At 65.8% G+C, this 56647-nt stretch carries 54 protein-coding genes and 3 pseudogenes (1 of these 57 running past the window's edge); 30 read left to right on the top strand and 27 right to left on the bottom strand.

The annotated features are described in order from the left end of the window. On the bottom strand, positions 1-93 hold the start of the coding sequence (locus SKC42_RS18270; protein ID WP_330965677.1) for an LpqN/LpqT family lipoprotein. Its footprint begins 981 nt before the window's first position; the window shows 93 of its 1074 coding nt (coding positions 1-93); the start codon lies at positions 91-93; its stop codon lies off the left edge, out of view. 186 nt (positions 94-279) lie between these two features. Here SKC42_RS18270 and leuS point away from each other — a divergent pair, with 186 nt between their 5' ends. Further along, a complete protein-coding gene (leuS, locus tag SKC42_RS18265) occupies positions 280-3177 on the top strand; it encodes a leucine--tRNA ligase (protein WP_330965676.1) in 2898 nt (965 codons plus the stop codon). Positions 3178-3187: 10 nt separating this feature from the next. Here the strand turns inward: leuS and SKC42_RS18260 are convergent, their stop codons facing one another. The 10 genes from SKC42_RS18260 to SKC42_RS18215 all read right to left on the bottom strand — a co-directional run bounded on the left by SKC42_RS18260 (position 3188) and on the right by SKC42_RS18215 (position 12529). Beyond that, on the bottom strand, positions 3188-3856 hold the full coding sequence (locus SKC42_RS18260) for an SDR family oxidoreductase (protein ID WP_330965675.1): 669 nt from the start codon (positions 3854-3856) through the stop codon (positions 3188-3190). Between the two features lie 37 nt (positions 3857-3893). Beyond that, complete coding sequence (locus SKC42_RS18255; RefSeq protein ID WP_330965674.1) at positions 3894-4400, bottom strand: MarR family winged helix-turn-helix transcriptional regulator; 507 nt, start codon at positions 4398-4400, stop codon at positions 3894-3896. 62 nt (positions 4401-4462) lie between these two features. Continuing rightward, entirely contained in the window at positions 4463-5212 is a 750-nt protein-coding gene (locus tag SKC42_RS18250) for an amino acid ABC transporter ATP-binding protein (protein ID WP_330965673.1), read from the bottom strand. After that, positions 5209-7014 (bottom strand): ABC transporter substrate-binding protein/permease, encoded by a 1806-nt coding sequence (locus SKC42_RS18245; RefSeq protein ID WP_330965672.1) that lies wholly within the window; start codon positions 7012-7014, stop codon positions 5209-5211. The genes SKC42_RS18250 and SKC42_RS18245 overlap by 4 nt, the downstream gene beginning before the upstream one ends. A gap of 48 nt (positions 7015-7062) precedes the next feature. Next, a complete protein-coding gene (locus tag SKC42_RS18240; RefSeq protein ID WP_330965671.1) occupies positions 7063-7803 on the bottom strand; it encodes a GntR family transcriptional regulator in 741 nt (246 codons plus the stop codon). A gap of 122 nt (positions 7804-7925) precedes the next feature. Beyond that, entirely contained in the window at positions 7926-8720 is a 795-nt protein-coding gene (locus SKC42_RS18235) for an LLM class F420-dependent oxidoreductase (protein WP_330965670.1), read from the bottom strand. A 15-nt stretch (positions 8721-8735) separates the two neighbouring features. Next, positions 8736-9641 carry an alpha/beta fold hydrolase gene (locus tag SKC42_RS18230; protein ID WP_330965669.1) on the bottom strand — a complete coding sequence of 302 codons (906 nt, stop codon included), beginning with the start codon at positions 9639-9641 and terminating at the stop codon, positions 8736-8738. Between the two features lie 134 nt (positions 9642-9775). Further along, positions 9776-10882 carry an inositol-3-phosphate synthase gene (locus SKC42_RS18225; RefSeq protein WP_330965668.1) on the bottom strand — a complete coding sequence of 369 codons (1107 nt, stop codon included), beginning with the start codon at positions 10880-10882 and terminating at the stop codon, positions 9776-9778. 75 nt (positions 10883-10957) lie between these two features. Next, positions 10958-11494: a PadR family transcriptional regulator gene (locus SKC42_RS18220; protein WP_330965667.1), complete on the bottom strand. Its 537-nt coding sequence runs from the start codon at positions 11492-11494 to the stop codon at positions 10958-10960. Positions 11495-11629: 135 nt separating this feature from the next. Next, complete coding sequence (locus SKC42_RS18215) at positions 11630-12529, bottom strand: DUF1707 SHOCT-like domain-containing protein (RefSeq protein WP_330965666.1); 900 nt, start codon at positions 12527-12529, stop codon at positions 11630-11632. Positions 12530-12637: 108 nt separating this feature from the next. On the opposite strand from SKC42_RS18215, the gene SKC42_RS18210 reads away from it, so the two are divergent. The 9 genes from SKC42_RS18210 (at position 12638) to dnaB (ending at position 21598) form a co-directional block, all read left to right on the top strand. Beyond that, on the top strand, positions 12638-13060 hold the full coding sequence (locus tag SKC42_RS18210; protein WP_330965665.1) for a DUF5318 domain-containing protein: 423 nt from the start codon (positions 12638-12640) through the stop codon (positions 13058-13060). After that, positions 13053-15605, top strand: coding sequence for a transglycosylase domain-containing protein (locus SKC42_RS18205; RefSeq protein ID WP_442932183.1), 2553 nt, complete (start codon positions 13053-13055; stop codon positions 15603-15605). The genes SKC42_RS18210 and SKC42_RS18205 overlap by 8 nt, the downstream gene beginning before the upstream one ends. Next, the gene (locus SKC42_RS18200; protein WP_330965664.1) at positions 15602-17272 is read left to right on the top strand and encodes a glycosyltransferase family 87 protein; all 1671 of its coding nucleotides are present in this window, start codon (positions 15602-15604) and stop codon (positions 17270-17272) included. Before SKC42_RS18205 ends, SKC42_RS18200 begins: the two co-directional genes overlap by 4 nt. Beyond that, positions 17269-17910, top strand: a complete 642-nt coding sequence (locus tag SKC42_RS18195; RefSeq protein ID WP_330965663.1) for a DJ-1/PfpI family protein — start codon at positions 17269-17271, stop codon at positions 17908-17910. The genes SKC42_RS18200 and SKC42_RS18195 overlap by 4 nt, the downstream gene beginning before the upstream one ends. 112 nt (positions 17911-18022) lie before the next feature. Further along, entirely contained in the window at positions 18023-18313 is a 291-nt protein-coding gene (gene rpsF / locus SKC42_RS18190; RefSeq protein WP_068070741.1) for a 30S ribosomal protein S6, read from the top strand. 71 nt (positions 18314-18384) lie between these two features. Beyond that, on the top strand, positions 18385-18903 hold the full coding sequence (locus SKC42_RS18185) for a single-stranded DNA-binding protein (RefSeq protein ID WP_330965662.1): 519 nt from the start codon (positions 18385-18387) through the stop codon (positions 18901-18903). 44 nt (positions 18904-18947) lie between these two features. Then, complete coding sequence (gene rpsR, locus SKC42_RS18180) at positions 18948-19205, top strand: 30S ribosomal protein S18 (RefSeq protein ID WP_085256564.1); 258 nt, start codon at positions 18948-18950, stop codon at positions 19203-19205. A 24-nt stretch (positions 19206-19229) separates the two neighbouring features. Continuing rightward, positions 19230-19688: a 50S ribosomal protein L9 gene (gene rplI / locus SKC42_RS18175; RefSeq protein WP_330965661.1), complete on the top strand. Its 459-nt coding sequence runs from the start codon at positions 19230-19232 to the stop codon at positions 19686-19688. A gap of 533 nt (positions 19689-20221) precedes the next feature. After that, a complete protein-coding gene (gene dnaB / locus SKC42_RS18170) occupies positions 20222-21598 on the top strand; it encodes a replicative DNA helicase (protein ID WP_330965660.1) in 1377 nt (458 codons plus the stop codon). 291 nt (positions 21599-21889) lie between these two features. On the opposite strand, the gene SKC42_RS18165 is transcribed toward dnaB, so the two are convergent. Next, the gene (locus SKC42_RS18165; protein WP_330965659.1) at positions 21890-22450 is read right to left on the bottom strand and encodes a PadR family transcriptional regulator; all 561 of its coding nucleotides are present in this window, start codon (positions 22448-22450) and stop codon (positions 21890-21892) included. Between the two features lie 120 nt (positions 22451-22570). Between SKC42_RS18165 and SKC42_RS18160 the strand changes: the two genes are divergently transcribed. Further along, a complete protein-coding gene (locus SKC42_RS18160) occupies positions 22571-22987 on the top strand; it encodes a nuclear transport factor 2 family protein (RefSeq protein ID WP_330965658.1) in 417 nt (138 codons plus the stop codon). 73 nt (positions 22988-23060) lie between these two features. Further along, a complete protein-coding gene (locus tag SKC42_RS18155; RefSeq protein ID WP_330965657.1) occupies positions 23061-24272 on the top strand; it encodes an acyl-CoA dehydrogenase family protein in 1212 nt (403 codons plus the stop codon). 401 nt (positions 24273-24673) lie between these two features. Here the strand turns inward: SKC42_RS18155 and SKC42_RS18150 are convergent, their stop codons facing one another. From SKC42_RS18150 to SKC42_RS18130, 5 genes and pseudogenes are all read right to left on the bottom strand, one after another. Next, entirely contained in the window at positions 24674-25552 is an 879-nt protein-coding gene (locus SKC42_RS18150; protein WP_330965656.1) for an SDR family oxidoreductase, read from the bottom strand. Between the two features lie 267 nt (positions 25553-25819). Continuing rightward, on the bottom strand, positions 25820-26845 hold the full coding sequence (locus tag SKC42_RS18145; protein ID WP_330965655.1) for a zinc-binding dehydrogenase: 1026 nt from the start codon (positions 26843-26845) through the stop codon (positions 25820-25822). Further along, a complete protein-coding gene (locus tag SKC42_RS18140) occupies positions 26842-27360 on the bottom strand; it encodes a winged helix-turn-helix transcriptional regulator (RefSeq protein WP_330965654.1) in 519 nt (172 codons plus the stop codon). Before SKC42_RS18140 ends, SKC42_RS18145 begins: the two co-directional genes overlap by 4 nt. 11 nt (positions 27361-27371) lie before the next feature. Next, complete coding sequence (locus SKC42_RS18135; RefSeq protein WP_330965653.1) at positions 27372-27824, bottom strand: pyridoxamine 5'-phosphate oxidase family protein; 453 nt, start codon at positions 27822-27824, stop codon at positions 27372-27374. Positions 27825-28043: 219 nt separating this feature from the next. Continuing rightward, positions 28044-28187: pseudogene (locus tag SKC42_RS18130) on the bottom strand (PaaI family thioesterase); the annotation flags it as partial. On the opposite strand from SKC42_RS18130, the pseudogene SKC42_RS27795 reads away from it, so the two are divergent. Beyond that, positions 28177-28278: pseudogene (locus SKC42_RS27795) on the top strand (hypothetical protein); the annotation flags it as partial. The pseudogenes SKC42_RS18130 and SKC42_RS27795 sit on opposite strands and share 11 nt — an antisense overlap. Positions 28279-28847: 569 nt before the next feature. Here SKC42_RS27795 and SKC42_RS18125 read toward each other — a convergent pair. Beyond that, a complete protein-coding gene (locus tag SKC42_RS18125; RefSeq protein WP_442932186.1) occupies positions 28848-29234 on the bottom strand; it encodes a winged helix-turn-helix transcriptional regulator in 387 nt (128 codons plus the stop codon). A 131-nt stretch (positions 29235-29365) separates the two neighbouring features. On the opposite strand from SKC42_RS18125, the gene SKC42_RS18120 reads away from it, so the two are divergent. From SKC42_RS18120 to SKC42_RS18110, 3 genes are all read left to right on the top strand, one after another. Next, positions 29366-30076 (top strand): DsbA family oxidoreductase, encoded by a 711-nt coding sequence (locus SKC42_RS18120; protein WP_330965651.1) that lies wholly within the window; start codon positions 29366-29368, stop codon positions 30074-30076. Positions 30077-30197: 121 nt separating this feature from the next. Beyond that, entirely contained in the window at positions 30198-30860 is a 663-nt protein-coding gene (locus SKC42_RS18115; RefSeq protein WP_330965650.1) for an NAD(P)-dependent oxidoreductase, read from the top strand. A gap of 106 nt (positions 30861-30966) precedes the next feature. Further along, positions 30967-31203: a hypothetical protein gene (locus SKC42_RS18110; protein WP_330965649.1), complete on the top strand. Its 237-nt coding sequence runs from the start codon at positions 30967-30969 to the stop codon at positions 31201-31203. Positions 31204-31229: 26 nt separating this feature from the next. Here SKC42_RS18110 and SKC42_RS18105 read toward each other — a convergent pair whose 3' ends face one another. The 3 genes from SKC42_RS18105 to SKC42_RS18095 are packed head-to-tail and all read right to left on the bottom strand — an operon-like array spanning position 31230 to position 35113. Continuing rightward, positions 31230-32492: an amidase gene (locus SKC42_RS18105; RefSeq protein WP_330965648.1), complete on the bottom strand. Its 1263-nt coding sequence runs from the start codon at positions 32490-32492 to the stop codon at positions 31230-31232. Beyond that, positions 32489-33793, bottom strand: a complete 1305-nt coding sequence (locus SKC42_RS18100; RefSeq protein ID WP_330965647.1) for an MFS transporter — start codon at positions 33791-33793, stop codon at positions 32489-32491. The genes SKC42_RS18105 and SKC42_RS18100 overlap by 4 nt, the downstream gene beginning before the upstream one ends. Positions 33794-33820: 27 nt before the next feature. Continuing rightward, positions 33821-35113 (bottom strand): M20 family metallo-hydrolase, encoded by a 1293-nt coding sequence (locus SKC42_RS18095; RefSeq protein WP_330965703.1) that lies wholly within the window; start codon positions 35111-35113, stop codon positions 33821-33823. Between the two features lie 428 nt (positions 35114-35541). Here SKC42_RS18095 and SKC42_RS18090 point away from each other — a divergent pair, with 428 nt between their 5' ends. The 5 genes from SKC42_RS18090 to SKC42_RS18070 all read left to right on the top strand — a co-directional run bounded on the left by SKC42_RS18090 (position 35542) and on the right by SKC42_RS18070 (position 40075). After that, positions 35542-36765, top strand: a complete 1224-nt coding sequence (locus SKC42_RS18090) for a PucR family transcriptional regulator (RefSeq protein ID WP_330965646.1) — start codon at positions 35542-35544, stop codon at positions 36763-36765. Positions 36766-36883: 118 nt separating this feature from the next. Beyond that, the gene (locus tag SKC42_RS18085; RefSeq protein ID WP_330965645.1) at positions 36884-37045 is read left to right on the top strand and encodes a hypothetical protein; all 162 of its coding nucleotides are present in this window, start codon (positions 36884-36886) and stop codon (positions 37043-37045) included. A gap of 68 nt (positions 37046-37113) precedes the next feature. Further along, positions 37114-37551 carry a nuclear transport factor 2 family protein gene (locus tag SKC42_RS18080; RefSeq protein WP_330965644.1) on the top strand — a complete coding sequence of 146 codons (438 nt, stop codon included), beginning with the start codon at positions 37114-37116 and terminating at the stop codon, positions 37549-37551. Positions 37552-37713: 162 nt separating this feature from the next. Then, entirely contained in the window at positions 37714-38637 is a 924-nt protein-coding gene (locus tag SKC42_RS18075; protein WP_330965643.1) for an alpha/beta hydrolase, read from the top strand. Positions 38638-38641: 4 nt separating this feature from the next. Further along, positions 38642-40075 carry an amidase gene (locus SKC42_RS18070; RefSeq protein ID WP_330965642.1) on the top strand — a complete coding sequence of 478 codons (1434 nt, stop codon included), beginning with the start codon at positions 38642-38644 and terminating at the stop codon, positions 40073-40075. Between the two features lie 113 nt (positions 40076-40188). On the opposite strand, the gene SKC42_RS18065 is transcribed toward SKC42_RS18070, so the two are convergent. Beyond that, a complete protein-coding gene (locus tag SKC42_RS18065; protein ID WP_330965641.1) occupies positions 40189-41883 on the bottom strand; it encodes a GMC family oxidoreductase in 1695 nt (564 codons plus the stop codon). 146 nt (positions 41884-42029) lie between these two features. After that, the gene (locus SKC42_RS18060; protein WP_330965640.1) at positions 42030-42680 is read right to left on the bottom strand and encodes a TetR/AcrR family transcriptional regulator; all 651 of its coding nucleotides are present in this window, start codon (positions 42678-42680) and stop codon (positions 42030-42032) included. Positions 42681-42801: 121 nt separating this feature from the next. Between SKC42_RS18060 and SKC42_RS18055 the strand changes: the two genes are divergently transcribed. Both SKC42_RS18055 and SKC42_RS18050 read left to right on the top strand, forming a co-directional pair. Next, complete coding sequence (locus SKC42_RS18055; protein WP_330965639.1) at positions 42802-43536, top strand: SDR family NAD(P)-dependent oxidoreductase; 735 nt, start codon at positions 42802-42804, stop codon at positions 43534-43536. Between the two features lie 214 nt (positions 43537-43750). Next, a complete protein-coding gene (locus SKC42_RS18050; protein WP_330965638.1) occupies positions 43751-44794 on the top strand; it encodes an amidohydrolase family protein in 1044 nt (347 codons plus the stop codon). Positions 44795-44903: 109 nt separating this feature from the next. Here SKC42_RS18050 and SKC42_RS18045 read toward each other — a convergent pair whose 3' ends face one another. Continuing rightward, positions 44904-46667 (bottom strand): PE family protein, encoded by a 1764-nt coding sequence (locus tag SKC42_RS18045; RefSeq protein ID WP_330965637.1) that lies wholly within the window; start codon positions 46665-46667, stop codon positions 44904-44906. Positions 46668-46942: 275 nt separating this feature from the next. Between SKC42_RS18045 and SKC42_RS18040 the strand changes: the two genes are divergently transcribed. The 3 genes from SKC42_RS18040 to SKC42_RS18030 all read left to right on the top strand — a co-directional run bounded on the left by SKC42_RS18040 (position 46943) and on the right by SKC42_RS18030 (position 51386). After that, the gene (locus SKC42_RS18040) at positions 46943-49582 is read left to right on the top strand and encodes an ATP-binding protein (protein WP_330965636.1); all 2640 of its coding nucleotides are present in this window, start codon (positions 46943-46945) and stop codon (positions 49580-49582) included. A 288-nt stretch (positions 49583-49870) separates the two neighbouring features. After that, positions 49871-50245, top strand: a complete 375-nt coding sequence (locus tag SKC42_RS18035) for a hypothetical protein (RefSeq protein ID WP_330965635.1) — start codon at positions 49871-49873, stop codon at positions 50243-50245. A gap of 79 nt (positions 50246-50324) precedes the next feature. After that, positions 50325-51386, top strand: a complete 1062-nt coding sequence (locus tag SKC42_RS18030; protein WP_330965634.1) for a hypothetical protein — start codon at positions 50325-50327, stop codon at positions 51384-51386. Between the two features lie 48 nt (positions 51387-51434). On the opposite strand, the gene SKC42_RS18025 is transcribed toward SKC42_RS18030, so the two are convergent. Both SKC42_RS18025 and SKC42_RS18020 read right to left on the bottom strand, forming a co-directional pair. Continuing rightward, positions 51435-52562 (bottom strand): NADH:flavin oxidoreductase, encoded by a 1128-nt coding sequence (locus SKC42_RS18025; protein WP_330965633.1) that lies wholly within the window; start codon positions 52560-52562, stop codon positions 51435-51437. Positions 52563-52622: 60 nt separating this feature from the next. Continuing rightward, positions 52623-53105, bottom strand: a complete 483-nt coding sequence (locus tag SKC42_RS18020) for a peroxiredoxin family protein (protein WP_330965632.1) — start codon at positions 53103-53105, stop codon at positions 52623-52625. A gap of 90 nt (positions 53106-53195) precedes the next feature. On the opposite strand from SKC42_RS18020, the gene SKC42_RS18015 reads away from it, so the two are divergent. The 3 genes and pseudogenes from SKC42_RS18015 (at position 53196) to SKC42_RS18005 (ending at position 55048) form a co-directional block, all read left to right on the top strand. Then, positions 53196-53843, top strand: coding sequence for a TetR/AcrR family transcriptional regulator (locus tag SKC42_RS18015; protein WP_330965631.1), 648 nt, complete (start codon positions 53196-53198; stop codon positions 53841-53843). An 89-nt stretch (positions 53844-53932) separates the two neighbouring features. Beyond that, positions 53933-54368 (top strand): annotated as a pseudogene (locus SKC42_RS18010) (MMPL family transporter); the annotation flags it as partial. A gap of 62 nt (positions 54369-54430) precedes the next feature. Beyond that, positions 54431-55048, top strand: a complete 618-nt coding sequence (locus tag SKC42_RS18005; RefSeq protein ID WP_330965630.1) for a TetR/AcrR family transcriptional regulator — start codon at positions 54431-54433, stop codon at positions 55046-55048. A 21-nt stretch (positions 55049-55069) separates the two neighbouring features. On the opposite strand, the gene SKC42_RS18000 is transcribed toward SKC42_RS18005, so the two are convergent. After that, positions 55070-55504 (bottom strand): winged helix-turn-helix transcriptional regulator, encoded by a 435-nt coding sequence (locus SKC42_RS18000; protein ID WP_330965629.1) that lies wholly within the window; start codon positions 55502-55504, stop codon positions 55070-55072. Between the two features lie 127 nt (positions 55505-55631). Between SKC42_RS18000 and SKC42_RS17995 the strand changes: the two genes are divergently transcribed. Continuing rightward, on the top strand, positions 55632-56540 hold the full coding sequence (locus SKC42_RS17995) for an oxidoreductase (protein WP_330965628.1): 909 nt from the start codon (positions 55632-55634) through the stop codon (positions 56538-56540). The last annotated feature ends 107 nt before the right edge of the window (positions 56541-56647 follow it).

Genomic DNA, 56647 nt, shown 5'->3' with positions numbered 1-56647 from the left:
CGATGCGGTGGCACCGGCGAGGACCGTGACACCGATTGCGCCAGCGGCGAGACCTCCTGCGAATACCCGTAAAGCGCGGGCGGTCTGAATCATCTCCGTCGGTCCTTCCAGTTGCCGGGGGTACCAGCACCCATGGTTAGAGGCCGACTGTAACCAGTGGTCAAAGGGGGTGAACAGGCCCGAAATCGAGCTGGGATGAACCCCTGATCCGTGCGCGACGGAACCGATATCAACCTGTGGCCGGCGGCCCCGTCGTGTCGGCCCTTATACCCTGTTCAGGTGACCGACTCCCCGACCACCGCGCCCGAGAGCAGCCCCGACGCCCAGACGGATGCCGATGCGCCGACGTATCGCTACGCGGCGTCCCTGGCGGGCCGCATCGAAAGCGCCTGGCAGGAGAACTGGGCGAAGCTCGGGACGTTCAACGTGCCGAACCCGGTCGGCGACCTGGCACCGCCTGACGGGACCCCGGTGCCCGCGGACAAGCTGTTCGTGCAGGACATGTTTCCCTACCCGTCGGGCGACGGATTGCATGTCGGCCACCCGCTGGGCTACATCGCCACCGACGTGTACGCCCGCTATTTCCGCATGACCGGTCACAACGTCCTGCACGCGTTGGGTTTTGATGCCTTCGGGCTGCCCGCCGAACAATACGCGGTCCAGACCGGCACGCACCCACGGACCAGGACCGAGGCCAACGTGGTCAATTTTCGGCGGCAACTGGGACGCCTGGGTCTTGGCCACGACAGCCGGCGCAGCTTCTCCACCACCGACGTCGACTTCTACAAGTGGACGCAGTGGATCTTCCTGCAGATCTACAACGCCTGGTTCGACACCGCGGCCAAGAAGGCGCGTCCGATCGCCGAGCTGGTGGCCGAATTCGACTCCGGCGAGCGCCGTCTCGACGACGGACGCGACTGGGCCGGGCTTTCGGCGGGGGAGCGGGCCGACGTGGTCGACGGCTTCCGGCTGGTCTACCGGGCGGACTCGATGGTGAACTGGTGCCCCGGGCTGGGAACGGTGCTGGCCAACGAAGAGGTCACCTCCGACGGGCGCAGTGACCGCGGCAACTTCCCGGTGTTCCGGAAACGTTTGCGGCAGTGGATGATGCGCATCACGGCCTACGCCGACCGCCTCCTCGACGATTTGGACGTGCTGGACTGGCCCGACCAGGTGAAGACCATGCAGCGCAACTGGATCGGCCGTTCCACGGGCGTGCAGGCGCTGTTCGCGGCGACCGGGAACCGTTTCGACGGGGACGTCGAGGTGTTCACCACGCGGCCCGACACGCTGTTCGGCGCGACGTACCTGGTGCTGGCGCCCGAGCACGAGCTGGTCGACGGTCTGGTGGCGGACGTGTGGCCGGAGGGCACCGATCCGCGCTGGACGTACGGCGCGGCCACGCCGGGGGAGGCGGTCGCGGCCTACCGCCGGGCGATCGCCGCGAAGTCGGACCTCGAGCGTCAGGAGAGCAAGGACAAGACGGGGGTCTTCCTGGGTAACTACGCGACCAACCCCGCCAACGGTGAGCGGGTGCCGGTCTTCATCGCGGACTATGTGTTGGCCGGTTACGGCACCGGTGCGATCATGGCGGTCCCCGGCCACGACCAGCGGGACTGGGATTTCGCCCGTGAGTTCGGCCTGCCGGTAGTGGAAGTCATTGCAGGGGGCGATGTTTCGGACTCCGCGCATACCGGTGACGGTGTTCTTGTCAACTCCGGATACCTCGACGGAATGGATGTGGCATCGGCCAAGGCCGCCATCACCGAGCGCCTGGAGGCTGACGGTCGCGGCCGGGCGCGCATCGAATTCAAGTTGCGGGACTGGCTTTTCGCCCGCCAGCGATATTGGGGCGAGCCGTTCCCGATCGTCTACGGCGAGGACGGGCGCGCGCACGCGCTCGATGAGGCCGCATTGCCGGTCGAGTTGCCCGACGTGCCGGACTACTCACCGGTGCTCTTCGATCCCGACGACGCCGACAGCGAGCCATCGCCACCGCTGGCCAAGGCCACCGATTGGGTGCACGTGGAGCTGGATCTGGGCGACGGGTTGAAGCCCTATGCCCGCGATACGAACGTGATGCCGCAATGGGCGGGCAGCTCCTGGTACGAGCTGCGGTATACCGACCCGCACAACTCGGAACGGTTCTGCGCCAAGGAGAACGAAGCGTACTGGATGGGTCCGCGGCCGGCCGAGCACGGTCCGCGCGATCCCGGTGGCGTCGACCTCTATGTCGGTGGGGCCGAGCACGCCGTTCTGCACCTGCTGTACGCGCGGTTCTGGCACAAGGTCCTTTACGATCTGGGCCACGTCAGTTCTCGCGAGCCGTACCGCAGGCTGATCAACCAGGGTTACATACAGGCCTTCGCCTACACCGACGCCCGAGGTTCCTACGTGCCTGCCGACCAAGTGGTCGAACGTGGCGACCGCTTCTTCTATCCCGCCGCCGACGGCGACATCGAGGTGTTCCAGGAGTTCGGGAAGATTGGCAAGAGCCTGAAGAATTCGATATCGCCGGACGAGATCTGCGACGAATACGGCGCGGACACGCTGCGCGTGTACGAGATGTCGATGGGCCCGCTCGAAGCATCCCGGCCGTGGGCCACCAAGGACGTCGTGGGAGCCCACCGCTTCCTGCAGCGGGTGTGGCGGCTGGTTGTCGATGAGCAGACCGGCGACATCAGGGTGGCCGACGGGGAGGAGCTGGGTGCGGCCACCTTGCGGGCGCTGCACCGCACCATCGCCGGTGTCACGGAAGACTATGTCGCGCTGCGCAACAACACCGCGACCGCCAAGCTGATCGAATACACCAATTTCCTCACCAAGGAGCACCGCGAAGCGATGCCCCGCGCGGCGGTCGAGCCGTTGGTATTGATGCTGGCGCCGCTGGCCCCGCATCTGGCGGAAGAACTGTGGTTCCGCCTCGGTCACCCCAGGTCATTGGCGCACGGCCCGTTCCCGGTCGCGGATCCCGCCTACCTTGTCGACGACACCGTCGAGTATCCGGTGCAGGTCAACGGCAAGGTGCGCGGCCGCGTGGTGGTCGCCGCCGACGCCGACCAGGAGACGCTGAAAGCCACGGCACTTGCCGACGAGAAGGTCCAGGGATTCCTGGCCGGAGCGACGCCGCGCAAGGTGATCGTGGTGCCCGGCCGGCTGGTCAACCTCGTGGTCTGACGCTTTTGGTTCACTGGGCGGGCCGCAGCACCACCTCGTGGACATGCCCGTCGCGCGGCGCGGTCACCGCGTAGGTGACGGCCCCGGCCACCGTCTCGGGCCGCAGGATTTTTGCGGGGTCGTACTGGCCGCCTTCGAACGCGACCAGCTCGCGCTGCATGTCGCTGTCGGTACGGCCCGGATAGACCGTGGTCACCCGCAGCTCTGGTTCGTCCTCGCGCAGGGAATCGGCGAAGGCGCGCAGCGCGAACTTGCTGGCGGCATACGAGGCCATACCGGGCGAGACCTTGCGGCCCGCGCCGGAGTTGATGAACACCACATGGCCCCGGGCCCGGCGCAGCGCGGGTAACAGCGTCAGCGTAAGTTCGACGGCGCCAAAGACGTTGACGGCGAAGGTGGCTCGCCACTGGTCGATGCTCGATTCGGCGACATGGCCAGGGATCGACACCCCCGCGTTGTGCACCAACACGTCGAGTTCGTCCACGATCTCGCAGGCCGTCTCGATGTCGTCGCCGTCGGTCAGGTCCAGCGGGAAGGTGGTGGCGCCAAGGCGCTCGGCGACGGCGTCGAGTCGTTCAGAGGGCCGACCGGCCAGCAGCAGGGTGTGCGTGGGGGCCAGCGCCGCGGCGATGGCCGAACCGATACCGCCGCCGGCGCCGGTGATGAGTGCAGTGGGCATGCCCGAAGCCTACGTGCGGTACCAATCCGGTTGGCGGCTAGGCGCTTTCATTGCAGATGGGCGGGTCACCGACGGGCCCCGGAGTCGGCTCGCGAGAAGCGAGCCGTTCCAGTGGTACCAGCGCCTCTTTGAGCGTCTCCACGTCGGACGCGGGAAGTTGGCTGAGCATGGCCGCCAGGGCGGCGCGGCGGCTCGCCAGCGATTCGCCGTGCACGGCACGGCCCCGCGGCGTGATGTCGACCAGCACCGCGCGCAGGTCGGACGGGTCGCGCGAGCGCTTCACCAGGCCGATCTTCTCCAGTCGGCGAATGGCCACGGTGGTGGTCGGGGTGCGCACCCGTTCGTGCGCCGCGAGGTCCGTCATCCGGATGGGACCCTGGTCGAGCAGGGTGACCAGAATCGACAGCTGAGCCAGCGTCAGATCTCCGGCGGCGGCCCCCGTGGGATCGCCCCGCCGCAGGATCGAAGCCAACTTGAACAGCGCGCCGTACAAGCCTTCCGCAAGCTCGGTGACGTCGCCCGAGGCCGATTCGCTGTCCGCCATAAACGGGCAGTCTAACCGGATATGTACCGGGTACAAGGTAGCTATCGACAGACTCGCTGCGGTCAAAGCACCCGCGACAGAAACCGCTGCAGGCGTTCGGTCTGCGGGTGGTCGAATATCCGCTCCGGGGGCCCGGATTCCACGACCTTGCCGTGGTCCATGAAGACGACCGTGTCGGATGCCGACCGGGCAAAACCCATTTCGTGCGTGACGACGAGCATTGTCATACCGCCCGCGCCGAGGTCGGCGATGAGTTGCAGAATCCCCTTCACCATCTCCGGATCCAGCGCCGAGGTCGCCTCGTCGAAGAACATCACCTGCGGCGCCATGGCGAGAGCGCGGGCGATCGCGACCCGCTGCTGTTGGCCGCCGGACAGCGTGCCGGGTCGGGCACCGGCCTTGTGTTTCAGGCCAACTCGGTCGAGTTGCGCGAGCGCGAGGTCGCGCGCTTCGTCGGCCGCCAGGCGCCGCAGCTTGCGCGGCGCCATGGCCACGTTCTTGAGCACGCTGAGATGTGGGAACAGGTTGAAATGCTGGAAGACCATGCCGATCCGCTGGCGGAGCTCCGCGGGATCGTCACGCAACACCGACCGGCCGTCCAGCAGGATGTCTCCGCTGTCCGGCTCGTTGAGTCGATTCAGGGTGCGCAGGAGTGTCGACTTGCCCGAACCCGAAGGGCCGATGATTGCGACGGTGCTGCCCGCCGGCACCTCGAGGTCGACCCCGCGCAGCACCTTGTTGCCGCCCAAGGTTTGGTGAATATCGCTGGCGTCCAGCGACACTGGGGCGCGCCAGGTAGTGGCGGCTGTCACGTGATCTCCTGACCGAAAGTGGGGGCGAGCATGTCGGCGCGCTCCGCGGGCTCGGTAGTGCCCGGCCCGCGCCGAAGCCGGGCATCGATGTAGTTCACGAAATGTGTTAACGGGATGGTCAATATCAGATAGAACAGTCCGGCGGCGACCAGAGGCGACAGGCTGCCGGTCTGTGCATTGAGGTCGCGCCCTACCTGAAACAGCTCTCGCTGGTCGGCGATCAAACCCAGAAAGTAGACCAACGCGGACGCCTTCAACAGCCCGATGAACTGGTTGACCAGTGCCGGAAGGACGCGTCGAATTCCCTGTGGCACCACCACCAGGCGCATCGCGGCCGTGTAGCTGAACCCCAGTGCTCGGGCAGCCTCCAGTTGTCCGGGGTCGACGCTTTGTATTCCGGAGCGCAGGATTTCGCCGATGTAAGCCGCGGCCATCAGCCCCAACGCGGCTATTCCGAGAGGGTAGGGATTCTTGTTGGTCAGCCCACCCACCAGCGGCCCCACGCCCATGCCGATGATCAGGATGATCACCACCTCGGGCAGGCCGCGGAAGATGTCGGTGTATATCCGAGCCGGCCAGCGCAGCCACCGCGAGTGCGAAATGCCGGCGATGGCAAGGACCATCCCGAGCGCCAAGCCGATGACGATGGCGCAGTTCGTGAGTATCAACGTGTTCGGCAGGCCGGTGGTCAACAGGATCGGTACCGCCTGTCGATACATGTCCCAGTCGAAGAACGAATCGCGTAACTGGGCCAGGGCGGACCTCGGCGCGGGCGGTCCGACCGGCTTGCGATGCTGGCTTGCGACGATCGCAGCGAAGTCCGGCAAAGTCGGCGCCGGCACGGCCTTGGAACCCGGTTTCCACCCGGGGGGCAGCGTCCGCGGCACCCACTGCGAATACAGGTCGGCCCACGTTCCGTCGGCGATGACGGCGTCGAGCCCGGAGTTGAGGGCATCGACCAGGGCCCGGTTGTCGGGAGCGACCGCGTAGGCCACGAAATTGCCCGCGCTGAAGGTGTTCGCAACGACCACCGCGGGATCGTTGGGCCGGATGATGGTGGCGGCGAGGGTTCCGGGCGCCACCCACGCATCGATCTGGCGGGTCTTGAGGTTCGCGTAGAGGGTGGCGAAGCCGGGGTACTTCACCGGCTGCAGGTGCAGCGTGTCGACGACGTAGGACTCCTCGACGGTCCCTTGCACCACGCCGATGCGTTGGTCGGGGGCCAGGTCACTGAACTTGTGGATCGCTGAGCCGGGCGGCACCACGAGCGAGTAGAAGCCGAAGTCGTATCCGTTGGTGAACGCGACGGTGCGCCGGCGCTTGTCGGTCGCCTTCACCGACGCCGAGCCCACGTCGAAGCGGCGGGACGCGACTTGGGCTAGCAGCGCGGAGAAGTCGGTGCTCACGAAGCGGACCCGGAGGCCGAGCTTGTGCGCGATCGCCCGCAGCAGCTGGTTGTCGAAACCACTGAATTCGCCGGTGGGATTGATGCAGATGTCGGGCGGGGCATCCGAGAGCGTTCCCACGGTCAAGGCGCCCCGTGTGCCCAGGCCGAGCGCGTCGACGTTGACCGCACCGATTGGCTCGACGGTCGCGGTGGTGTGGTCGTCCTCGCCGCCCCTGGCATCGCTTTCGGTCAGGTCCTTGGGCAAGACGACCGCACTGGCCAATCCGCCCGGAGCGCATTGATTCGTGTCGGCGGCCGCGGGTGCGGCGAGCATGCCGCCCACCATGAGGATGGTCGCGGTCAGTCCCAGCAGCCTGCCGCGGCGCTCGGCGCGCCGGCCCACGCGAAATTCCATTGGTGCCACCGTATCGACCGGCCGGCGGCTTGGCCCGCGAAAGCGTGCTTAGAGCGCCAGCGACGGCTCGGTGCGCACCACCTCGGTATCGGTGCGTACCTCCAGCGGGGCGGAGACGACGCGGCTCGCGTCGTCCGGCGCGGTGAACACCCGGCGCCGGAACAGTTCGCTGAGCATGGTCTGGGCCATCAGATAGGAGCGCCCGACGCACGCGCCCCGCGCGGCTTCGGGATCATGCCGATGGATCGCGGCCGTCTCGTCCTCGTAGAACGGCAGGATGTCGTCGCGGCTGCCCTGGTAGGTCATCCAGAAGACGCGCGGGATCAGGTTTTGCGAGGCGCGGATCATCGCGTGCAGGCGCGGTCCCGCGTATTCCTCGTTCAGCGTGCGCTGATATTCCGCCGCGGCCTCCGAGAAGGTGCGGGAATCCTTTGCGCTGCGCAGCGCGCGCATGAGCGCATCCAGTTGACCGAGGATGCGAGGGGTCGGGCTGGTCGCCGCGCGCGCCGCCGCGATGCCGTTGAGCATGCCGTCCAGCTCGTGATGTTCGAGGACGGTGGCCTCGTCGAAGCGCTCGACGAACGCACCCCGGTGGTAGCGCGTGGACACGATGCCGTCGTGCTCGAGCTGAACCAGCGCCTCTTGGATCGGGACGCGGCTAACTCCCAGGCCGACGGCGATCTCGTTGCGGTCGACGCGATCACCGCTGCGCAGCTTCCCGGTCAACACCAGATGGAGGATGTGCGAAACTACCAGGTCCTTCTCTTTGACCCCGTATTTCTTCGGCATTTGCTTGTCTCAAGCCTCTTCCCACCAGCGGCGGCCAGCTGGCGTTGTGAAGTTTCTCATGGCTTGGCGCGTGCTCATAGGTGTTTGGCCGATGAAACCGCGGTGAACGCGGTCCATCGGGATTACTGGCTATCGCGCCACTTGCACAGCGTTTCCGCGGCGGTCAGGTCGTACCCGGGGCCGTCGCACGCGACGGTCAACAAGGTGACCCCGAGACCGACGAGGGCTTGGGCGTTGGCGACCAGCCCGCCGTCGTCCTCAACCGCTGCCGAGTGTTCGATGGCGGCGGGATTGCGCCCGACGTCGGAGCAGTGCCGTTGCAGAACTTCCGACTTGGCCGGGTACTCGTCTGGCGACGCGAAGCTGTGCCAGATGTCGGCGTGCCGGGCGACCAACCGCAGCGTCTTGCGCTCGCCGCCGCCGCCGATCAGCACCGGAATGTCGCGGGTCGGCGCGGGATTCAGCTTGGCCAGCCGGGACTCGATCCGGGGAAGTGCTGCCGCAAGGTCGTCGAGTCGGCTACTTGCGGTGCCGAAGTCATAGCCGTACTCGTCGTAGTCCCTCTGCTTCCAGCCCGATCCGATGCCCAGCACGAGGCGGCCGCCCGAGATGTGGTCGACAGTGCGGGCCATGTCGGCCAGCAGCTCCGGGTTGCGGTAGGAGTTGCAGGTCACCAGGGCGCCGATCTCGATGCGCGACGTCTGCTCGGCCCAGGCCGCGAGCATCGTCCAGCACTCGAAGTGCGCACCGTCTGTATCGCCGTACAGCGGGAAGAAGTGGTCCCAGTTGAAGGCGATGTTCACGCCGATGTCCTCGCAGCGGTGGACGGCGTCGCGGATCTGCCGGTACTCGGGTGCGTGCTGAGGCTGCAGTTGCACCCCGATCCGGACGGGTCGGGCGGGGAGGCCGGAAGTCATACGACCACCGTAGGCTCAGCGCGCGTCGAGCACCTCGCGCAGCAGACCGATCAGCGCCCGCGGCTGGTCGCTCTGCACCGAGTGTCCCGCGCCGTCGACGACATGGGCGCGCCGGAAATGCCTTGCGCGCCTGCTGAGTTCGGCGGCGTCCTCGTCGGTGACAAAGCCGGAATTGCCGCCGCGCACCAGAGTGACGGGCGCCGACAACGCGTCGACGTCGTCCCATAGGCCGGTGAAGTCCGGGAAGGTGCGGATGGCGTCGTAGCGCCACGTCCAGTTGCCGTTGTCCAGCCGGCGCGAGTTGTGAAACACGCCCCGGCGCAGCGCCTTGACCTCGCGGTTGGGCGCCGCGGCGACGGTCAGGTCCAGCATGGCCTGGAAGCTTTCGAATTCGCGCTCACCGTGCATCAACGCGACGGTGCCCTGCTGCTCTTTGGTCATTTCCGAGTGCCGTTGCAGCGCCGAGGGGGTGACGTCGATGAGGACGAGCTCGTTCACCAGCTGGGGCGCCGCGGCGCCCAGGCGGATGGCGGTCAGCCCGCCCAGCGACATGCCGACCACGAGTTCGGCGTGGGGCGCGTGTTCGCGCAGGGCGGGCAACACCGCCTCGGCGTTGAGCCGGGGCGAATAGTCGCCGTCCTCGCGCCATGCCGAGTGGCCGTGGCCCGGCAGGTCGACGGCCAGGGCGGGTTCGCCGAGGCCGACGATCACCGTGTCCCAGGTGTGGGCGTTCTGGCCACCGCCGTGCAGGAAGACGATCCTCGGGGGAGTGGTGCCCCAGCGCAGCGCGCTGATGCGGCTCTCGTTCGCGCCCGCTTCGACCCTTGCCACGCTTGGCAGTGGGCCCGTGGCCCCGGCCTGTTCGGCGTTTTCCGGGAGCAGCGAGAACTCGGACAACCCGGTCAGTTCGTCTTCGGACATCTCGGTCACGATCTCTGACCCTACGAACCGGGCCCGGGCCCGGGAAAGGGCCGGTCCGGTTTCGAGACATCCCAGAAACGAATGTGCGGCGAGATCGCACTGGCGACCCCACCGCACATTCGGTGAAGGCGGAACTACCCCTCGATGATGAACTCTTCCAGCTGAGCGCGCGCGACATCGTCGGGCAGCTGTTGCGGCGGGCTCTTCATCAGGTAGGCCGACGCCGGGATCACCGGGCCGCCTATGCCGCGGTCCTTGGCGATCTTGGCCGCGCGGACCGCGTCGATGATGACGCCCGCCGAGTTCGGCGAGTCCCACACCTCGAGCTTGTATTCCAGGTTGAGCGGGACGTCGCCGAAGGCGCGGCCCTCCAGGCGCACGTACGCCCACTTGCGGTCGTCGAGCCAGCCCACGTGGTCGGACGGCCCGATGTGGACGTCCTTGGTCTTGAACTCGCGCTGCAGGTTGCTCGTGACGGCTTGAGTCTTGGAGATCTTCTTGGATTCGAGGCGCTCGCGCTCGAGCATGTTGAGGAAGTCCATGTTGCCGCCCACGTTGAGTTGCATGGTGCGGTCGAGCTGCACGCCGCGGTCCTCGAAGAGCTTGGCCATCACCCGGTGGGTGATGGTCGCGCCGACCTGGCTCTTGATGTCGTCGCCGACGATCGGCACACCCGCGTCGGCGAACTTCTTGGCCCACACCGGGTCCGACGCGATGAACACGGGCAGCGCGTTGACGAACGCGACGCCGGCGTCGATGGCGCATTGGGCGTAGAACTTGTCGGCCTCTTCCGAACCGACGGGAAGGTAAGACACCAGCACGTCGACCTTGGCGTCCTTGAGCGCCTTGACCACGTCGACGGCCTCGGCGTCGGACACCTCGATGGTGTCGGCGTAGTACTTGCCGATGCCGTCCAGGGTCGGGCCGCGCTGCACCACCACGTCGGTTGGCGGCACGTCGGCGATCTTGATCGTGTTGTTCTCCGACGCGAAGATCGCCTCGGAGAGGTCGAAGCCGACCTTCTTGGCGTCCACGTCGAAGGCCGCCACGAACTTGACGTCCCGGACGTGGTACTGGCCGAACTTCACGTGCATCAGCCCGGGCACGGTGCTGTTATGGTCCGCGTCTTGGTAATACTGCACGCCCTGAACCAGCGATGACGCGCAGTTCCCGACGCCGACGATGGCGACTCGAACCTCCGTCTGCGCCTCTTCCGCCTTCGGCGGCTGCTGCTCACTCATAGGGCGTTCTCCTAACTTCATAACCTCTAGTCCCCCGGTTCGGGCTGTCGATCGTTCTGTGCTGGTGTTTCGTGCCTATTCGGAGAGGCCCGGCATGGCGCGCTCCGCGGCGATGAGCTCGTTGAGCCACTTGACTTCGCGCTCACTGGACTCGAGCCCAAGCTGATGCAGTTGGCGGGTGTAGCGGTCGAACGAACTGCTGGCCCGCGCCACCGCCTCGCGCAGGCCCTCACGCCGTTCCTCGACCTGTCGGCGGCGACCTTCCAGGATCCGCATCCGCGCCTCGGCCGGAGTCCGGTTGAAGAAGGCCAGGTGCACCCCGAAGCCGTCGTCGGTGTAGTTGTGCGGGCCGGTGTCGGCCACCAACTCGGTGAAGCGCCTCCGACCCTCGTCGGTGAGCTGGTAGACCCGACGGGCCCGACGGACCGGCGTGCCGGCCGGGGCGGCGTCCTCGGCGATCAGGCCATCCGCCTGCATCCGCCGCAGCGCCGGGTACAGCGAACCGTACGAGAACGCCCGGAACGCCCCCAGCAGGCCGGTCAGCCGCTTACGCAGCTCGTAGCCATGCATTGGCGACTCGATGAGGAGACCCAGGATGGCGAGCTCGAGCATCGACTCACCCCCTTTGCATGGTTGTTACGACGGCCCGACGCCTCGCGCAATCGTATCGTTTCGATATATTCGCCACAACACTACCGCGCGTTGGTGCGACATTAGTCACCGCGTTGCCTGCGGTTCAACCCGAGATTAGGGCAGGTTGACGCGCTTGATCGTGCCGTCACCTGCGAAGACGATGAATCCACCGCCGTAGTCACTGGAGACGTACACCGAAAGCGACAATGTGTCCGGTGCGGTCGGGTGCGTTGCCGGCTCGATCACCAGATAGGTGGTCTTGACGTCGGACGGCTTCATGTGCAGCGTTTCGGGGGCACCGCGCATGATCCCGACCGTCGCGGTGATGTCGAACCTGCCGAGGTCGACGGGCACCGGCCCGTCGGCGGAGCTCTTGGCGGAACTGGTGGGGTCGCCCCACCCGCCTCGGTAGTCGTAGGCCAGTACGCGCCGGTCGTCGGAGGGATCCGGGCGGTCGAGCACGGCATACGTCGGGTAGACCACCAGCCGGTAACCGATGGTGTCGCCGAATCTCTTGCGGGTTTGTTCCATGAGGCCGGTGAGCCCACCCACCGAGTGGAGTTGGGTGGGTGGGGTCAGCACCACCGGGCCCACCCCATCGGGTTTGGCGCCGGGATCGGTGGTGAAGTCCAGCGGTGACGCGGTGTTGCCGTACAGGCCCCAGCCAATGCCCATGCCCAGCAGCCCGGAGACCACGAACGCGATCGCCAGGAGCACCCAACCGTTGGGCGTGGCCGGCCGGCGCCACCGCGCGACGGGCGGCGGCTGAAGCACGGCGCTCCCGGATTGCAGGTCCGACACCAGGGCCCGCAGGTCGCCGAGAGTTACGGCGCTGGTGGCCGTGCTGACCCGCTCTTGATGCTCCGCCATGGACAGCTCGCCGTCGTTGAGGGCGTCGTCGAGGGTCTTGCAGGTTTCTTGCCGATCGCTGTCTTTGGCGCGGGTCGACGACGTCGCCCCACCGGTGAGCGCCGTCGTTGCGGTTTTCCAGCTCGCCCCGAGCCCTTTCGCCACGCGACGATCGTAGAAGTCCACCGGCGTTCCGCACAGTCAACGACGGCGCGGCCGGTGACACCGTTGGTTGCGTATCAGCGTCGCGGGTGGCGACGTACTCTGGTCAACGTGCGACTGCAGCGACAGGTGGTGGACTACGCGCTTCGGCGCCGTTCCCTGCTGGCCGAGGTCTACTCGGGCCGCACCGGTGTGTCCGAGGTGTGTGACGCCAACCCCTACCTGCTGCGCGCGGCTAAGTTCCACGGCAAGACCAGCAAGGTGATGTGCCCGATCTGCCGCAAGGAGCAGCTCACGCTGGTGTCGTGGGTCTTCGGCGAGCACCTGGGCCCGGTGTCGGGCTCGGCGCGGACCGCTGAAGAGCTGGTGTTGCTGGCCACCCGTTTCGATGAGTTTGCCGTCCACGTCGTGGAGGTCTGCCGGACCTGCAGCTGGAACCATCTGGTCAAGTCGTATGTCCTCGGCGCGATACGCCCCCCGAAGGGCACGCGAACCCGAACGGCGCGCAACGGCGCCCGTACGGCCATTGAGTAGCGAAAACCGCCACGACCAGTCGCCGGGTGACCCGCATACGTCAGCGACTGAGCGGGTGGGCAAGCACGAGGCTTTCGACGGCCCGGACCGTCGTGGCGTGCCGCCGACACGGGGCCATCGGCGGGGCGTTCCCCCCGACGACCGGTTGACCATGGTCCTGCCGCCCGTCGTCGACGATCGGGCGCCGCGGCGGTCCGACCCCATCGAGGAGGTCCGGGCCGCGCTGGAGGGGGCCCCGACGGGCCCGGTGCAGCGCGACGCGATCGAGGAGGTCAAGGCCGCGCTGGACGGGCGTGCGACGGCTTCACCCCGCCGCGACCGGTTGTTCACGGGTGACCGGCCGCCGGCGGGGCCCCGGCCGCCGGGCCAGTCGGGACACCGGGCCGCCGGTCGCGGGGTCGACTGGAGTTGGACGCACCAGATCAACTGGCTGTGGGTGCGGCGGGCGGCTTACCTGACCGCCGCGATGCTGGTGCTGCTCCCGCTCGTCACTTTCGGGATGGCGTATTTCATCGTCGACGTGCCCAAGCCGGGTAACATCCGGACCAACCAGGTGTCGACGATCCTGGCCAGTGACGGCTCCGAGATCGCGAAGATCATTCCGCCCGAAGGCAACCGGGTCGACGTGAACCTCAGCCAGGTGCCCGTTCACGTTCGCCAGGCGGTGATCGCCGCCGAAGACCGCAACTTCTACACCAACCCGGGCTTCTCCTTCACCGGCTTTGCGCGCGCGGTGAGCAACGACCTGTTCGGCGGTGACCTGCAGGGCGGTTCGACGATCACCCAGCAGTACGTGAAGAACGCGCTTGTCGGTTCGGCCCAGCACGGGGTCAGGGGCCTGGTGCGCAAGGCCAAGGAACTCGTCATCGCCACCAAGATGTCGGGGGAGTGGTCAAAAGACGATGTGCTGCAGGCCTATCTGAACATCATCTATTTCGGCCGGGGCGCCTACGGAATCTCGGCCGCCGCCAAGGCGTACTTCGACAAGCCCGTCGACCAGCTCACCGTGTCCGAGGGAGCGCTGCTGGCCGCCCTGATCCGGCGGCCGTCCTCGCTGGATCCTGCGGTCGACCCCAAGGGCGCCGCGGACCGCTGGAACTGGGTGCTCGACGGCATGGTGGAGACGAAGGCGCTGTCGCCGAGTGATCGCGCCGCCCAGGTGTTTCCGGCGACCGTGCCGCCCGATGTGGCGCGCGAACAGAACCAGACCAGCGGTCCCAACGGTCTGATCGAGCGCCAGGTGACCAAAGAACTCATGGAGCTGTTCAACATCGACGAGCAGACGTTGAACACCCAGGGCCTGCAAGTCACCACCACGATCGATCCGAAGGCGCAGCAGGCCGCCGAGAAGGCGGTGTCGAAGTATCTCGACGGGCAGGACCCGGACATGCGCGCGGCGGTGGTCTCGATCGACCCGCACAACGGTGACATCCGCGCCTACTACGGCGGATCGGACGCCAACGGATTCGATTTCGCGCAAGCCGGCCTGCAGACGGGGTCGTCGTTCAAGGTGTTCGCCTTGGTGGCCGCTCTCGAGCAGGGGATCGGCTTGGGCTATCAGGTCGACAGCTCGCCGCTGACGGTCGACGGCATCAAGATCACCAACGTCGACGGTGAGAGTTGCGGGACGTGCAACATCGCCCAGGCGCTCAAGCAGTCGTTGAACACCTCCTACTACCGGCTGATGCTCAAGCTCAAGGGCGGCCCGCAGGCAGTCGCGGACGCGGCGCACCAGGCCGGTGTCGCCACCAGCTTCCCCGGCGTGGAGCACACGCTGTCCGAGGACGGCAAGGGCGGCCCACCCAACAACGGTGTGGTGCTGGGCCAGTACGAGACCCGGCCGATTGACATGGCGTCGGCCTACGCCACGCTGGCCGACTCCGGGGTCTACCACCGGCCGCATTTCGTGCAGAAGGTGGTCAACTCCGAGGGGCAAGTCCTGTTCGACGCGGGCAGCAAGGACAACGCCGGGGAGCAGCGCATCGACAAGGCCGTCGCCGACAACGTCACCGCGGCGATGGAGCCCATCGCGAGCTATTCGCGGGGCCACAGCCTGGCCGGTGGCCGGCCGTCGGCGGCCAAGACGGGCACCACGCAGTTCGGTGACACCACCTCGGACAAGGACGCCTGGATGGTGGGCTACACGCCATCGCTGTCGACGGCCGTATGGGTGGGCACCGTCAAGGGCGACAAGCCGCTGGTAACCGCTTCCGGCGCACCGGTTTACGGCTCGGGCCTGCCCTCGGACATCTGGAAGGCGACGATGGACGGCGCGCTGAAGGGCACCTCCAACGAGTCCTTCCCCAAGCCGACCGAGATCGGTGGCTACGCGGGCGTGCCGGCGGCGCCGCCACCCCCGCCGCCGCCGTCGGAGACCGTTATTCAGCCGACGGTCGAGATCGCCCCCGGCATCACCATTCCGGTGGGTCCCCCGACGACGATTCCCGCTGGGCCCCCGCCGCCGGGCGGGCCGGGGGGTCCGCCGTTCAATGGCGTCCCGCCGGGCGGCCCGCAAGCCCCGCCCCCGGGCCAGCCGCCGCCGTGACCGACGCCGAACCGAGCAGCGCCACAGGCGCACAGACACCTAGCGCCACCATCTCGCCGCAGCCGCTGGCCCCCGACCTGCGCAGCGTCGGCAACCGCGATTGCCCGAGCCGCACCGATTTTCTGGGCGTCGCCCTCGCGCAGGTCATTGGCGGACCGGTCGGCCGGCATGCGCTGATCGGGCGCGGCCGGCTGATGACCCCGCTGCGCGCGATGTTCGTGATGGCGCTGGTGTTCTTGGCGCTCGGCTGGTCGACCAAGGCCGCGTGCCTGCAGAGCACCGGCACCGGGACCGGGGATCAGCGCGTGGCCAATTGGGACAACCAGCGCGCCTATTACGAGCTGTGCTACTCCGACACGGTGCCGCTCTACGGCGCGGAGCTGTTGAGCCAGGGCAAGTTTCCGTACAAATCCAGCTGGATCGAGACCGACGGCAGCGGGGCCCCGCAGACGCGATACGACGGCATGCCCGCGGTGCGCTACATGGAGTATCCCGTGCTGACCGGCGTCTATCAGTACGTGTCGATGGCGGTGGCCAAGAGCTACACCGCGCTGAGCAAGCTGACCCCGGTGCCGGTGGTCGCCGAGGTCGTCGTCTTCTTCGACGTCGCGGCGTTCGGGTTGGCGCTGGCCTGGCTGGGGACGGTGTGGGCAACGGCGGGACTGGCTGGCCGGCGGGTGTGGGATGCCGCGCTGGTGGCCGCGTCGCCGCTGGTGATCTTTCAGATCTTCACCAATTTCGATGCGCTGGCAACGGGATTCGCGATGGGCGGCCTGCTGGCGTGGGCGCGGCGAAAGCCCGTGTTGGCCGGTGCCCTGATCGGGCTGGGCGCCGCCGCCAAGCTGTATCCCCTGCTGTTTTTGGGCCCGATGTTGGTGCTCGGCATGCGGACCCGGCGCCTCGGCGCGCTGGCGCGCACCGCCTTGGCGGCCGCGGTGACCTGGCTGGCCGTGAATCTGCCGGTGCTGTTGCTCTTTCCGCGGGGATGGTCGGAGTTTTTCCGGCTCAACACGCGGCGCGGCGATGACATGGACTCGGTGTTCAACGTCGTCAAGTCATTCACGGGCTGGCGCGGCTTCGATCCCAAACTGGGTTTCTGGCAGCCACCCGAGGTACTCAATACGGTGGTGCTGGTGTCGTTCGTATTGTGTTGCGCCGCGATCACCTACGTCGCGTTTACAGCTCCGCAACGGCCACGGCTGGCGCAGCTGCTGTTCCTCGTGGTGGCGGCCTTCCTGCTGACCAACAAGGTGTGGAGCCCGCAGTTCTCGCTGTGGCTGGTGCCGCTGGCGGTGCTGGCCCTGCCGCATCGTCGAGTTCTTCTGGCATGGATGACTATCGACGCCCTGGTGTGGGTGCCGCGGATGTATTACCTGTACGGAAATCCGAACCGTTCCCTGCCCGAGCAGTTCTTCACCACCACGGTGTTGCTGCGTGATGTCGCGGTGGTCGCGCTATGCGTGCTGGTGGTGCGCCAGATCTACCATCCCGAGGACGACGTGGTGCGTTGGGGCGGCCGGGTGGACGATCCGTCGGGTGGCCCGTTCGACCGGGCCCCCGACGCGCCCCCAAGTCGGCTGCCGGCCTGGTTACGCCCGGCCACGTCCAGTGCGCCCGCGGCACCCGAGCCGGCTTCCGAGTTGGCCTCGAGCGGGGCGCAGTTATGACCCTGGTCGCGATCCCGTTGTTCCCGCGGTGCACGGCGCTCGACGCGGTGGGCCCCTACGAGGTGCTGCAGCGCGTTCCCTCGATCGATGTCGTGTTCGTCGGGCACCGACGCGGCGAGGTCCGCACCGAAAACGGCATGCTGGGCTTGACGTGCGACGCGCGGTTCGACGAGGTCCACACACCCGATGTGGTGGTGTGTCCAGGGGGCATCGGGACCCGCCAATTGATCCACGACGAGACGATTGTGGACTGGCTGCGGTCGGCGCACACGAGCACGACCCTGACCACGTCGGTGTGCACCGGCGCTCTGCTGCTCGCCGCCGCGGGCTTGCTCGACGGGCTCACCGCGACCACGCATTGGCGGGCCGCCGACCTGCTCAACCAGTTGGGCGCCCGCTATGTGCCCGACCGCGTCGTCGAGCACCTACCCCAGCGCGTCATCACCGCCGCTGGCGTATCCAGCGGCATCGACATGGCACTGCGGCTGGTGGAGCTGCTGGTCGACCGGCGGGCCGCGGAGGCCGCCCAATTGCTGATCGAATACGACCCCCAGCCGCCGTTCGACTCGGGCGCCCTCGCCAAGGCCGATCCCGAGACGGTGGCCCGAGCCGAGGACTATCTGAGCGCGCGGCAGTGATTTCTCGGCCGGACAAAACATCCGGTACCCTGGGGCGGTTGCCGACGCAGGCGACCCTCCTGCCGCGGATAGTCCGTGGCCGCTTGAGACCAGAGGAGGTGGTGAGGTTTCCATGCGTCCATACGAAATCATGGTCATTCTTGACCCCACGCTCGACGAACGCACCGTTGCCCCGTCCTTGGAGACGTTCCTCAACGTCGTCCGCAAAGACGGTGGCAGCGTCGACAAGGTGGACATCTGGGGCCGGCGCCGGCTGGCCTACGAAATCGCGAAGCACGCCGAGGGCATCTACGTCGTCATCGACCTGAAGGCCGAGCCCGCGACGGTGTCCGAGCTCGACCGCCAGCTGAGCCTCAACGAGTCGGTCCTGCGCACCAAGGTGATGCGCACCGACAAGCACTGACTGTCCGCCGTCGGCGCCGCTGCGTACGCTCAGCGAGACACTCATGACCAGGGCGGAACGAGGAGGAAACTGTGGCTGGTGACACCACGATCACCGTTGTCGGAAATCTGACCGCGGACCCTGAGCTGCGGTTCACTCCGTCGGGTGCTGCCGTCGCCAATTTCACGGTGGCGTCGACGCCGCGCATCTACGACCGCCAGAGCGGTGAGTGGAAGGACGGCGAGGCGCTGTTCCTGCGGTGCAACATCTGGCGTGAGGCGGCCGAGAACGTCGCCGAAAGCCTCACCCGCGGCTCGCGGGTGATCGTCACCGGCCGGCTCAAGCAGCGCTCCTTCGAGACCCGCGAGGGCGAGAAGCGCACCGTCGTCGAGGTCGAGGTCGACGAGATCGGTCCGTCGCTTCGGTACGCGACCGCCAAGGTCAACAAGGCCAGCCGCAGCGGCGGGGGCGGCGGCGGCTTTGGTGGAGGCGGCGGCGGGGGATCGCGCCAGGCGGCTCCCCAGGCAAGCGGCGGATCGGGTGACGACCCGTGGGGCAGCGCGCCTGCATCGGGCTCCTTCGGCGGCGGCGACGACGAACCGCCGTTCTGACCCGCGAACTTCAAAGACCAGTAGGAAACGAAAGAAAGACAGAAATGGCCAAGTCATCAGGCAAGCGGCGCCCGGCGCCGGAGAAGCCGGTCAAGGCGCGCAAGTGTGTGTTCTGCGCGAAAAAGGGACAGTCGATCGACTACAAGGACACCACGCTCCTGCGCACCTACATCAGCGAACGCGGCAAGATCCGTGCGCGCCGGGTGACCGGGAACTGCGTTCAGCACCAACGCGACATCGCGACCGCGGTGAAGAACGCCCGCGAGGTTGCCCTGCTGCCGTTCACGTCCTCGGCGCGATAACCGCCCAACCGAAAGTACGCAATCATGAAGCTGATATTGACGGCTGACGTCGACCACCTCGGCACCGCCGGTGACGCGGTGGAGGTCAAGGACGGCTATGGCCGTAACTTCCTGCTCCCGCGGGGCCTGGCGATCGTCGCCTCCCGGGGGGCTCAGAAGCAGGTCGAGGACATTCGCCGGGCCCGGGAAACGAAGACGGTCCGCGACCTCGAGCACGCCAACGAAATTAAGGCGCAGATCGAGGCGCTCGGCCCGGTGTCGCTGCCGGTGAAGACCGCGGCCGACTCGGGCAAGCTGTTCGGCTCGGTGACCGCTGGTGACGTCGTCACGGCCATCAAGAAGGCCGGCGGCCCTAACCTGGACCGGCGGATCGTCCGGCTGCCCAAGGCGCACATCAAATCCGTCGGCACCCACCAGGTGTCGGTGCGGTTGCATCCCGAGGTCAATCTCGAGGTGGCTCTGGACGTCGTCGCGGCCAGCTAATCCGCGCGCATTAGCTTGAATCTGGCGGTGGCCTTCGTTGGCCGTCGCCGGATTTCGTTTGCGCAGTGCGCGCTCCCTGTGAGCGGTCGGCGGATGGTCGCGAAAGGCAGCCCTAGCGAACACTTTCCGGTAGGTGTGCGGGCGGACCTCGTTACCCTGCCGTAACGCTGGGAAAATGTGGCCGAAAGCCAACACGCCCGGCGCAGTAACCTGCGGCGACACGCCGTAGAGATTCTTGTCCACACCAAAAGAGTCGCGTTGTATGGCGGCTATCTGCGGGGATATCCAACCGCAGCGATTTGATCCACAGGTTCTCCACACCCCGCTCAACACAGGTGCCGACGGATATGCACACACCATGCACAGGTTCATCAACACTGCCCCTTTCGACGAGGTGCCAGCAACGTTTAACGTCATCCGGACGCAAGGCGTGCGGTTGCTATCGGGCGGAAGTGTCGGCGCCTTGACTTACGCTCTGAATTGCGGTTGTCGAATGTACGTTCGGGTGCGTATGTCAGGGGAGGAGGAGGTCCGTGGCGGTCGTCGATGACTTGGCGCCGGGCATGGAGTCGTCATCGCCCAGTGAGGACTACGGGCGGCAGCCCCCGCAGGACCTTGCGGCGGAGCAGTCGGTGCTGGGCGGCATGCTGCTGAGCAAGGACGCTATCGCCGATGTTCTGGAAAGGCTGCGGCCCGGGGACTTCTATCGTCCCGCGCACCAGAACATCTACGACGCGATCCTCGACCTTTACGGGCGTGGTGAGCCGGCCGACGCGGTGACGGTGGCCGCCGAACTGGACCGCCGTGGGATGTTGCGCCGGATCGGCGGCGCCCCGTATCTGCACACGCTGATTTCGACGGTGCCGACCGCTGCCAACGCGGGCTATTACGCGGGCATCGTCGCGGAGAAGGCGCTGTTGCGCCGGTTGGTGGAGGCCGGGACCCGCGTGGTGCAGTACGGCTACGCGGGCGCCGAGGGCGCCGACGTCGCCGAGATCGTCGACCGCGCGCAGGCCGAGATCTACGACGTCGCGGATCGCAGGACGGCCGAGGACTTCGTCCCCCTCGAGGACCTGCTGCAGCCGACGATGGACGAAATCGACGCGATCGCCTCCAACGGAGGCATTTCGCGCGGCGTGCCAACGGGTTTCACCGAGCTCGACGAGGTGACCAACGGGCTGCACCCCGGGCAGATGATCATCGTGGCGGCCCGGCCGGGCGTGGGCAAATCGACACTAGGTTTAGATTTCATGCGGTCGTGCTCGATCAAGCACCGCATGGCCAGCGTCATCTTCTCGCTGGAGATGAGCAAGTCCGAGATTGTGATGCGGTTGCTGTCGGCCGAGGCGAAGATCAAACTGGCCGACATGCGGTCGGGCCGAATGACCGATGACGACTGGACGCGGTTGGCGCGCCGGATGAGCGAAATCAGCGAGGCGCCACTGTATATCGACGACTCGCCGAACCTCACCATGATGGAGATCCGCGCCAAGGCTCGACGGTTGCGGCAGAAGTCCAACCTCAAGCTGGTGGTGGTCGACTACCTGCAGCTGATGACCTCGGGCAAGAAGCACGAGTCGCGTCAGGTGGAGGTGTCCGAGTTCTCCAGGCACCTGAAGCTGTTGGCCAAGGAGCTCGAGGTGCCGGTGGTCGCGATCAGCCAGCTGAACCGAGGTCCGGAGCAACGCACCGACAAGAAGCCGATGTTGTCCGATCTGCGTGAGTCGGGGTCGCTGGAACAGGATGCCGACATGGTCATTCTGCTGAACCGGCCGGATGCCTTCGAGCGGGACGATCCGCGTGGCGGGGAGGCGGATTTCATTCTCGCCAAACACCGTAACGGCCCGACTAAGACCGTCACCGTGGCGCACCAGCTGCATCTGTCGCGGTTCACCAACATGGCGCGTTAGCAGTCGAAGGTGAGTTGTAGGGATCCCAGATCCCGTGTCGTTTTCCCAATTGAAATGGCGCGCCGAAATGTCGCTTGCGACATGAAAGTGGGAAAGGTCTTGTTCGGTTAGGACAGGAGGGCCGGAGATCGATTTGCGCGAGGTGGCTGTTCCCGAGAGGACTGCTACTGCAGTACTGCGCTTCCATGTCGGCGAGCAGGTGTTCGGTGGTGTTGTGCGTTGTGTCACTGCGATCGGGATGATCATCGGTCGGTGATCGCCGCCGGCCGGCTGGTAGCCGCTGGCCTCTAATCAGGGCGGGGTTTTGCGGTCGATGACCGCCAGGGCGCGTTCGGCCCAACGAATATTTTCTTGCTCGAAGGTGATGCCCCGCAGCAGGGTGAGGTAGGGGCCCACTGCGGCGTCAGCGCACGCCAGGTAGTCGTCTTCGGACCGACCGCCGAGCATCCGCTCCTGCAGGCGTTGCAGGACGGCGAGTTTCTCGGTGGCCCAATGCATCTGCTTGGCGACGGAATCGCGGATCGTCGTCACGTCGCCGGCGTTAAGACCTTGCACCATGACGAGCAGGTCATCGCGGATCGCAATAGGTGTGGGTTGCTCGCGGGTGAAGGCGCGAAACGCGTCGCGGCCAGCCGCCGTGAGGCGGTAGAGCCTTTTGGTGGGTCGGCGACCCTGGGCGACGATGCGGGCTTCGATGAGCCCCTCGGCGTCCATGCGCTCCAGTTCGCGGTAGAGCTGCTGGGGGGCGGCGGTCCAGAAGTTGGCCACCGATCGGTTGAACCGTTTGGCCAAGTCATAGCCGGATGCCTCGCCCTCTAGGAGCGAGGCCAACACCGCATCACGAAGAGCCATCCAGTCATCCTAGCAATCGATAGTCAACAAGTAGATTATTTGATTCTGGACATATCGACCTAACGGCCGTTATTGTCAGGGGCGAATACTCAATTTGATGACTACAAGGGGGTATGCCGCATGCAGCGGTTCCGTCAGGCCGTGGAGGCTCGCGACGAGCAGGCCATTGCCGATCTGCTTGCCGACGATGTGGTGTTCACCAGTCCGGTGGCATTCGCCCCGTATCGGGGTAAGCCGATCACCGCGGCGATCTTGCGCGCGGTGATGCGGGTATTCGAGGATTTTCACTACGTACGGGAGATCACCGATACCGGCGGCCGCGATTCGGCGCTGGTGTTTCAGGCTGTCATCGGCGGCAAGCAGATCACCGGATGCGACTTCCTGCACGTCAACGATGACGGCTTCATCGACGACTTCACGGTGATGGTGCGGCCGCTGTCCGCGGCCAATGCTGTCTCGGCAGCCATGGCCGCCCAGTTCGACCGCATTCAACGCGAAGCTGCCGCCGAGACAGCCTTCCTGACCGCCGACAACTGAGCGACCGGCCCGACCGTGGTCGGCATAGCCGACCGCACTAGACCGACACGCCCTCGCAGATTAGGAACACCACATGGCCTTCGTATTGGACTTGACCGAAGAACAGCTCGACGTGCAGAAGTGGGTGCACGGCTTTGCCGCCGACGTGCTCCGCCCGGCCGCCGCGGAATGGGACGGACGCGAAGAACTGCCCTGGCCCATCGTCCACGAGGCCGCCCAGGTCGGCCTGTACAGCTGGGAAGCGCTCAACCAGTTTTTCGTCGACCCGAGCGGGTTGCTGATGTGCCTGGTCGCTGAGGAACTGTTCTGGGGGGACGCCGGGGCGGCGATGGTGATCTTCGGAACCAACCTCGCCCTGGGTGGGTTGTTGTCTGCCGGTACCCCCGAACAGTTCGCCGAATGGGGTCCTCAATGCGTCGGTGACGCGAGCAATCCCAAGTTGGGTGCGTTCTGCGTATCCGAACCCGACGCCGGCTCTGATGTGTCCAATCTGCGCACCCGGGCCCGCTACGACGAAGCCGCCGACGAATGGGTGCTCAACGGGCAGAAAGCCTGGATCACCAACGGAGGTACCGCCGCGGTGCACGTCGTGGTCGCCTCGGTCGATCCCGACCTCAAATCCCGCGGGCAGGCGACGTTCGTCATTCCGGAGGGAACACCGGGATTGGTGGGCAACCGCAAGATCGCCAAGCTGGGTCTGCGCGCCTCCCACACTGCAGATGTGTTCCTCGATGACGTGCGGGTGCCCGGCCGCTGCCTGCTGGGCGGCAAGGATCGCCTCGACGAACGCCTGGCCCGCGCCCGGGAAGGCACCCGCACCGGCACCCAGAACGCGATGGCCACCTTCGAGTACACCCGCCCGATCGTGGGCGCCCAAGCCCTGGGCATCGCCCGGGCCGCCTACGAATACGCCCTGGACTACGCCAAAGTCCGCCGCGCCTTTGGCCGGCCGATCATCGACAACCAGGCCATCGCGTTCGCCCTGGCTGACATGCGCACCGAGATCGATGCCGCCCGGCTGTTGGTGTGGCGGGCGGCGTGGATGGCCGCCAATGGCAAGACCTTTGAAGCTGGCGAGGGGTCGATGTCGAAGCTCAAGGCCAGCGAGGTCGCGGTGTGGGTCACCGAACGGGCGGTGCAAATTCTCGGCGGTGCCGGCTATAGCCGTGAGCATCCCGTGGAGCGTTGGTACCGGGACGCCAAGATCTACACGATTTTCGAAGGGACTTCCGAAATCCAGCGGCTGGTCATCTCCCGCGCTATCTCCGGCACCAGAATCCGCTGAGCGTTAGTTAACGGCCGAATCCTTGGGGTGTTGTGGACGCCTTCTGTGGCGCTGCTTGTCATCGCGATCGTGGCGTTTGGTGTCAACCGGATTCGAGAGAAGTCGCCTCCGATCAGTTATCCGCCGAATGTGCACGCCGCGATGCTCCCCATCGACGTGGTCAACATCGGGCCAGAACGACCATTTGGATCGGACTCATCTTCGACATGGCGATCGCCCGGCTGTTCCTGGTCGTGCCGCTGGCTCGGCGGCTCGGCCCTGGCTTTGGTGGCCATAACAGCTGCCCACCCGCCCACGCGCCCGAGGTCGTGGCCAAGGCCGCCGCCGCCATCTCCTCAGCGATCGCGGGTTGCGCCAACCGTTTTGCGGTGCAGCAGTGTTGGGGTTGTGGGCCCGGAACCCTAGGCCAGGGCGTCGAGATGGCCCAGCGCATCCGAGGTGGAACCGAGGCGCTGCGGGTCGATGAAGAAGTCTGGCGCGAAGCTGGTCTGACCTTGGACGTGGCTGTAGGGCGTGAGGTCGACGATGCCTTCTTCGGCGAGGATGTCTTCGACGATGGCGGTGTTGCCGGTGTAGTCCGCGCCGCGGCGCAGCATGATCAACGCGGCGTCGGCGACGATCGCCGGTGTACGGGATTGCGCGACGCCGTCGTTTCCGCCGAGCAGGTTTTGGACTGCGGCAGTGGCGATCGCGGTCAGGGGCCATAGGCAGTTTGCAGTGATGCCGTGGTGGCGCTCCGTTTGCGCGACGCCGAGGGTGACGATCGACATGCCGTATTTGGACACCGTGTAGGCCGAGGGCCCGAACCAGACCGGATCGAGGTTGATCGGCGGAGACAGGGTCAGCACGCGCGCATGGTCGGAGGCCCGCAGGTGTGGCAGGCACGCCTGGGTGACGACAAAGGTGCCGCGCACGTTGACCGACTGGATCAAATCGAAGCGTTTGATGTCGAGAGCGGCGATGTCGGCGAGGTTGAGCGCGCTGGCGTTATTGATGCATAAATCGATACCGCCGAAGGTGTCCACCGCGCGCTCAACCGCGACACGAACCCTGTCTTCGTCGCGGATATCACCCACGATCGGCAGAACACGCCCGCCGAGGGCACGCAACTCCTCGGCGGCGTCATGGATGGTGCCTGGCAGCTTCGGATTCGGGACGTCGGTCTTGGCCACCAACACGATGTTGGCGCCGGCGGCGACGAGCTTGCGGGCGATCTCCAGCCCGATGCCCCGGCTACCGCCGCTAATGAAGGCTGTACGACCGGATAGAACGTCGGGCACGCCGACTCACCTCCTGCGAAGTCATGCCCCACACCGGCGGGGCGGGCGATCTCGGCCACCGTAACTATCGCGGACCGTATAGTCAACAAAGCGACTATTAATAAATTCGAGTGAACACGCGGTGCAGTGGTTGTGCATCTGCGACCGACCCTGTCTACCGCGTCGCGGCACGGCGGTTCGCCTGCGCGCTGCCGCGACCCATCGGCACGGAAACCGGAAAGGCCCACCGATCGTTGTCGGCCGACGCTGCGAGGAGCAGCGGTGCGATCAATCCATGCGTAGGACGAGTTTGCCTGTGAGGTCTGCTGATCCGAGTCGGCGGTGGGCGTCGGCGGCTTGGTCCAGGCGGTACTGGCCCGCGATGAGCGGGTCGATTACACCTTTGGTGAGTAGGTCGAGGAGGTGGTTGAGGTCGGCGTTGAACCAGTCCGGGCGCTGCTCGGCGAGTCTTTCGACGCGGTATCCGGCGATTGTGCGTGTCTGCTGCATGAGGGTCATGGCGGTGACGATTGGTTGGCGTAGTGCGGCGGGGACGGCTTTCGACAGTCGGCGTCGCCCGTTGACAGTGGCGGCGGAGAAGCCGTAGCCGACGAGTATTCCTGCGCCGGTGAGTGCGCGCAGTGACCGGCGCCAACTGTCGCCGCCGACGGGGTCGAAGGCGGCGTTGGCGCCGCCGGCGGCCTTGACGATGGAAACGAAGTCCTCTGTTCTGTAGTCAATCGGATGGGCGTCCAGGGATGTCACGATGTCGTGCTTGGGTCTGGAGGCGGTGGCGTATACCTCGATGCCGGTGCCGCGAAGCAGTTGAAGCATCGCGGTACCGACTCCGCCCGCACCGCCGTGGACGAGCACGCGGTCACCGGCCCGACAGCGTGCCACACGGTGCAGCATCTGCCAGGCGGTCGTGTAATTGAGCACCACAGCAACAACTTTGGCGGGATCGAGATCAGATGCGTGTGGGACTGCCGACCACGTCGGGACGGTGATCATTTCGCTGTAGCCGCCGGCACCGCCGGTCCAGGCGGCGACATGCTGGCCCAGGAGGTCGGTGGGGGCGTCGGGGCCGACGGCGTCGATGATCCCGGCCACGTCGTATCCGGGCACCATCGGCGGTCGGGGATCGCGGCGAATGCCCTCCCGTAGAAGGACGTCGCCGAATGCGACCCCCGCTGCGTGCACGCGCACGCGGACCTGATCACCGATAGGTGCGGGGGTCGGCACTTCTTCGATTGTGAGGACGTCCGGTCCACCGGTGCGCCGAACGGTGATCTGCTTGTGTGTTGATCGGGTCATGTGGCGTCGTGTTTCTTGCTTGTGGTTGTGGCGTCCCGCGCGGCTGAGGACGTGGCACGCTTCGTTCTTGGTTTGCGCTCGGTCACTTCGGGTTGAAGGTCGCGGGCGTGCAGTGGTTCACCGCAGCAGTTGCAGGTCACTACTGGTGTGGTGAGTTCTCCGCAGACGGTGTGACGCAGTGCGCGGATGGTGGGTTGGTCGTCGAGATGTTCTTCGGCCCATTGGGCTAGTGCCAACATCGCGGGAACGACCTCGCGCGCGTGTTCGGCGAGGTGGTACTCGTACCAGTCTGGCTCGACGCGATAGCGCTGCTTGACGATGATGCCGGCGTCGGCGAGCGCAGTGAGTCGTGCGGTGAGGATGTTGGGTGCGATACCGAGTGCGCGCTGAAGTTGTCCGAAACGCCTAGTACCGAAGAAGATCTCGCGTGCGATCAGATAGTTCCAGCGTTCGCCGAGCAGGGCGATCGCGGCGGCTCCGGGATTGTCGTCGGAGGGGGGACGGTGTTCGGGCATGGTGGGCAAGGTTAGTAGACACCGCCGAGTTTGCCGTGACCCCAACTGATGATGCGGGTGGGCTGAAATCGCCGGCCGACGCGCTTTGCGGCTTGCTTGGCCACGAATTCCCGTACGCCGTCCGGCGCGGATTCGGCGGTGCGACCTTTGGCGTAGCGCACTGTCAACGCCAATCCGATGGCCGCCAACCGCTCGATGTCGTCGATGATTTCGACGTCGCATTCCATGCTGACGCCCCGCAGTTCCGCGTAGCTGAGGCCGGACTCGACTTGCACCGTGGCCTGTGGCACCGACTGCAGATTGCGGACCTTTTGGGATGCGGCGAAGGCCCAGCAGTCAAGACGCGTCGGAGTGTGGGGCACGTACCACAGCGGGAGCAGGCGGGGGCGTCCCGCACGGCTCAGGGTGGCGCAGGTGAGCGTCTGATGGGTGGTCAAGTATGTGTCGACTTCCCCGTCTGTCATAAGGATTTGGTTGCGACGGGAAGGCATCGATGACCCCTTTGGGTCTTGCGCAGTCGCGCCGCCGTCCACTAGCCTACTGCAAGTACTTGCACACTGCAATTACGACTTATGGTCGAGACCACTGCATCTCATCTGCCGGCCAATCTGTTGACGGCGTTGTTGGATTCCGCGCGAGTGCGCCCCGAGCGCAACGTCTTTCAAAATTGATGCCGGTTCTACTCACTCCCGCGGGTGAATGAAAACCCCTTCCGCTGAAACCGTTACGCCATCGCTATCGCTGAGCTGTCCAGCGGCAAAGGTCTTGACCCCTTCGACGCGGTCTACCCAGGCCTCGACACGGAGGGGCGTTCGTAGCGGGGTTGGCAGGGCACGATGGACAATCCGGTGGAAACCTGCCCTGAATGCGTTCGCGATCACCTTCGCCGACCGCTTCCCGGCAGCCGAAACCTACTAATAAAAACCGCCGGAAACACCGTTAACGAGATAATCCCCGTTTTTCGCCCACTCGTGATCTCGCTGAACAACGGTGGGAGCATGAGAACCGACCACTGCGTTGTGGGGGAAGCGTTATGGCGACTCTTGATCTATCGGGGTGGTATCGCGGCAAACATCGAGGGTCGATCACGATAACCGACCTGCTTAATGATCGTTGGGATTCTGATCATGCCGAAAGCCCCGGCATATGAACCCCGTCCTGTTAGCGACCGAAATAGCCTTCGAGGCAACGCAATCCATCGACGCCCTCGGGTGACCACACTCGGCTTGGCGCCGTGCATCACGGTGACGAAATGAAGCCTATCCCCGTTGACCACCAAGACTGGCGCCCCGGCAGCCCTGCGCGCGGTCGTCGCAGTGGACACGAAGGTGAGAATTCGCGAGGTGGACATCAAGTGAGAACGTCGCGAAAGGCGCAGCTTGAGCGCTGGATATGGACACGAAACTTGAGAAGCGACATGACTAGCAGCCGGATGGGTTTCTGGTCGAGCCCGCGGTCACGGCACCGGTATTTCGATATCAGTGTTTTCAAGATTGAGACGTGGCGGTCTCAGCGCGGGAGCGGTTGCCGCGAATCTCGTCGTGGTGATCGGCGGCCCAGCCGATCAGCTGCTTGACGATGTCGTTGAGGCCCTGGCCGAGCGGGGCAAGGGTGTACTCCACGCGTGGTGGGACTTCGGCGTAGGCGGTCCGGGTGATCAGACCGTCTTGCAGGAGTTGGCGCAAGGTGTGTGTGAGCATGCGCTGGGAGATGCCAGGGATTTGGCGTTGTAGATCGGTGTAGCGCAGCGCGCCGTCCCGCAGGACGGCGATGATTAACATGCTCCACTTGTCGCCGACTCGGTCGAGTACCTGACGGATGAATGCCATGTGGTCGGCCGGGATTCTCGCGCAAGGGCCCGCTGCAGCCGCCATTGCTGTTGCGGCACCGTTCTGCATAGCAGCCATTCCTCTCCGTTACACACACCGATGTGCCTTTTGTATCGCTCGTGATTCTGCCGCATCATGGCGTTACGCACAAATCATATGAATTGGGGTCAGGCGGCATGAAGGTCGAAGTTTGGTCCGAGATCATCTGCCCGTGGTGCGGCCTAGGGAGCCACCGGCTCGACCGGGCAGTGGAACGGTTCGAGCACAGCGACCAGGTCAAGGTGGTTCACCGCTCATTCCCGCTGAGCAGTGGCTTCCCCGAGGACCGCACGCTCAGTGTCCGCGAGGCGTTTATGGCCAAGTACGGTGCTATCCCCGAGCAAACCGGTGCGCTGGACATCGAGGGCATGGCCGCAGCTGAGGGCCTGGCTCCCTACCGGGTTCTGGGCAACCGGGTCGGCAACACCGACCTTGCCCACGAGTTCCTGGCCCACGCCTCTGCGTTGGGCAAGAACCGCGAAGGCTGGGACACGCTCTTCCGGGCCTACTTCGGTACGGCCGAGCCGATTTTTGCCCTCGATGACCTGCTCGGATTCTCCGACAAGCTTGGTCTGGAGCGTGAGCAGACCCGTGAAGTGCTCACCGAACGCCGCTACCGCCAGCAAGTCCAAGACGATGCCCGCGGCGCCCAGTCCCTGGGAGCCGCCGGCGTCCCGTTCATCCTCATCGACGGCCGCTACACCGTACCGGGTGCACAGAGCAGCGACGCCCTACTCGGGCTACTACGGACGGCGTGGAACGAGGCCCACCCGGTCACCGCGGTAGTCCCCAGCGGCGACGCGCCAACCTGCGGTCCTGACGACTGCGCCGTCTCGCCTCGTCCATGAACCACCGCCGCACGCGAAGCCATACAACCGCAGTTTCAAAAGGAGCCCGCCATGTCGTACCTGCTTCCTCTATCGCCCTGGGCCGCCAGGTGCTGCCTGATGCGCCCGACGAGGTGATCCCATGACCAACCTGCTCGTTCTCGGTGGGAGCGGCCGAACCGGAATCCACGTACTCAACGGCGCCGTTAGCCGCGGCCACCGCGTCCGCGCACTGGTGCGCAACCCCGACGCCGTCCAGGTCCCGCCCGGTGTCGAGCTCGTCGAGGGCACGCCCACGAACATCGACGACCTGCGCAAGGCCGCCCAGGGCACCGAGGCCGTGATCAGCGTCCTCAACAACGCCCGAACGTCCGACAGCCCGTGGGCCAAACCCATCAGTCCGCCGTTGTTCATGACCGATGCCGCCCGCGACACGCTGACAGTGATGGGCGAGCAAGGCATCCGCCGGATCGTGCTGGCGTCCACCCAGGGGGCCGGAGACGACTGGAACCGGCTCAACCCGGTAATCAAGGCTGTGATCAAGCTGTCCAATCTCAAGATCGGCTTCGCCGACCACGACGCTCTCGACCACCTCATCCATGCCTCCGACGCGGATTGGACGCTCGCCCGTGCTGTCGCGCTGAGCGATAAACCGGCCGCAGGTCCACTGCAGGCGGCTGAGCCCGGCACCGCTAAGCCGGGGCGCCGGGTCAACCGTGCCGACTTTGCAGGGTTCCTCCTCGATGCCGTTGAACAAGGCACCTGGATCCGGCAGACGCCCTTGGTATGGAACACCAAAGCCTGACCGCGTCCCAACACCGTTCGAGATGACGTCATACCGTTCGACATGACGTCGAATCTCACTCAGACCGAGTTGGGCAAGGCCCTCGGGCTTGGACAAAACTCCGCGCATGACTCAGCTTGACCGACTAGAGGTCAGGGGCCTGGTCGTGCGTCGCAGCGATCCCCGCGCGCGAATACCAGAGATCACCTGGCGTGGACGCACTCTCCGGGAGAACGTCGCCAGCGCGTGGACCGACGTCGAAGTCGCCACCCCCAGCGGGTTCGACAAAGCCCATGTTCAGCTCCTCCGCCGGATGCTCTTCGAGATCATCGGCAACGCCGAACACCCAGGATCGTGCCTCTGACGGCCCGGTTACGGGTGGGACGGTCCTCACGCAAGCGGATGCGGGGGGACATACTCGGACGGCAACGCCGCAAGCAGCGCCAGGGCGGTCTCGTCGGCTCCCAACCGGCTCCAGATCTGCATGCCCACCGGGAGGCCGGATCGGCCGAGTCCCGTAGGTACGACCCCGATCGGAACGCCCGCCATACTCGAAAGCGTCGACAGCGCCGGCGATCCGGTATTTGTCAGCGTCTTCGGTGCGGAGGATGTTGCCGCGGGGAGTATCAGCGCGTCGACCCGATCGAAAAGGCTGTCCACTCGCGCTCGGAACTCTGCTACCGCCTTCTCGGCTTCGCGTTGCTGGGTCGCGGTGGTATCGCGTCCCCGCTGGAGAATCTCAACGGTTTCGGGTCCCAGCTTGTCGACTAGATGAGGTGCCAACAGGCGCCGATGTAATTGATAGATTTCCGGGGCCAATACGCCGTAGTACGCATCGAACGTCTTGGATGCCAACAGTTCTGGAATTCGTACGGTCTCGACCGAGTGACCGGCTTCCCGGAGCTGTCGGACGTACGTCTTGAACGCTTCCAGAACATCGTCGTCAACGCCGACCAAATCACGCATGTCGACGACGCCGAGGGTAGATCCGGAAATATCACCGGCTACTCGGAAGTGTCCCGCAACTTCTGCCAGCTTTATCAGGCTCATCGCATCGCGGGCGAAGAACCCGGTGTGATCGAATGAGTCGCTAATGCGCGTCATCCCGGTGACGTCGACGCGGTCATAGCCTGCTTTGTATGCGAATAATCCGCAGTAACTGGCGGGTCTGACTATCGAGCCATTCGTCTGGCTCCCGATCGCCGCGGACACCATGTTGGCCGCGACGGCGGCCGCGGAGCCGCTCGACGATCCTCCGGGTGTGCAGTTCAGATCATGCGGGTTTCGAGTCAGAGTTGGTTCATACCAACAGAGCTCGGTCGACCTCGTCATCCCGGTGATGACCGCGCCGGCGTCGCGCAATAACCGTATGAGTGCGGCGTCATCCTCTGGCGCGTCGCGCGGGAGCATGTCGAAAACCGCACGATTCCCGTTGCCCGGGGCGCGCCCGCTCAGGACGAAGATGTCCTTGACCCCGACCGTCATGCCCCGCAGCGGTTCGTCACCCGCTCCCGAAGCCGTCTCGTCGAGAAGCTCGGCTCGTGCACGAGCATCGTCGGCGAAGACCTCTTCGAATGCCTGGATGTGTTCGTCCGACTCGCGAATCTGTGCTAGCGACGCCGAAACCGACGTCCGGATGCTGGTGGAGCTCATCGTGATGCGCTACTCACTGTGGTGGCGGGTTGCGGAACTTCCTTATTCGGTTCACGCAGGCTTGCGGTAATCAGGAAACAGATTACGGCCGCTGCCGCGAGGAACAGGAATCCGGCGGTATACGTCCCGGTGACCGCGATCGTCCAACCAATGACGATGGGCGAAATGAAACCCGCCAGCTGTCCCGCAAAGTTGATGAGTCCCGCGCCCGCGCCCATGAGTGAACTCGGGACGAGTTGCATGGGGAGTGACCAGAACGGCCCGTACATCGCGGGTAGGAAGAACCCAACGCCGATCAGGCATGCGATCGCGGCGCCCGGGCTTTTCGCGAAAGCCAACAAGGTCAGGAAGGTGGCGTTGCCGATCAGGCAGATCATGATGACGGTGCGACGTTTCGCGATTCGGTCAGCGGCGTAGCCTGCGCCGAGCATTCCAAGGATGCCAACGGCAAACGGGAGAGAGGCCAACAGGCCGGTCTTTTCCAGGGAGAAGGCGCGCCCGGAATACAGGTACGACGGCACCCAGGAGATGAATCCCCACCAAGTGATGTCCCAGGTTCCCCAGATGAGGAACAGCTTACCGATCACCGGATTCATCAGGGCTTTCCGCATTGAGATCGGCGCGGCTGCGGTTGCGGATGTTTCGTTCTGCGCGCCGTCGTTGGTCTCGGATCGTTTCGTCGTAGCCGGAAGGTACTTCATACAGATGAAGGCAGCGAAGATGCCCGGTACAGCGAGACACCAGAATGCGGGGCGCCACCCGATTGATGCAATGAACGGCGCCAAGACGATCGGTGCCAGGGCCGGTCCGAAGAGATTCGATGTGAGCATCAAGGCGTTAGCCCGGGCTCGGTTCGTTTCATCCACCGTCATGGAAAGGACTTTCCACGACGCGGGAGAAAATGCACCCTCGGTCAAACCGAACAGTATCCTCACCGTGATCAGCGTCAGAATGCTGCCGGCCGCGCCAGTGAGGGCACAGAATATCGACCAACCGAGGACGGCTCCGAATGCGACCCGGCGGGGTCCAACCCTGTCGGCGAGAACGCCGCCGGGAATCTGCACCGCCGCGTACCCGATGAAGAAGGCGCTGCTGACAAAGCCTTTGAGTGCCGGAGACAGGCCGAAGTCGCGGCCGATGAACGGAAGAGCGGTCGCGATCAGCGACCTGTCGAAATAGGAAATCAGCCATGTCGCGAATAGAACAGCGATGATGGTCCATCGTGATCGTGTCAACGTTATCCACCTACTCGAGAAGTTGAAGGATTCAAGCCGGAATTCGTCGAACGTGCCATGGAACATGCACACTGGGTGCCCTGCGGCGCGAGCTCACAGCTGCGGGAGCGGTCGGCGCGCGGCGCCGGCGAGTTCGCCGGCGGTGATGCGCGCAAGAAGTTCGGTGACCATTGCCACCCCGTTGCACAGGTCCGGGTCGGCGGTGTACTCCAATTCGCTGTGTGAGATTCCGCCGGCGCTCGGGACGAACAGCATCACTGTTGGGACCAGGTCTTTCATATTGGTCGAGTCGTGGCCCGCTCTGGTGCGGATGTCCATGTGACTCAGGCCGAGATCTTCGGCAGTTCGACGGGCGAGTTCGACGCCTTCAGGTTGGTAGTAGTTCGCCGACCAGCTATGTGAGCGTCGTTTCTCGATCTTGACGTTGGCCTTGACCTCGATAGCTGCGCACCGTTGTCGCAGAGCTTCCTCCGCCTCGCCAAGGATCGGATCATCGGACGTGCGCAGGTCAAGATGAAGGTGAACTCTCCCGGCAACCGCGTTGGGGGAGTTCGGGAATACGCTCAACTGAGCGCACGAGCTGTGCACCTGCCCGGGGAACAGGTCGGCGATCTCACGCACCGCGGCGACGACGAGCGCTGCGCCGTAAAGCGCGTCCTGGCGGTCTCCCATGTCAGTCGCGCCGGTATGGGATTGTGCGCCGAGAACTTCGACCTCATACTTGTTCGCCGCCCAGGTGGAGGTGACCAGGCCGATATCTGTCGCTTCTTTTTCGAGTGCCTTGCCCTGTTCGATGTGGATCTCGACATACGCCGCGGCGGTTAGGCTCTCGGAGCCGACGGGGTTAGACCCGAGCTCACCGATGCCGGCCATCGCGTCCCGCACCGTGACGCCCGCGAGATCGGTTGTGCTCAGCGCGTTTTCGAGGCCTAGCTTTCCGGTGAAGACGGCGCTGCCCATCATGCTCGGCTGAAATCGCGACCCCTCTTCGTTGAACCAATCCACGACGGCGATGTTCACAGCGGCTGGAGCGCCGCTGCGCCGGTAGCGGTTGCGGACTCGGTCGGCGGCGTGCGCGGCGGCGAGCACTCCGTAGGCGCCGTCAAACTTCCCGCCTCGTGGCTGGCTGTCGAGATGAGAGCCGACCAGCACGTAGGGAGCGCCGGCCGTCAACTCCAGCAATCCGAACAGGTTGCCGATACGGTCTCGTTCGACTCGAAAGCCGCGGTCGCCTAGCCAGCTGGCAAGCCATTTACGCGCCTGTCCGTACTCGAGGGTCGCAGCCTGTCGGTCCACACCGCCCGCGTCGGTAGCGCCAAAGGCGGACATTGCCCTGAAATCGTCGAGGAAAGCGCTGTCCTGCCCCTGAGATGTCGACAACCCCATGGCGCGCTCGATATCGGTGCCCGAAGCCAACTGTTACTCACTTCCTGTGCTGATAGCCCGGTCAAGGTGCCAAGCGGCACAGGCTGTTTGGGGCGATGGCCGTGCGTCGGCTACGGGGAAAGGTAGTGTGCGGCGCGCCTTCTTTTCGAGAGCGTGGAGCACCTAGTTATCGGCATCCGGGTGTGCATATGCACACCCGGATGGATTTCGTCGTGGCCACCTGCTGTGCTGTCACGGGAAGACGGACTCAGGGCCCGGCGACACCGATATCCGTTGGAAACCCCGGACAAACCGCGTTAACACCGGTTGATCAACTTGTTACAGTCTGCGCTTCGGCGGCCTCGAGTGCCGGGCCTGGTGATCAGGATCGCCGGGGCACAAGCACTCGACAAGGGCTGATGTCATCACAACGCAACTAGATTTGACTCATGAAAAGTGTCGATCGCATCCGCGTGACGACGACGGCACGCTGGCTGGAACTCCTCGAAGAGCTTCATGGGTGGCGCGACGAACTTGCGGATCGTTTCATGCAGGAGATCCAGGGAGGACAGCTGTACTACGAGGGATTGGTCGAACGCCAGGAGCTGCGCGAGTCATCCAAGGATGCGTTCGACTTTCTCCTCTCTGAGTTGCGTCGCTATGCCGCTGCCGGTTCGGCCCGACCACTCGTCGCTTCCGAAGCTGACTTCCCACACCGGCTTGGTGCGCGACGCGCCCGCCAAGGGGTCGAAGCCCAGAAGCTCAATGCAGCGATCCATCTCGACTTCGGCCTGTTGTGGTCGCACTTGTTGTGGCTTGCTAATCAAGGCGACGCCCTGACTTTGGCGGTCCACGTTCAGCACGTGTGGACGGCGGTCGACTCTTTCGCCGGCCGTATTCACAGCGCCTTCATGGACGAACGCGTCCGCATGGCGGAAGAGAAGTCGATCAGCAAACAATCCTTCGTGGCGCTGTTGCTTTCGGACGACCCCCAGCCGGTTGAACTTACGAATCGGGCCAGCACTGCATTGTCGATCCCCGTGGACGCTGGACTGTGGGCGGCGGCGGCTCCGATCACTCAGGACGACTCACTACGGTCGTTTGCAGAACAACTGCGCAGGCAAGGGCGCCAGGCCTACAGCCACGCGAGGGGCGCCTGCACGGTAGTGTTCTGGCCCGCATCCGCGGCGGATAGCACTGCCCTTCTGGGCGTGCCGGACGGATGGCGACGCAGTGCCGACGCGCAGGCGCTCGCCCACGTTTCATGCGGAATCGCACCGCTTCATCTGGGCTTGCAAGGCGTTCGTCACGCCGCGAACGTAGCCTGCGAGATCGCGCTGGCCTTACCGCCCAAGTTCACGGGCCCCGCGGCGATGTCCGACGTCTGGACGCTCATGGCCGGCGCAAGCCTTCGAACTCGAATGCCTCAGTTTGTCGACAGCGTGCAACAAAGCGTCGACGCTCTGAGCGAGACTGAAAGGCACCACCTGCTGACGACGGTGCGGACTTTTTCCCGCACCGGGGATATCGCACGCACTTCGGTAATACTGTTCTGCCACCGCAACACCGTCATGAAGCGGCTGCGGCGGTTCAAAGAAATCACCGGATTAGACATGTCGGTGCCCGAGGATGCGGCGCAAGCGCTCATCGCCTTGGCGGACAGGTCGCCGTGACGTGCACCCAAGCACAAAAGCAGTGCTAAGCCAGAATCCTCACCCGTGGTCGTTCATGGTGGTGGACACGCCTTCGCCAGCGTAAGATACCGGTAGTGATGCTACGAACGTCCTCCTCATGATGCCGACGCTCAGCGCCGACGTGGCTCGGTCGGGAGCGTCCACGCGGGAGGCGTACGAACGCAAGATCGCTGCGCTGGCCGGCCGGGTCGCCGAGGTGCTCGATGCCGCCAGTGAGACCGCGGACCGGCTCATTTCGCCTGGTAAGCGACGCAAATGACCGGAGGGGACTGGGTGCTTCCGGGTGCTTGGAAAGCCCTGGCGGCGGGCCCGATACTTGCAGTGGTCTTGACATGTGTTGCACCGGCAGGCAATTCGACCGCCGCGCCGGACGATGAGGCCGCGCCCACACAGCGGCAGCGCGAGATCGTCGGCGCTTTTGCGACGGCCGTCGTGCACGACGACCATGCGGGTATCGCCGCAAACGCCACCCCGGACATCGTCTGGACCATCCCGGGCTCGAGCGTGGTGTCCGGCCGGGCGACCGGAATCGATGGCGTGACCCGACTGGCCGACACGCTGGCCCAGTACGGGCTGCGCATCACGCCGAAGGCGTTCGCTTTCGGCCAGGACACCGTCGCAGTGACCCTGCACGACAGCGGTGAGCACGAGGGCAAGCGGCTCGAACAGGATGTGGTCAACGTGCTGACCATCCGTGGCGACAAGATCTCTGAGGTCACGGCGCATTTGACCGACATCGGTTCATTCGACGCGTACTTCTCCTAATCGCGGTGCACCTGGCCGGGCAACCCCTCTAGGTCTCCCGAAGCGGCACCGGACGGACGCACGACCACGTCGTTGAAGTAGCACCGCAGCTGGGGCTAGCTATAGCATAGGCATCGTTATATAGTGATCGTTATTCTAACGACTTAACGGGAGGCACTACACATGGCAAGCAAGCAGGCGGTCGAGTTCGCCGAGTTCCTGGCCGAGATCGGCAGGCGATCCTCGAACCCCAACTTCGAACTGGAAACCATCCGCGACGTCACCGAGAACATCCATCTGGCGACCAAGGAGCCCGAAGGGGTCACCTATGCCGAGGTGGACGCCGGCGGGGTCGAGGCATTGTGGTGCATTCCCGTCGACAGTGACCCGGAATCGGTGCTGCTGCATACACATATGGGTGGCAGCGTGTTGATGTCGATGCACTCCGACCGGAAAGCGGCCGCGCATATCGCGAAGGCAGCCGGCGCGCGCTCGCTGGTACTGAACTTTCGGCGTTCCCCCGAGCACAAGTACCCCGCCCAGGTCGAGGACGCGGACAGTGCCTACCGCTGGCTGCTCGATCAGGGATACCGGCCCGAGAAGATCGGTAGCGTCGGCCACTCCATCGGCGGCTATCTCGCCGTCGAACTTGCGCTGCGACTGCGTGATCGCGGCGAGGCGTTACCCGGCGCCGTGTTGTCGATCTCGCCATGGACCGACGTCACGCTGTCGGGTGAATCCATCGAAACGAACGCTGGGCGGGACAAGTTGCTCACGCCGGGATTGCTCGAGCTCTTCCGGTCGTGCTGGCTGGACGGGACCGGCGTGGAATTCGTCGATCCGCGGGTGCACCTGCTCGGGGCTGACTTGTCGGGATTACCTCCCACGGCGGTGTACTACGGCGAGTATGAACTGCTCGCGTCGGACGCCGTCGCTTTCTCCCAAAAGGCAACGGAGGCCGGCAACGACATCGTGGTGCGACGGGTCGACGAGGGGCAGCACTCTTTCATCATGGGGGCGGGCCGCGTTGACGAGGTCGACCGCGCGATCGCCGAAATGGGCCGCTGGCTGCGCTCGACGCTCGGCGTCCACACCGCGGCGGTCTAGCATCATGCAACCATTCGAACTGACGATCGCCGGCGCGGCGCAGCAGATCCAAGCCGGGGCGCTGTCGCCGGTCGAACTGACCGAATCGGTTCTGGCCCGCATCGACGCGACCAACCCGCAGATCAACGCCTTCAGCAACGTCCTCGCCGAACAAGCCGCAGACGCGGCGGTGCTGGCGGAACGCGAGATCGCGGGCGGCCGATACCGCGGGCCCCTGCACGGAATCCCGATCGGGGTCAAGGAGATTTACGACATGGCGGGCGTACGGAGCACCTCCAGCTCGCGCGTCCGGGCGGACTACGTACCTGATCGGGACAGCGCGGTCGTGGCGAAGCTGCGGGGGGCCGGAGCGGTCGTGATGGGGCGCACTCACTCTCACGAATTCGCGTACGGGGTGGTCACTCCCCAGACGCGCAACCCTTGGTCGCTTGATCACATCGCGGGAGGGTCCAGCGGCGGCTCGGCGGCGGCCGTGACCGTCGGGGCGTGCTTCCTCGGGCTGGGCAGCGACACCGCCGGCTCGATCCGCATTCCCGCGGCGCTATGCGGCACGGTGGGGCTGAAACCGACGTACGGTCGGGTGTCTCGTACTGGCGTGACGCCGTTTTCGTGGTCGCTGGATCACGCCGGACCGCTGACGCGCACCGTCGAGGATGCGGCGTTGGCGATGAACGCGATGGCCGGGTACGACCCAACCGACCCGGGTTCGACCGACGTCCCGGTGCCGGACTTTTCGGCCGGCTTAGGACGCGAGGTGGACGGGACGACGGCCGGCATTCCGGTGAATTTCTTCACCGAGCGCGTTGACCCGGAGGTGAGCGCGGCGGTCGACGCGGCGTGCGCGCGGCTCGCGGATTTGGGAGTGCGGCTGCGAGAAGTCCGGCTGCCCTCGACCGACGAGCTGATGGCCACCGAATTCGGCATCCTGCGGCCCGAGGCCGCCGCGTATCACCGGCAGATGCTGCACGAGCACGGAGACCTCTACGGCGACGACGTGCGCGAGGCATTGCAGGCCGGAAGCTCGGCATTGGCGATCGATTATCTTGACGCGCAGGGCAAGCGGGCCGTCATCCGGCAGCGATGGCGGGACCTGTTCGACGACATCGACGTCCTGATTGCTCCGACGGTGCCGGTCGCGGCGATGGAGGCTGGCAGGCCGCAGGTGACTTGGCCCGACGGGACCACTGAGGGGCCGGTCGAGGCGTACATCCGGTTTAGCGCACCTGCGAATCTCACCGGCCTGCCCGCGTTGACGGTACCGTGCGGGTTCACCAGCGCCGGTTTGCCTATCGGGCTGCAAATCATCGGCCGTTCCTTCGACGAGACGACTGTGTTGCGGGTCGGCCACGCCTACCAATCGGCGGCCGATCGGCAATCTTGGCCGCCGCTGTTCGACCCGCGGGCAGTGGCAGCGGACACCGCGGGCGCCTGCCGTTGATGTTTGCTTCGAGTGGCACGAACGGATATCGGCGCCGATTGGGCGGCTCGACCTGACGTCAACAGGTGGCAACGCACGAACGGGGAGTAACGGCGGAAGGGACGTTCTCGTTCTTAAGCGACTTCCCGGACAATTGCACGCGCTGTGCGCTCGGCGATGAGCATGACCGGCGCGTTGGTGTTGCCCGAAATAATGGTGGGCATAGCCGACGCATCGACCACTCGGAGACCGGCGACCCGGTACACGCGACAGTCGGTGTCGAGCACCGCGGCCGCCGAACGTGGCCGCCCGCGGGCGTCGAAAGCTCCCATCGCACAGGTCCCCACCGGATGGAAAATAGTCGTACCGAGTTCACCGGCCGCCTGCTGCAGTTCTTCGTCGCCCACCAGTTGCGGACCAGGAAGCATCTCCTGCGGGCCGTAGCGGGCCAGAGCCGGCGCCGCCATGATCTGACGGGTCATTCGAAGGCCCTTCACAGCGATTTGCCGATCGGCGTCAGTCGACAGGTAATTGCAGAAGATCTTCGGGTAGGTCAGTGGATCTGCACTCGCTATGCGCACGTGGCCGCGCGAGCTAGGTCGCAGATTGCAGACCGAGGGAGTGATAGCGCCGAACGGGTGGAGCGGTTCACCGAACTTCGGCAAAGACAAAGGCTGCACGTGCCACTCCAGATCGGGACTCTCTAGCCCCGGATCGCTTTTGGCGAAAGCCCCCAGCGTGGAAGGCGGCATCGTCATCGGCCCCGACCGAAACAGCAGGTACTGAAGTCCCATGCCCGCGCGGCTAAACCAGTTCCGGTAGAGCGTATTCACCGTCGGGGCACCCTGAATCCGGTAGACCGTTCGAAGCTGTAGGTGGTCCTGCAAATTTTCGCCCACCCCAGGAAGATCGACAGCCATCGGCACTTGATGCTCGGCAAGCAACCGAGCTGGACCAAGCCCCGAGACTTGCATCAGATGCGGCGAGCCTATAGCTCCGGCGCTCAGGATCACCTCCCGGCGGGCTCGGACGTCGACGATCTGGCCACCTTTGAGCAGCCGCAGGCCGATGACGCGGCGCTCGGCCGTTGTCCACGCCCCGCGACGCTGATCCTGGTGAACCTCGTCGTCCATCAGCAGCCGCAAGGCCTGGCTCTGCGTGTAGACGGTTAGATTCGGCCGATGGGAGACGGGATGCAAGAAAGCATCGGCCATCGACCAGCGACGGCCGCGTCTTTGGTTCACGTGAAAGTACGCAGAGCCGGCGTTGTAGCCGCGGTTGAATTCATCGATGGGGAAGATGCCCAACTCGGCCGCTGCGGACTGCCAGGCATCCAGGATCTTCCAGCGCACCCGTGGCCGCTCGATAGGGATCTCGCCACCGACGCCGTGCCACTCGTCGGGTCCGCCGAAGTAATCCTCGAGCTCCTTATAAATTGCCAATGTCTCACCGGGACTGTTCGGGCCGCCCCAACGCCACCGCTCGTCATCCGTGGCCCGAGCCCAACTGTCGTAATCGCTAGCCTGACCGCGCATGTGGATCATGGCGTTGATCGAGGAGCAGCCGCCGATCACGCGGCCGCGGGCGTAGTGAATGCTGCGGCCGGCCAGGCCGGGGTCGGCTTCGGTCGTGAAGCACCAGTCGGTGCGTGGGTTGGCGATTGTGTACAGGTAGCCCACCGGAACCTTGATCCAGAACCAGTCGTCTGTGCCGCCGGCCTCAATCAGGAGTACACGGTGATCAGGGTTGGCGCTGAGCCTGTTGGCGAGCAGGCAGCCCGCGCTGCCTGCCCCCACGATGATGAAGTCGAATTCGGCCACCGGGCTCATCTCGGTATCGGCCCTCCAGGCGTCGGATGCCTGTCTAGTGTGCGCAATCACGATCCCATCTTGCCGGGGACCAGACGACTAGACAGCTCCGCTTACCGGCAATCGGCCGTCATAGTCGATTCCGCTGTATTCGCAGTCACCTGGCGTCAAATTCGGCGGAGATCGCCGCCGGATTCGGCACGCGGAGCCGTCCCGGTGGACAGGCTCTCGGCGCCGGCGCGCGAGGACGCTGTCGACGGAATGGCGTTGTCGACGAGAACGGCGGCGATGGCGGCGGCGGTGGCGAAGGTTTCGGCGTTGAGAACTCGGTTGCGGGCGGAAGCACCGTCCAAGAGCAGCGCCAGTTGTTCGCCGAGCTGCTCGGGGTGGGTGGCGCCGGCCTCGCGCGCGGTTTCGGTGAGGCGCGCGGCAAAAGCCTGCTTGTAGTCGCAGGCGTGCACGCGTGCCGGGTGGCCTGGGTCGTTGATCTCGACGGCTGCCGCGATGAACGGGCACAGCGGCCCGTGGAGGTCGAAGGCGGCCAGGAGCCGTTCGCGCGGTGTCAGGTCGGTGCGGTCGAAGACCTCGGGCAGGATGTCGGGATCGAATCGACGTAGGTGTTCGGCGATCAGCTCGTCCTTGCCGGAGAAGTGCTGGTAAAACGTGCGTTTCGACACTTGGGCCACCGCGCAGAGCTGGTCCAGGCCGGTGGAGTTGATGCCTTGGTCTCGGAACAGTTGTCGCGACGCGCTGAGGATGCGCTCGCGCGCGCCCCGGCCGCGCCGCAGGCCCCGCGGCCCCTTCTCCAACTCCGCCATGCGCCCAGCGTAGCCCAGTTGGGTACCGATCGGTGTGCATAGCTTGCATTCGCCAGCGCGGTCCCGTACGTTAAGCACTCTGATCGGTGTACATAATGCCTAGGCTATTCAAGGAGTGATCGTGGGAAAGCTCGATGGCAAGGTTGCGGTGATCACGGGCGCGACAAGCGGTTTGGCGCTCGCCGGCGCCAAGTTGTTCGTTGACGAGGGAGCTCACGTCTTCATCTCGGGACGGCGAAAGGCGGCACTGGACGAAGCCGTCGAGTCGATCGGCCGGAATGTGACTGGCATGCAGGGCGACTCGGCCAACCTCGACGATCTGGACCGGTTGTTCGACACCGTCAGGCAGGAGAAAGGCTCTGTCGACGTGTTGTGGGCAAGCGCCGGAACAGGGGAGCAGGGCAGGCTCGGCGAGATCACCGAGGAGCACTTCGACGCCGCCTTCTCCCTGAACGCGCGCGGCACGCTGTTCACGGTGCAGAAGGCGCTGTCGCTCCTCAACGACGGCGGCTCGATCTTCATGACGGGGTCGAACGCCTCGCTCAAGGGCTACCCCGAGTGGAGCGTGTACGCGGCGAGTAAGGCCGTGCTGGCCGCCTACGCGCGGGTGTGGGTGTCCGAGTTGAAGGACAGGAAGATCCGGGTCAACGTGCTGACCCCCGGCCAGGTCGCCACGCCGAAGCAGGAGGAGCTGTTCGACGAGGAGACGAAGGCGCAGTTCGAATCCTTGATCCCGCGGGGAAAGATGGGCCGCCCCGAGGAGATCGCTTCGGCCGCACTGTTCCTCGCCTCGGATGACTCGAGCTATATCAACGGCATGGAGCTCGTCGTCGACGGCGGCACGTCGGCGATCTGAGAGGACGAACACCATGACCGCATTGGCCCCGCACCGCGAAACTTTGGAGTCCTTCATCGACTGCATCCACAGCGGCGCGGACGAAGACAGGCTTACCCGTTTGCTCGCTGGCCATATGCGTACTCCACAGCCCGCTCGGAACGTTGACGTTCATTAATCGCCTCGATAGGGTTCAGGCGGTTTCAGGGGTAGGGGATGCCGCTGGAGGGGACAAGTGACTCATGAGGACCCCGAGCTGTCGCGGGTGATCGCCGTCGAGGAACATGCCTGGACCGCCGAGCTCCGTGCGGCACTCCTCGAGTTCGGTGCCGATGAAACCGTTAGCGCGTTCAGTGACGACACCGTCACCAAGCACCGGTTGCTCGATGTCGGCGACGAACGGCTGGCCCGCATGGACGCCGCCGGTGTGGACGTCCAGGTGTTGTCGATCACCAGTCCCGGCACCCAGCCCCTTTCGGCTGCGCAGGCCGTGCCGTTGGCCCGCGACGCCAACGACTTCCTCTTCGAAGCGGTGCGATCTCGGCCCGACCGATTCGCGGCGCTCGCCACTCTGCCCACCCCAGACCCCGACGCCGCCGCCGAGGAATTACGGCGCTGCGTCAACGATCTGGGGTTCGAAGGTGCCATGGCGTTTCCGCGCACCGGACCGACAACCCTCGACCACAGCAGCCTTCAGCCCATATTCGCGGCCGCGGCGGAGCTTGAGGTTCCCCTCTACATCCATCCCGGCATCCCTCCCGCGTCAGTCCGCGAGGCGTGTTACGGCGGCTTCGATCCGGCGACGAATCTGATGCTGGCCACCGGAGGATGGGGCTGGCACGCCGAGGCCGGGCTGGCCGCTTTGCGGCTCATCCTCGCCGGAACCTTCGACCGCCATCCGGGCTTGCAGGTCATCCTCGGCCACTGGGGCGAGATGCTGGTTTCCTTCGCCGACCGAGCCGATGCACTGAGCAAGACCAGCACGCACCTTGACCGACCTGTGCTCGACTACATCACCGGGAACGTCCATGTCACCGCCGGTGGGGTGTTCAGTCACCGCATGCTGAGGCAAACCCTCGATCTCCTGGGTCCTGATCGCTTGATGTTTGCTCAAGACGATCCCTACCAGGGCACGCTCGGTCAGCGCGGCCGGCAGACGCGTTCGGGCGAGGACTACGGACTCGCCCGCGCCTTCATCGAATCCGCGCCACTCAGCACTGCGGACAAGCGCAAATTTGCGCACCTCAATGCCGAACGCCTGCTGCTGATCCATCCCTAACCCCGAGGGCGTAAGGGGGCCAATCTCGTTTGCCTAGAGCGGGTTTGGCGAAGGCGATCGGCCGACCGCGTCGGCGGCGCATCCCCGGCGCTAGGGAACGTTGGTGGTGTTAGGTGCCGCCGTTGCCGCCTCGACCACCGATGCCAGTGCCGATATTCCATACGTTGGCTCCGCCGCCGCCACCCCCACCGATGCCGGCGTTGCCGCCGCTCCCGCCCGGGCCGACGCCGCTCCCGCCGGGGTTGCCCCCGATGCCGCCTGAGCCGCCGCCATAGCTGGCGCTGCTGCCCGGAGCCGTAATCTGGGCAAAACCACCGTCCCCGCCGCTGCCACCGAAACCGTCGATGCCGCCGCCGCCGCCACCACCCCCGCCGCCGGAGCCGAACACCGAGGTGGTGACGGCGCCGCCGCCGGCGGAGCCACCGCTGCCGCCTTGACCGCCGTCGAGGATGCCGCCCCCGGTCCCGCCGGTGCCCCCGGTGATCCCGTTGCCGGTGGCACCGACGCTTGCGGCGCCGCCGCCACCCCCACCACCACCGGGACCGCGGGCGGCGCCTACATGGCTGCCGCCATAGCCGCCGTCGCCGCCTACCCCGTCGGCATCAGCGGTCAAGGAATTCGGATTGATCTCGGCCCCACCGCCGCCGCCTTTGCCGCCGTCACCGCCGTGGCCGTTGGTGCTGTGGCCGCCGGCACCGCCGCCGCCGCCCCCGCCGCCGGCAAGGGTGCCTTGCGTGATGTTGGTGAGCACACCGCCGGCGCCGGCGCCACCGTTGCCACCGTTGCCACCGTCTCCACCGACGCTGTTCCCGCCGTTGCCCCCGTTGCCGCCATTGCCGCCGATATCGCCGCTGGCGGCGAACATGCCGCCGCCACCTCCGTTCCCGCCGTTCCCGCCGTTGCCGTCGGCGCCGGCGACCCCGTCGGCGCCACCCGCGCTGCCACCCAGGCCGGCGTTGCCGCCGTTTCCGCCGTTCCCACCGGCGCCGGCAAGAAGCGGAGAACCGCCGTGACCGCCTTGTCCGCCATCGCCGCCGTCGCCGCCATTGCCGTCGGCGCCCGCGTGGCCGCCGAACCAGCTCGACAGTCCTTGGGGCTGGCCTCCTATCCCGCCCGTTCCGCCGTTGCCGCCTTGGCCGCCGTCAGTACCGTTGCCGGCGAGTACGCCAGAAACCCCGGCGCCGCCGGCGCCGCCTAGCCCACCCACCCCGCCGGTCCCGCCGGCGCCGCCGCTGCCAAAGATGAGCCCGCCATTGCCGCCCACCCCGCCGGTTCCCCCGACGCCCCCGATGCCGCCGCTGTCGTGGGTGGCCGCCGAGCCGGCGGGGCCGGTGACGCCAGCACCACCGGCGCCGCCCCGGCCACCGTTGCCGAAGAACCAGGCGTTGCCACCGTGGCCGCCGGGCTGCCCGGGTGCGCCGGACCCGCCGTCACCACCATCGCCGAACAACAGCCCGCCCGGCCCCCCGGGCTGCCCGGTGCCCGGCGCACCGTTGATGCCCTTGCCGATCAACGGCGTCCCCAACAACAGCTCGGTGGGCGCGTTGATCACCCCGAGCACGGCTTGCGACACGGTTTCCAGCGGCGAGGCGTTGGCGGCCTCGGTGGCCAGATATGCACCCCCCGCCCCGCTCAGGGCCTGGACGAACTGGGCATGAAATGCGGCTGCCTCGGCGCTGATCTGCTGGAAGGCTTGCCCTTGACCAGCAAACAGCGACGCTACTGCCGTCGACACTTCGTCTTCGGCGGCGGCGAGCAGGCGTGTGGTGGGGCCCGCCGCCGCGGCGTTGGCGGAGCTGATGGTCGAACCGATGCTGGCCAGGTCTGCAGCTGCTGCCGCTACATACTCAGGCGCTGCGAGCACGAATGACATCGGAGGATCCCTTCAACTAGCCGTGGTGGTGGGCGGTGCGGGCGGATAGGGGGGCTGCGGTGGGCTGGACTGGGACGCGCGCGGGCGGTGTCGGGGCTACAGTGAGAGCCGCATCATGTCCGGATGTGCGGTGGCCGTGGCCGCGGCCGTCGCCCGGAGCCTCGTGTTTGTAGTGTGCGGCGGCGGGCGGGCGTGGTTGATGGGCAATCAGGCCCATTTTTCGGCACCTGGCACAGACGGCGCCGTGGAGTCTTGTCAGAACGAGGCGGGCATCGGTGGAGGGCTTGCTGGAGCGCTCGGCGGTGTTGGCCGAGCTGGCCGCATTGGCGCGGCGAGCCGCGCGGGGTGCGGGCCGGGTGGTGTTGCTGCGGGGGGAGGCCGGGGTCGGGAAGACCGCGGTGATCACCCGATTCACTGGTGAGCTGGACTGCTCGATGCGGGTGTTGACGGGCTGGTGCGACCCGTTGGCGACACCTCGTCCGTTGGGGCCATTGCTTGACGCGATGGCGGATTTGGGGGACTCGCAATCGGCGGGCCTGGCCGCCGCGGTCGACGCCGGTGACACCGGTGCGTTGTATCGGCGGCTGCTGGCGGTGTTGCGCGACGGGCACAGTTGGGTATGGGTGATCGAGGACGCCCACTGGGCCGACAGCGCCACGCTGGATCTGCTGCGCTTCCTGGCCCGGCGTATCAAGTCCTTGCCGCTGCTGCTGGTCCTGTCCTACCGTGCCGAGGAATTGGACGGACACCACTCGCTGTCGGTTGCACTGGGTGATGTGGCGCGGTGTGCGGCGGTCAGCTTCGTCGGGTTGGAGCCGCTGAGCCGCGACGCGGTCGCGGTGCTGGCCGCCGGCACCGGGCTCAACGCCGACCAGTTGCATCACCTTACCGGCGGCAACGCGTTCTTCGTGACCGAGATCTTTGGCGCGGGCGTCGATGCACTCCAGCGAAACGCGTTGCCACGCAGCGTTTCCGAGGCGGTGTGGGGCCGGCTGGCGCGGCTCTCGGCTGCTGCCCGCGAAACGGTGCAGGCGGTGGCGGTGTGTGGACCACGCGCCGACGCTGGTTTGGTGCACACATTGTGTCCGGCGGCGAGCGTGGGATTGGCCGAATGTTTGCGTGCGGGCGTTTTGGTCGCCCTGCAGGGCGATGCGATCGGGTTTCGTCATGAGTTGGCCCGGCGTGCCACGCTGGAGCGAGTCGACGATTACGAGCGCAGGGTTTTGCATCAACGCGCGCTCGCTGCGCTCAGCGCATCGCCGGTTGACCCGGATATGTTGTCAGCGCTGGCTTTTCACGCCAAGCGGGCCGGTGACACCGATGCTGTGGTCCGTTACGCGCCGCCGGCCGCCGAGCGCGCTTGTGCGCTGGGTGCCAACCGCGAGGCCGCCGAGCTCTACGAGCTCACGCTGCGCTACGCCGATACCGCGTCCGTCGACCAGCGCTCCGCGTGGCTTGAACAGCATGCGTTTGCCAGCTACGCCTGCGGCCTGGCTGAGCAGGCGGTGGCGTCTTGGCGGGAAGCGGCCATGCTGCGCCATGTTCTGGGGGATCGACTGGCCGAAGCCGATGATCTGCGCTGGATGTCTCACGAACTATGGGGGCTGGGCCGCACCAGCGAGGCCGCCGAGGCGGCACTGGCCTCCTTGGCGCTCGTACAGGACGATGGCCCTAGCCCGCAGCTGGCCTGGTCGCTGGTGAATCTGCTCGAGCAAAGCGTGTGGGGTTTCGATCCGGCTGCCGCCGACTACACCGCGCGAGCTTTGGCGGTGGGCGCTCAGCTTGATGATGAGGTGATCGTGGCGCACGCTCGGGGTGTGGCCTCCCTGGTCCGCGTGTTGGGGACCGACACTGGATGGGACGAGCTGGAAGCGGCCTGGCGTGACGCAATGGCTACCGATCCTCGCGGCGAGCACGCCGGCGTCCTCGGAACCTGTGTGTGCGCGTTCGCCGCGACGCACTACGACCTGCAGCGGGCCCAGAGTTGCCTGACTGAAGCACTTGCGCATTGTCGCGACAGCGATCTGTTCACGTTCGAGGCATTGAACCTCGGCGTCGGCGCGCTACTCGGTTTGCATCGCGGTGATTGGGATACCGCGCGCTCGGCTGCGGAGGATGTGTTGACCCGGCCGGGATTGGCCGCGGTGAACCGGACGCTGCCGCTGCTGATCGTTGCTCTCATTGATGCCCGACGTGGGGAGCAATCCGTCGTTTCACTGGAGGACGTCGCCACGGCAACCCCCTTGTCTGATCATCTCCGGCTGTTTCCGGTGTGGGCTGCGCGCGCCGAGATCGCGTGGTTGGCCGGTGACGACGATACGGCACGCACCGAGGCACAGACCGCCCTGCGCGCTTTGGAAGACAGGGCCGATCCGTGGCTGATTGGGCAGCTGCACCGGTGGGCGCGCGTGTCCGGTGCCCCCACGACGCCGACCGCCGCCGAAACGTTGATAACCCCATACGACTTGGAGATCAGCGGACAGTGGCAGGCCGCCTCCGCGGAGTGGACGCGCCGCGGATGCCCGTACGAGGCGGCGATTGCCCAACTCGGCGGCGACATCGCCGCCGCGCAATCAGCGCACGACACGTTCCGCCGGCTGGGTGCACGCGCCGCGGCCCGCCGCGCCCAACAGCGCCTCACCGAGTTGCGTGGCCCCACCCGCCGGACACGCCGCGCCGACATCCGCGCCGACCCCGACGGACTTACCCGTCGCGAAAGAGAAGTGCTGAGTCTGGTCGCCGCTGGTCACAGCAACGATGACATCGCCGCCCAACTCGCCCTCAGTCCCCGAACCGTCGCGCACCACGTCGCTGCGGTCCTGGCCAAACTCGGCGTCGACAACCGCATCCAGGCCGCCGCCCACGCACTCCGACGCGACGCCGAATCACCGCCCCGGCGCGGCGCTTCGCGCTGAGGCGGCGTAAAACAAGGGGTCCCGATCTGGCGAGACGCCAGATGCCGTCGGTGCTCAGTGCCAGGAATATGGGCCTGATTGCCCATCAATAGCGTCCGCGCGCGGCGCAGACTGAACACACGTGCTCAGGGGCGGCTCGCCCGGACGCGTGATCCGCCAGCCGAGGGACCTTCAAGACAGGGGGCCGGCACATTGTCGATGCTCAGTGCTACAGGGGAATTGAGCGCCGTGCTCTCAGATGGTCTTCCGGCTACCGGACTGGCGATGGCCCCAAATGCAGCAAAGAGGATGATCGCCGGCGCCCTGCTGTGGGGCGGCGCGGCAGTCACGATCTTCGGACTGTCAACGGGTGTGGCGCATGCCGACCCATTCTCCCCGCAGCCACACACCTGGTGCCCCGGACAAGGCTTGCCGTTCCGCGGTATTCAATGGGACATGGGTGCGTGCCACACCTGGTACGAGGTTCCGTTCGGCCAAGGCAATGTGCGGATGGTCGACACGCGCGGAAATCCGATCAACAGCTTCGTATTAGCAGACACTCCGGCCCCGGTCTTCATGCCCCCACCGTCACCGCCCCCACCCCCGCCGCATCCTTTCTGCACCCCACGCGGCAACTTGATCATCATTCCGCCGATCTGTGACGAGATCGGGGTGCCCGACTGACCATCCGGAATGCTCCGAATGAGCCGCCGACCTTCGTCGGTGGGGACAAATGATTAGCGCGAGACAGAAGCGGTAAACAATGATGAACGTCAACGGCGAAACAACGATGTCGCGCCAGTTTGTGGCCGCCTCCGCTTCGGTTTCTTCGAAAATGACCGCACTTGTGACCGGAAAACGCACGCTGGCTCTGTTATACGGCGCGGCGCTCGTTGTCGGTGCGGGAGTCGGCGTGGGCGTCGGGGCGCGCGTGGGCGTCGGTATCGGGATCGGTGTGGGCCTTGGCTGCGGGACCGCCACCATCATGCTGGCACCCCTGATTTGGTTGGCCTACGCGTGGTGGCGTTCGCGCCGACAGATCCTCATTGGGGTCACGAGCGACGGCCTCACCGTCAATCAGCGTCCCGGCGAGGTCTTTTCACTGAATGAGGCAAAGCTGGGTCCGTGGGTGACGATGGGCGTGGCCCTGCACCTGCACTGTGGTCGGCACCGGTTCGTTCTCGGCGCACGAGATCGTCGCATCGCCCCCGCGACACGGCTCGACGAGCCTCCCGTGCAGACCGTCGACGCGTGGTTGCCGAACTCAGAGTTCGACGAGCTTATCGGAATCGGCGGCCGCGCAACTGCAGTGGACTTGCGCGAGCCCGGGCCAGGGGGACCCACCCGGTGTCTGCTGTTTCCCAACCCCTATCTGGCCGAACAGGTGCCGTCTTATGCCCTCGGTAAACAACTACGGCTTCAGCGATCACTCTCGCGGCCCAGCCTCGTTCTTGACGTGCACAGCGCTGCGGTTCGGGTGATCGACCCGGACGGCGACGCCCATGGTGCCTCGGCTTCGCCTATGCAGGCGACAGCGGCGCCGGTGACGTTCCAGCCCGACAGTGTCGTCAGCGGCGATGGCAGCTCGCATGACTATCCGAAGATCACCGGCCTGGTCGTGCGCGTCCCCGGTGCGCGGCCACTAACCATCGGATGTCTGGACACCGTTGGGTCGGAATTTCGATTTGCGTGGCTCGACAATGTGTCTACGTCGAACGAACGCCCCGCTTACGTAGTCTCCGCGGCAGATTGGCTGACGCTCGCCCAGACCTTCGGGCTAGGCTCCAACCTGCAAGACAGCGCCTCCAGGAACCGAACCCCTTGAGTCCACGAGGGCGCGAGCTGTGCCTCCAAGGCGACACCGTGACGCAGGTCAGCCCGACGATGTGGCGGCGACTTCCCAGTCCTTGATGGTGGCAAGTGGGCCGAAGGTGTCGGCCGGCACGTCGGGCGCAAGCGTCTGGCCCGCGCGAACGCGGCGCGGCCAGTCCCGGTTGGCCAGAGCGGGTTTGGCGAGAGCGACGACATCGGCGGCGCCGGAGTCGATGATCGCGGCGGCATCCTGGGGGTCATCGAGGTGGCCGTTGGCGATGATCGACAGCCCGCTGTATCGCTTGGCGAGCTTGGCCAAAGAGGATCCCTCGTCGCCGAAAGCCGGCGCAAGCGCGCGATATTCGGTGGTGTGGAGGTAATCGATACCGGTTTCGGCCAGGGCGGTGAAAATGGCGGCCGCATCGTCCTCACCGCCCGCCCACCGGTGATGGTTGTCCGAAACCTTGCCCTGGGAGATGCGGATACCGACGGTGATATCTGCGCCGACAGCGGCCGCCACGTCGGCGCAAACCTCGGTGGCCAGCCGAACGCGGTTGGCGACGCTGCCGCCGTAGCCGTCGGTGCGGGTGTTCATGTAGTCGGTGATGAATGCGTCGATCAGGTAGCCGTTGGCGCCATGGATTTCTACGCCGTCGAACCCGGCGTCGCGTGCCAGCCGGGCCGCGTTGACGAACGCCGCGCGGACCTGGTCGATCTGACCAGCGGTCATTGCTTTGGGCAGCGGGAACGGGCCCGAGCCGCGGTACATGGCCAACTGCTCACCCTTCGGGCGGACGGCGGAGGGGCCCCAGGTGGTGGTCGTGTGGGGATTGCCTTGTGACTGGCTGCCCGCGTGCATCAGTTGGGCGAAGAACTTCGCCCCAGAGGAATGGACCCCGCCGACGACTCGTTCCCATGCCTGGGCCTGAACGTGATTGGCGATGCCGGGCTGGAAGAAATATCCCTGGCTGGTTTGGTCGTCGATGTAAAGACCTTCGGTGATCAACAGTGCAAACCCGCCGTCCGCGAAAACCCGGTAGTAACTGCCGATCCGATCGGTGGGGACACCTTCCGCCGTCGCGCTGACCCGGGTCATCGGTGCGAGGGCGATCCGGTTGGTCAGGTCAACATCACCGATGGTTGCCGATCGAAATAGGGATTCGGACTGCGCGCGCAGCCGGAAAGACATTGAGTCAGCCACCTTCGTCGCCGAGTTGCTTTGCAGCCGATCACCCTTCAGCGTTGCTCATCACGTCTCCGCATGTTCGGCGAGGTAGCGGATGAAGCCGGCCACGTCGTCGGCGACCAGCCGCCCGATGGCCCCGCTCGAGTAAACAGCCAGGCTCACCGTCCCATCCGGCGCCAAGATGAAGCCGGTCGACTGCAGGTAGTGCGGATCGTCGTTGACGTAGGCGCCGACCGCTGCGGCGACCTTGTCGGCGTCCGCGCTGTGGCCGACCGGAAAGAGCAGCCGCCGTTTGGCGACGAGAGCGGCGGAGGTGTCCTCGTCATCGACCGAAAGAGCGACGACCTTGACACCAAGTCCGGTCAGCACGTCGAGTGCACGCGAGAACGCGGCGAGCTGAGCGTTGCAGTAAGGACACCACGCCCCTCGGTAGATCAAGATGACGCCGTAGCAGCCGGCGAGGTCGCCGGGCAGGGAGATCGTGCCGCCTCCGACGGCGGGAATGTCGAGCGCGGGGAACGGCTGGCCATTGTCGAGTCGCGCCATCGTCGTCCTTTCAGAGGGGTTCGACGGTCACTCGTCATCATGGGGCGGAAGAAAGTGGACCGACAATCCCATTTCGAATAATGTCCGGGTGTGGCCTCCAAGCAAGGTCGTAGCGCCGCGCGGCTGACGGCTCGGGGCGCGACGACCAAAGCCCGCATCGTGGCCGCCACGGCATCCCTCGTTCGGCAGCACGGGGTGGCGGGCACGAGCCTGGACGCTGTCATGACCGCCACCGGCACGAGCCGGTCGCAGCTGTACCACTACTTCGACAACAAAGACGCCCTCATCGGCGAGGTGATCAAGACCCAGTTCGGCCGCGTCATCGCCGCGCAGGAACCGTTGCTGCGCGAACTTTCCTCATGGGAGGGATTGCAGCGATGGTGTGAACATCTCGTGGCCATGGTTCGAGAGACCCAGGGTGTTGGCGGCTGCCCATTGGGCTCGCTCGTGAGCGAACTCGCCGACCGATCGGAATCGGCGCGCGAAGAGCTCGCGCGATCCTTCGCCGAGTGGCAGTCCTATCTGTCGAAAGGCTTTGCCGCCATGCGGGACAAGGGCGAGTTGGATGCCGAAGCCGACCTGGACGAGCTTGCCCTGACGATGATGAGTGCGCTGCAGGGCGGACTGCTCATGGCGCAGACCACGCGCAGCTCCCGCCCCCTCGAACTAGCCCTCGACATGGCCCTCGGGCACATCTCCGGGTACCGGCGCGGCCCGGCTCAGGGGCCACCGCGCTGATTGCTGAGGGCCCGCCTGCCCTACCTGGCCCGGATAGCGTCGATGTACAGCGATATGCAGGCGGGTGTCAACATCGTCCTGATGGTGGCCAGGACCTCATCGGCCTAGTCGTCCACCGGATCGTGTTGCCGCTGTCCGTGGTGATCCTGCTTGCGGTGGGCTCGGACTACAGCCTGCTGGTGGTGTCGCGGCTCAAAGAAGAAATCCATGCCGCCCTGAAGGCCGGAACCATCCGCGGCATGGGCGCTTCCGAGCGGGTGGTCACCGCGGCCGGCATGGTGTTCGCATTCACCATGATGTCGATGACCGTCATCGAGCTACGGGCGATCGGACAGCTCGGCACGACGATCGGTCTGGGCCTGCTGGTCGACACGCTCATCGCGCGTTCCTCCATGACCCCGTCCATCGCCGCGGCGCTCCGGGCACTGGTTCTGGTGGCCGCTCAATACCTACCGTGCCAAGCGAGCCAGTCCCGGACCCGGCGAAGCGCACACCGCGCCCATCCCACAACTGACGGCCCCATGAATCTCAGGTGCCGGTCTGCCAGAATGTCGGCAACAAGGTTATCGGTCGACGGATCAGGGCCTATGACAGAACCGGAATCGAAACTGCGCCAACGCACCGATGGGCGCCTTGACCGGTCCCGCGACCCCGGCATCCTCGATGCCGCCCTGGCCGCCCTGGCCGACCATGGCTACCACGCGACCAACATGAACGACATCGCCGCGCGCGCCGGCGTCGGAAAGGCGGCGATCTACCGCCGCTGGTCATCCAAAGCTGCGCTGATGACCGACGCGCTGTTGCACTGGCGACCCGACCTGCTCGACGACGACGTCCCCGACACCGGCAGCCTGGCCGGTGACTTGGACGCCCTCGTCGAACGCGTTAAACGCAGTGACACCGGCCTCGTCAGCAACGACCTGGTGCTGCGGGTCGCGATGGAAGCCGCGCACGAACCCGAGCTCGCCTCGGCACTTGATGACCTCATGCTCGGCAAAGGCAAGCGCACGGTCTCCGCGATTCTGACGCAAGCGGCCGAGCGCGGCGAGATATCCGCCGACCGCGATTGGTCGCTGGTCGCGGACGTGCTCGTGGCGATGGCCCTGCTGCAGGTCGCCCGCGGACAAACCGTCGACGCCAATCTCGTCCGGCAAGTCATCGACACCCTGATCTTGCCCGCAGTCCGAGCGCCACAGACCGACTGACTGATCGGCCCAAGCGGGATGTCAGCTGGCCCGGGCGTCGTACTCCTCGCGGTGCGCGAGTACCTCGCCCATGCGGCTCTGCGCCCACTCCCGAAGGCCGCGGGTCAGGCCGAGCAGCGATAGCCCGAGTTCGGTCAGCTGGTAGGAGACCGTGACGGGGACCGTCGGCGTCACGGTGCGGGTGAGCAGGCCATCGCGTTCCAGAGATCGCAACGTCTGGGTCAACATTTTCTGGCTCACCCCCGCGAGCGTGCGAGAAATCTCGGAGTAGCGCAGCGCCGCCGGGCGGCTTGGCGTATCGGAAGCCTTCGAGCCATCACCACCCAGGGCGCACAGAATCAAGACCACCCACTTGTCTGAAATCCGGTCCAGGAGTTGACGGCTCGGGCATACCGCCAAGAAAGCGTTGAATTCGGCCTTCGCCCGGGCCCTTTCGGAAGCCCTCGTCTTTGCCATCGAGCCGCCCTTCTACTCATGGGAGAGTTACGCACTTTCGAGTGCCTACTTCCCGATGGGAAGTGGTTTTCCAATAATGGATCAGGCGGATCCCCTAGTCCACACGATTCACTGAGAAAGGCTCCCAATGCGCGCAACGGCCGGCTCCCTGCCCGGGGGTTCCTTGACCCTGGGGGACTCGACCGTCGCCCGCTTCGGCTACGGGGCGATGCAGCTGGCCGGACCGTGGGTGATGGGACCGCCCGCCGATCGTGCGGAAGCCTTGGCCGTGCTGCGCGAAGCCGTCGAGGTCGGTATCAACCACATCGACACCAGCGGCGCCTACGGGCCGCGGATCACCAACGCGCTCATCCGCGAGGCGTTGCATCCCTATCCCGAGTCCCTGGTCATCGCCACCAAGGTCGGGGCCGATCGTGATGCCCATGGCGGCTGGCCGACGGCCAGGCGACCTGTCGACCTTCGCCGGCAGGTCCACGACAATATCGATACCCTCGGCGTGGATGTCCTCGATCTGGTCAACATGCGCATGGGCAACGCTCAAGGCGTTCAAGCGGATTCAATCGCCCAAGCCTTCGAGACGCTCGCCGAGCTGCAACAGCAGGGTCTTATCCGTCACCTGGGTGTCAGTAACGTCACCGAGGAACAGGTCGCCGACGCGCGGGCAATCGCTCCGATCGTGTGCGTTCAGAACATGTACAACCTCGCGCACCGTCACGATGACGACCTGATCGATCGCCTCGCCGCCGAGGGGATCGCCTATGTGCCGTTCTTCCCGCTCGGGGGCTTCACACCACTGCAGTCCGAGGCCCTCTCGAAAGTCGCCGCGCGAGTGCGGGCGACGCCGATGTCGGTCGCATTGGCCTGGTTGCTGCAGCGTTCCCCGAACATCTTGCTCATCCCCGGCACCTCGTCGAGGGAACACCTGCGTGAGAACATCGCCGGTGCGGGGGTTGTTCTTTCCGCCGAGGACGCGGCCGAGCTGGACAAGGTCGTGACTCACGCTCGGGACGGCGATAACGAGCTAGTGAGTCGTTAATAGTGCACCAGCATCTTCGGCCGTGCATCCCGCTGTGAACACGTCGAACGTGGGGGAAAAGTACAAACCACCAACACCTTTCCTCCATAGGGCCCACGCTCGGAAAC

Origin of the sequence: Mycobacterium sp. 050134, assembly GCF_036409085.1 — a bacterium.
Classification (GTDB): domain Bacteria; phylum Actinomycetota; class Actinomycetes; order Mycobacteriales; family Mycobacteriaceae; genus Mycobacterium.
Note: the sequence above shows the minus strand (reverse complement) of the source record. Positions and strands in the feature narration are given on the sequence as shown.

What these genes read in the sequence shown, in the direction of transcription:
- SKC42_RS18260 (WP_330965675.1), bottom strand. Translation starts at nt 3,856, where the DNA reads ATGCCCACTGCACTCATCACCGGCGCCGGCGGCGGTATCGGTTCGGCC.
- SKC42_RS18255 (WP_330965674.1), bottom strand. Translation starts at nt 4,400, where the DNA reads ATGGCGGACAGCGAATCGGCCTCGGGCGACGTCACCGAGCTTGCGGAA.
- SKC42_RS18245 (WP_330965672.1), bottom strand. Translation starts at nt 7,014, where the DNA reads ATGGAATTTCGCGTGGGCCGGCGCGCCGAGCGCCGCGGCAGGCTGCTG.
- SKC42_RS18240 (WP_330965671.1), bottom strand. Translation starts at nt 7,803, where the DNA reads ATGCCGAAGAAATACGGGGTCAAAGAGAAGGACCTGGTAGTTTCGCAC.
- SKC42_RS18235 (WP_330965670.1), bottom strand. Translation starts at nt 8,720, where the DNA reads ATGACTTCCGGCCTCCCCGCCCGACCCGTCCGGATCGGGGTGCAACTG.
- SKC42_RS18230 (WP_330965669.1), bottom strand. Translation starts at nt 9,641, where the DNA reads ATGTCCGAAGACGAACTGACCGGGTTGTCCGAGTTCTCGCTGCTCCCG.
- SKC42_RS18225 (WP_330965668.1), bottom strand. Translation starts at nt 10,882, where the DNA reads ATGAGTGAGCAGCAGCCGCCGAAGGCGGAAGAGGCGCAGACGGAGGTT.
- SKC42_RS18220 (WP_330965667.1), bottom strand. Translation starts at nt 11,494, where the DNA reads ATGCTCGAGCTCGCCATCCTGGGTCTCCTCATCGAGTCGCCAATGCAT.
- SKC42_RS18195 (WP_330965663.1), top strand. Translation starts at nt 17,269, where the DNA reads ATGACCCTGGTCGCGATCCCGTTGTTCCCGCGGTGCACGGCGCTCGAC.
- rpsF (WP_068070741.1), top strand. Translation starts at nt 18,023, where the DNA reads ATGCGTCCATACGAAATCATGGTCATTCTTGACCCCACGCTCGACGAA.
- rpsR (WP_085256564.1), top strand. Translation starts at nt 18,948, where the DNA reads ATGGCCAAGTCATCAGGCAAGCGGCGCCCGGCGCCGGAGAAGCCGGTC.
- rplI (WP_330965661.1), top strand. Translation starts at nt 19,230, where the DNA reads ATGAAGCTGATATTGACGGCTGACGTCGACCACCTCGGCACCGCCGGT.
- SKC42_RS18165 (WP_330965659.1), bottom strand. Translation starts at nt 22,450, where the DNA reads ATGGCTCTTCGTGATGCGGTGTTGGCCTCGCTCCTAGAGGGCGAGGCA.
- SKC42_RS18160 (WP_330965658.1), top strand. Translation starts at nt 22,571, where the DNA reads ATGCAGCGGTTCCGTCAGGCCGTGGAGGCTCGCGACGAGCAGGCCATT.
- SKC42_RS18155 (WP_330965657.1), top strand. Translation starts at nt 23,061, where the DNA reads ATGGCCTTCGTATTGGACTTGACCGAAGAACAGCTCGACGTGCAGAAG.
- SKC42_RS18145 (WP_330965655.1), bottom strand. Translation starts at nt 26,845, where the DNA reads ATGACCCGATCAACACACAAGCAGATCACCGTTCGGCGCACCGGTGGA.
- SKC42_RS18140 (WP_330965654.1), bottom strand. Translation starts at nt 27,360, where the DNA reads ATGCCCGAACACCGTCCCCCCTCCGACGACAATCCCGGAGCCGCCGCG.
- SKC42_RS18135 (WP_330965653.1), bottom strand. Translation starts at nt 27,824, where the DNA reads ATGACAGACGGGGAAGTCGACACATACTTGACCACCCATCAGACGCTC.
- SKC42_RS18125 (WP_442932186.1), bottom strand. Translation starts at nt 29,234, where the DNA reads ATGGCGGCTGCAGCGGGCCCTTGCGCGAGAATCCCGGCCGACCACATG.
- SKC42_RS18120 (WP_330965651.1), top strand. Translation starts at nt 29,366, where the DNA reads ATGAAGGTCGAAGTTTGGTCCGAGATCATCTGCCCGTGGTGCGGCCTA.
- SKC42_RS18115 (WP_330965650.1), top strand. Translation starts at nt 30,198, where the DNA reads ATGACCAACCTGCTCGTTCTCGGTGGGAGCGGCCGAACCGGAATCCAC.
- SKC42_RS18110 (WP_330965649.1), top strand. Translation starts at nt 30,967, where the DNA reads ATGACTCAGCTTGACCGACTAGAGGTCAGGGGCCTGGTCGTGCGTCGC.
- SKC42_RS18105 (WP_330965648.1), bottom strand. Translation starts at nt 32,492, where the DNA reads ATGAGCTCCACCAGCATCCGGACGTCGGTTTCGGCGTCGCTAGCACAG.
- SKC42_RS18100 (WP_330965647.1), bottom strand. Translation starts at nt 33,793, where the DNA reads ATGTTCCATGGCACGTTCGACGAATTCCGGCTTGAATCCTTCAACTTC.
- SKC42_RS18095 (WP_330965703.1), bottom strand. Translation starts at nt 35,113, where the DNA reads ATGGGGTTGTCGACATCTCAGGGGCAGGACAGCGCTTTCCTCGACGAT.
- SKC42_RS18090 (WP_330965646.1), top strand. Translation starts at nt 35,542, where the DNA reads ATGAAAAGTGTCGATCGCATCCGCGTGACGACGACGGCACGCTGGCTG.
- SKC42_RS18085 (WP_330965645.1), top strand. Translation starts at nt 36,884, where the DNA reads ATGATGCCGACGCTCAGCGCCGACGTGGCTCGGTCGGGAGCGTCCACG.
- SKC42_RS18075 (WP_330965643.1), top strand. Translation starts at nt 37,714, where the DNA reads ATGGCAAGCAAGCAGGCGGTCGAGTTCGCCGAGTTCCTGGCCGAGATC.
- SKC42_RS18070 (WP_330965642.1), top strand. Translation starts at nt 38,642, where the DNA reads ATGCAACCATTCGAACTGACGATCGCCGGCGCGGCGCAGCAGATCCAA.
- SKC42_RS18065 (WP_330965641.1), bottom strand. Translation starts at nt 41,883, where the DNA reads ATGAGCCCGGTGGCCGAATTCGACTTCATCATCGTGGGGGCAGGCAGC.
- SKC42_RS18060 (WP_330965640.1), bottom strand. Translation starts at nt 42,680, where the DNA reads ATGGCGGAGTTGGAGAAGGGGCCGCGGGGCCTGCGGCGCGGCCGGGGC.
- SKC42_RS18045 (WP_330965637.1), bottom strand. Translation starts at nt 46,667, where the DNA reads ATGTCATTCGTGCTCGCAGCGCCTGAGTATGTAGCGGCAGCAGCTGCA.
- SKC42_RS18035 (WP_330965635.1), top strand. Translation starts at nt 49,871, where the DNA reads ATGATCGCCGGCGCCCTGCTGTGGGGCGGCGCGGCAGTCACGATCTTC.
- SKC42_RS18030 (WP_330965634.1), top strand. Translation starts at nt 50,325, where the DNA reads ATGATGAACGTCAACGGCGAAACAACGATGTCGCGCCAGTTTGTGGCC.
- SKC42_RS18025 (WP_330965633.1), bottom strand. Translation starts at nt 52,562, where the DNA reads ATGTCTTTCCGGCTGCGCGCGCAGTCCGAATCCCTATTTCGATCGGCA.
- SKC42_RS18020 (WP_330965632.1), bottom strand. Translation starts at nt 53,105, where the DNA reads ATGGCGCGACTCGACAATGGCCAGCCGTTCCCCGCGCTCGACATTCCC.
- SKC42_RS18005 (WP_330965630.1), top strand. Translation starts at nt 54,431, where the DNA reads ATGACAGAACCGGAATCGAAACTGCGCCAACGCACCGATGGGCGCCTT.
- SKC42_RS18000 (WP_330965629.1), bottom strand. Translation starts at nt 55,504, where the DNA reads ATGGCAAAGACGAGGGCTTCCGAAAGGGCCCGGGCGAAGGCCGAATTC.
- SKC42_RS17995 (WP_330965628.1), top strand. Translation starts at nt 55,632, where the DNA reads ATGCGCGCAACGGCCGGCTCCCTGCCCGGGGGTTCCTTGACCCTGGGG.